General features: G+C 59.5%; 58 protein-coding genes (1 of these 58 only partly in view). 31 read left to right on the top strand and 27 right to left on the bottom strand.

The window, feature by feature from the left end; all coding sequences use genetic code 11:
* The first annotated feature begins 19 nt into the window (after nucleotides 1-19).
* Genes BMX68_RS08055 through lnt form a run of 4 tightly spaced genes read left to right on the top strand, consistent with a single transcriptional unit; the run spans nucleotide 20 to nucleotide 3884 of the window.
* Nucleotides 20-1027: a PhoH family protein gene (locus BMX68_RS08055; protein ID WP_017131431.1), complete on the top strand. Its 1008-nt coding sequence runs from the start codon at nucleotides 20-22 to the stop codon at nucleotides 1025-1027.
* The gene (ybeY, locus tag BMX68_RS08050) at nucleotides 1020-1478 is read left to right on the top strand and encodes an rRNA maturation RNase YbeY (RefSeq protein ID WP_017131430.1); all 459 of its coding nucleotides are present in this window, start codon (nucleotides 1020-1022) and stop codon (nucleotides 1476-1478) included. Before BMX68_RS08055 ends, ybeY begins: the two co-directional genes overlap by 8 nt.
* 34 nt (nucleotides 1479-1512) lie before the next feature.
* Complete coding sequence (locus BMX68_RS08045) at nucleotides 1513-2352, top strand: CorC family transporter (RefSeq protein ID WP_017131429.1); 840 nt, start codon at nucleotides 1513-1515, stop codon at nucleotides 2350-2352.
* An 8-nt stretch (nucleotides 2353-2360) separates the two neighbouring features.
* Entirely contained in the window at nucleotides 2361-3884 is a 1524-nt protein-coding gene (lnt, locus tag BMX68_RS08040) for an apolipoprotein N-acyltransferase (protein ID WP_017131428.1), read from the top strand.
* Nucleotides 3885-3914: 30 nt separating this feature from the next.
* On the opposite strand, the gene BMX68_RS08035 is transcribed toward lnt, so the two are convergent.
* Together BMX68_RS08035 and BMX68_RS08030 are read right to left on the bottom strand one after the other, a co-directional pair.
* Nucleotides 3915-4676: a YdcF family protein gene (locus BMX68_RS08035; RefSeq protein ID WP_017131427.1), complete on the bottom strand. Its 762-nt coding sequence runs from the start codon at nucleotides 4674-4676 to the stop codon at nucleotides 3915-3917.
* A gap of 124 nt (nucleotides 4677-4800) precedes the next feature.
* Nucleotides 4801-5121 carry a hypothetical protein gene (locus BMX68_RS08030; protein ID WP_017131426.1) on the bottom strand — a complete coding sequence of 107 codons (321 nt, stop codon included), beginning with the start codon at nucleotides 5119-5121 and terminating at the stop codon, nucleotides 4801-4803.
* A gap of 223 nt (nucleotides 5122-5344) precedes the next feature.
* On the opposite strand from BMX68_RS08030, the gene leuS reads away from it, so the two are divergent.
* The 5 genes from leuS (at nucleotide 5345) to BMX68_RS08005 (ending at nucleotide 11395) form a co-directional block, all read left to right on the top strand.
* Entirely contained in the window at nucleotides 5345-7951 is a 2607-nt protein-coding gene (gene leuS / locus BMX68_RS08025) for a leucine--tRNA ligase (RefSeq protein WP_017131425.1), read from the top strand.
* 85 nt (nucleotides 7952-8036) lie between these two features.
* Nucleotides 8037-8642: an LPS-assembly lipoprotein LptE gene (locus BMX68_RS08020; RefSeq protein ID WP_017131424.1), complete on the top strand. Its 606-nt coding sequence runs from the start codon at nucleotides 8037-8039 to the stop codon at nucleotides 8640-8642.
* A 41-nt stretch (nucleotides 8643-8683) separates the two neighbouring features.
* A complete protein-coding gene (gene holA / locus BMX68_RS08015; protein WP_017131423.1) occupies nucleotides 8684-9721 on the top strand; it encodes a DNA polymerase III subunit delta in 1038 nt (345 codons plus the stop codon).
* A 130-nt stretch (nucleotides 9722-9851) separates the two neighbouring features.
* Nucleotides 9852-10013, top strand: coding sequence for an alternative ribosome rescue factor ArfA (arfA, locus tag BMX68_RS08010; protein WP_017131422.1), 162 nt, complete (start codon nucleotides 9852-9854; stop codon nucleotides 10011-10013).
* A gap of 71 nt (nucleotides 10014-10084) precedes the next feature.
* The gene (locus BMX68_RS08005; protein WP_017131421.1) at nucleotides 10085-11395 is read left to right on the top strand and encodes a lytic murein transglycosylase; all 1311 of its coding nucleotides are present in this window, start codon (nucleotides 10085-10087) and stop codon (nucleotides 11393-11395) included.
* A gap of 93 nt (nucleotides 11396-11488) precedes the next feature.
* Here BMX68_RS08005 and BMX68_RS08000 read toward each other — a convergent pair whose 3' ends face one another.
* From BMX68_RS08000 to BMX68_RS07940, 13 genes are all read right to left on the bottom strand, one after another.
* A complete protein-coding gene (locus BMX68_RS08000; RefSeq protein ID WP_051000613.1) occupies nucleotides 11489-12448 on the bottom strand; it encodes a S66 peptidase family protein in 960 nt (319 codons plus the stop codon).
* A 3-nt stretch (nucleotides 12449-12451) separates the two neighbouring features.
* Nucleotides 12452-13477, bottom strand: a complete 1026-nt coding sequence (gene lipA, locus BMX68_RS07995; RefSeq protein ID WP_017131419.1) for a lipoyl synthase — start codon at nucleotides 13475-13477, stop codon at nucleotides 12452-12454.
* Between the two features lies 1 nt (nucleotide 13478).
* Nucleotides 13479-14129, bottom strand: coding sequence for a lipoyl(octanoyl) transferase LipB (lipB, locus tag BMX68_RS07990; RefSeq protein ID WP_017131418.1), 651 nt, complete (start codon nucleotides 14127-14129; stop codon nucleotides 13479-13481).
* The gene (locus BMX68_RS07985; RefSeq protein ID WP_017131417.1) at nucleotides 14129-14404 is read right to left on the bottom strand and encodes a DUF493 domain-containing protein; all 276 of its coding nucleotides are present in this window, start codon (nucleotides 14402-14404) and stop codon (nucleotides 14129-14131) included. The genes lipB and BMX68_RS07985 overlap by 1 nt, the downstream gene beginning before the upstream one ends.
* 125 nt (nucleotides 14405-14529) lie before the next feature.
* A complete protein-coding gene (locus BMX68_RS07980) occupies nucleotides 14530-15693 on the bottom strand; it encodes a D-alanyl-D-alanine carboxypeptidase family protein (protein WP_017131416.1) in 1164 nt (387 codons plus the stop codon).
* Between the two features lie 175 nt (nucleotides 15694-15868).
* Nucleotides 15869-16882: a septal ring lytic transglycosylase RlpA family protein gene (locus BMX68_RS07975; RefSeq protein ID WP_017131415.1), complete on the bottom strand. Its 1014-nt coding sequence runs from the start codon at nucleotides 16880-16882 to the stop codon at nucleotides 15869-15871.
* Complete coding sequence (gene mltB / locus BMX68_RS07970; RefSeq protein ID WP_017131414.1) at nucleotides 16882-17892, bottom strand: lytic murein transglycosylase B; 1011 nt, start codon at nucleotides 17890-17892, stop codon at nucleotides 16882-16884. The genes BMX68_RS07975 and mltB overlap by 1 nt, the downstream gene beginning before the upstream one ends.
* A gap of 17 nt (nucleotides 17893-17909) precedes the next feature.
* Nucleotides 17910-19013: a rod shape-determining protein RodA gene (gene rodA, locus BMX68_RS07965; RefSeq protein WP_051000617.1), complete on the bottom strand. Its 1104-nt coding sequence runs from the start codon at nucleotides 19011-19013 to the stop codon at nucleotides 17910-17912.
* A 38-nt stretch (nucleotides 19014-19051) separates the two neighbouring features.
* Nucleotides 19052-20938 carry a penicillin-binding protein 2 gene (mrdA, locus tag BMX68_RS07960; RefSeq protein WP_017131412.1) on the bottom strand — a complete coding sequence of 629 codons (1887 nt, stop codon included), beginning with the start codon at nucleotides 20936-20938 and terminating at the stop codon, nucleotides 19052-19054.
* A gap of 9 nt (nucleotides 20939-20947) precedes the next feature.
* A complete protein-coding gene (rlmH, locus tag BMX68_RS07955) occupies nucleotides 20948-21415 on the bottom strand; it encodes a 23S rRNA (pseudouridine(1915)-N(3))-methyltransferase RlmH (RefSeq protein WP_017131411.1) in 468 nt (155 codons plus the stop codon).
* A gap of 9 nt (nucleotides 21416-21424) precedes the next feature.
* Nucleotides 21425-21919 carry a ribosome silencing factor gene (gene rsfS / locus BMX68_RS07950; protein WP_017131410.1) on the bottom strand — a complete coding sequence of 165 codons (495 nt, stop codon included), beginning with the start codon at nucleotides 21917-21919 and terminating at the stop codon, nucleotides 21425-21427.
* A 69-nt stretch (nucleotides 21920-21988) separates the two neighbouring features.
* Nucleotides 21989-22678 (bottom strand): nicotinate-nucleotide adenylyltransferase, encoded by a 690-nt coding sequence (nadD, locus tag BMX68_RS07945; protein ID WP_017131409.1) that lies wholly within the window; start codon nucleotides 22676-22678, stop codon nucleotides 21989-21991.
* A gap of 1 nt (nucleotide 22679) precedes the next feature.
* A complete protein-coding gene (locus BMX68_RS07940) occupies nucleotides 22680-23951 on the bottom strand; it encodes a glutamate-5-semialdehyde dehydrogenase (RefSeq protein WP_026013110.1) in 1272 nt (423 codons plus the stop codon).
* Between the two features lie 178 nt (nucleotides 23952-24129).
* On the opposite strand from BMX68_RS07940, the gene BMX68_RS07935 reads away from it, so the two are divergent.
* Nucleotides 24130-24840 (top strand): DNA-3-methyladenine glycosylase, encoded by a 711-nt coding sequence (locus BMX68_RS07935; protein ID WP_017131407.1) that lies wholly within the window; start codon nucleotides 24130-24132, stop codon nucleotides 24838-24840.
* A 56-nt stretch (nucleotides 24841-24896) separates the two neighbouring features.
* Complete coding sequence (locus tag BMX68_RS26595) at nucleotides 24897-26213, top strand: bifunctional DedA family/phosphatase PAP2 family protein (protein WP_017131406.1); 1317 nt, start codon at nucleotides 24897-24899, stop codon at nucleotides 26211-26213.
* A 42-nt stretch (nucleotides 26214-26255) separates the two neighbouring features.
* Here BMX68_RS26595 and BMX68_RS07925 read toward each other — a convergent pair whose 3' ends face one another.
* The 3 genes from BMX68_RS07925 to BMX68_RS07915 are packed head-to-tail and all read right to left on the bottom strand — an operon-like array spanning nucleotide 26256 to nucleotide 27932.
* Nucleotides 26256-26846 (bottom strand): LON peptidase substrate-binding domain-containing protein, encoded by a 591-nt coding sequence (locus BMX68_RS07925; RefSeq protein WP_017131405.1) that lies wholly within the window; start codon nucleotides 26844-26846, stop codon nucleotides 26256-26258.
* A 10-nt stretch (nucleotides 26847-26856) separates the two neighbouring features.
* A complete protein-coding gene (locus BMX68_RS07920) occupies nucleotides 26857-27573 on the bottom strand; it encodes an LrgB family protein (RefSeq protein ID WP_017131404.1) in 717 nt (238 codons plus the stop codon).
* Nucleotides 27570-27932 carry a CidA/LrgA family protein gene (locus tag BMX68_RS07915; RefSeq protein WP_017131403.1) on the bottom strand — a complete coding sequence of 121 codons (363 nt, stop codon included), beginning with the start codon at nucleotides 27930-27932 and terminating at the stop codon, nucleotides 27570-27572. Before BMX68_RS07915 ends, BMX68_RS07920 begins: the two co-directional genes overlap by 4 nt.
* Nucleotides 27933-28302: 370 nt before the next feature.
* On the opposite strand from BMX68_RS07915, the gene BMX68_RS07910 reads away from it, so the two are divergent.
* The 3 genes from BMX68_RS07910 to BMX68_RS07900 all read left to right on the top strand — a co-directional run bounded on the left by BMX68_RS07910 (nucleotide 28303) and on the right by BMX68_RS07900 (nucleotide 31256).
* Nucleotides 28303-28758: a MaoC family dehydratase gene (locus BMX68_RS07910; RefSeq protein ID WP_017131402.1), complete on the top strand. Its 456-nt coding sequence runs from the start codon at nucleotides 28303-28305 to the stop codon at nucleotides 28756-28758.
* A gap of 112 nt (nucleotides 28759-28870) precedes the next feature.
* On the top strand, nucleotides 28871-30589 hold the full coding sequence (locus BMX68_RS07905) for a C13 family peptidase (protein WP_017131401.1): 1719 nt from the start codon (nucleotides 28871-28873) through the stop codon (nucleotides 30587-30589).
* Nucleotides 30590-30614: 25 nt separating this feature from the next.
* A complete protein-coding gene (locus tag BMX68_RS07900) occupies nucleotides 30615-31256 on the top strand; it encodes an oxidoreductase (RefSeq protein ID WP_017131400.1) in 642 nt (213 codons plus the stop codon).
* An 81-nt stretch (nucleotides 31257-31337) separates the two neighbouring features.
* On the opposite strand, the gene BMX68_RS07895 is transcribed toward BMX68_RS07900, so the two are convergent.
* The 4 genes from BMX68_RS07895 to BMX68_RS07880 form a co-directional block, all read right to left on the bottom strand.
* The gene (locus BMX68_RS07895) at nucleotides 31338-31625 is read right to left on the bottom strand and encodes a YceK/YidQ family lipoprotein (RefSeq protein ID WP_017131399.1); all 288 of its coding nucleotides are present in this window, start codon (nucleotides 31623-31625) and stop codon (nucleotides 31338-31340) included.
* On the bottom strand, nucleotides 31618-32247 hold the full coding sequence (gene ubiX / locus BMX68_RS07890) for a flavin prenyltransferase UbiX (RefSeq protein ID WP_017131398.1): 630 nt from the start codon (nucleotides 32245-32247) through the stop codon (nucleotides 31618-31620). Before ubiX ends, BMX68_RS07895 begins: the two co-directional genes overlap by 8 nt.
* Nucleotides 32244-33593, bottom strand: coding sequence for a UDP-N-acetylmuramate:L-alanyl-gamma-D-glutamyl-meso-diaminopimelate ligase (mpl, locus tag BMX68_RS07885; protein ID WP_017131397.1), 1350 nt, complete (start codon nucleotides 33591-33593; stop codon nucleotides 32244-32246). The genes ubiX and mpl overlap by 4 nt, the downstream gene beginning before the upstream one ends.
* 62 nt (nucleotides 33594-33655) lie before the next feature.
* Entirely contained in the window at nucleotides 33656-35587 is a 1932-nt protein-coding gene (locus BMX68_RS07880) for a sigma-54-dependent Fis family transcriptional regulator (RefSeq protein ID WP_017131396.1), read from the bottom strand.
* Nucleotides 35588-35879: 292 nt separating this feature from the next.
* Between BMX68_RS07880 and exaC the strand changes: the two genes are divergently transcribed.
* The 10 genes from exaC to BMX68_RS07830 all read left to right on the top strand — a co-directional run bounded on the left by exaC (nucleotide 35880) and on the right by BMX68_RS07830 (nucleotide 46905).
* On the top strand, nucleotides 35880-37400 hold the full coding sequence (gene exaC / locus BMX68_RS07875) for an acetaldehyde dehydrogenase ExaC (protein ID WP_017131395.1): 1521 nt from the start codon (nucleotides 35880-35882) through the stop codon (nucleotides 37398-37400).
* Nucleotides 37401-37624: 224 nt separating this feature from the next.
* The gene (gene eat / locus BMX68_RS07870; RefSeq protein ID WP_017131394.1) at nucleotides 37625-38995 is read left to right on the top strand and encodes an ethanolamine permease; all 1371 of its coding nucleotides are present in this window, start codon (nucleotides 37625-37627) and stop codon (nucleotides 38993-38995) included.
* A gap of 122 nt (nucleotides 38996-39117) precedes the next feature.
* Nucleotides 39118-40512, top strand: coding sequence for an ethanolamine ammonia-lyase subunit EutB (locus BMX68_RS07865; protein WP_017131393.1), 1395 nt, complete (start codon nucleotides 39118-39120; stop codon nucleotides 40510-40512).
* Entirely contained in the window at nucleotides 40509-41339 is an 831-nt protein-coding gene (gene eutC / locus BMX68_RS07860; protein WP_017131392.1) for an ethanolamine ammonia-lyase subunit EutC, read from the top strand. Before BMX68_RS07865 ends, eutC begins: the two co-directional genes overlap by 4 nt.
* A gap of 103 nt (nucleotides 41340-41442) precedes the next feature.
* Nucleotides 41443-41901: a GNAT family N-acetyltransferase gene (locus tag BMX68_RS07855; protein ID WP_017131391.1), complete on the top strand. Its 459-nt coding sequence runs from the start codon at nucleotides 41443-41445 to the stop codon at nucleotides 41899-41901.
* A gap of 273 nt (nucleotides 41902-42174) precedes the next feature.
* Entirely contained in the window at nucleotides 42175-42828 is a 654-nt protein-coding gene (locus BMX68_RS07850; protein WP_017131390.1) for a DedA family protein, read from the top strand.
* 4 nt (nucleotides 42829-42832) lie between these two features.
* A complete protein-coding gene (locus tag BMX68_RS07845) occupies nucleotides 42833-43645 on the top strand; it encodes a M90 family metallopeptidase (protein ID WP_017131389.1) in 813 nt (270 codons plus the stop codon).
* 112 nt (nucleotides 43646-43757) lie between these two features.
* Complete coding sequence (gene ppa / locus BMX68_RS07840) at nucleotides 43758-44285, top strand: inorganic diphosphatase (RefSeq protein ID WP_017131388.1); 528 nt, start codon at nucleotides 43758-43760, stop codon at nucleotides 44283-44285.
* 224 nt (nucleotides 44286-44509) lie between these two features.
* Nucleotides 44510-45268: a LexA family transcriptional regulator gene (locus BMX68_RS07835; protein WP_074862015.1), complete on the top strand. Its 759-nt coding sequence runs from the start codon at nucleotides 44510-44512 to the stop codon at nucleotides 45266-45268.
* 431 nt (nucleotides 45269-45699) lie between these two features.
* Complete coding sequence (locus tag BMX68_RS07830) at nucleotides 45700-46905, top strand: tyrosine-type recombinase/integrase (RefSeq protein WP_017131386.1); 1206 nt, start codon at nucleotides 45700-45702, stop codon at nucleotides 46903-46905.
* Nucleotides 46906-47158: 253 nt separating this feature from the next.
* Here the strand turns inward: BMX68_RS07830 and BMX68_RS07825 are convergent, their stop codons facing one another.
* From BMX68_RS07825 to BMX68_RS07815, 3 genes are read right to left on the bottom strand one after another with little or no spacing between them, the layout of a single operon-like run.
* On the bottom strand, nucleotides 47159-47863 hold the full coding sequence (locus BMX68_RS07825) for a hypothetical protein (protein ID WP_017131385.1): 705 nt from the start codon (nucleotides 47861-47863) through the stop codon (nucleotides 47159-47161).
* Between the two features lie 15 nt (nucleotides 47864-47878).
* Nucleotides 47879-49345 carry a YfjI family protein gene (locus tag BMX68_RS07820; protein ID WP_074862012.1) on the bottom strand — a complete coding sequence of 489 codons (1467 nt, stop codon included), beginning with the start codon at nucleotides 49343-49345 and terminating at the stop codon, nucleotides 47879-47881.
* On the bottom strand, nucleotides 49345-49569 hold the full coding sequence (locus tag BMX68_RS07815) for a helix-turn-helix transcriptional regulator (protein WP_017131382.1): 225 nt from the start codon (nucleotides 49567-49569) through the stop codon (nucleotides 49345-49347). Before BMX68_RS07815 ends, BMX68_RS07820 begins: the two co-directional genes overlap by 1 nt.
* Before the next feature lie 286 nt (nucleotides 49570-49855).
* Here BMX68_RS07815 and BMX68_RS07810 point away from each other — a divergent pair, with 286 nt between their 5' ends.
* The 5 genes from BMX68_RS07810 (at nucleotide 49856) to BMX68_RS07790 (ending at nucleotide 53555) form a co-directional block, all read left to right on the top strand.
* Nucleotides 49856-50185: a hypothetical protein gene (locus BMX68_RS07810; RefSeq protein WP_074862008.1), complete on the top strand. Its 330-nt coding sequence runs from the start codon at nucleotides 49856-49858 to the stop codon at nucleotides 50183-50185.
* Nucleotides 50186-50274: 89 nt separating this feature from the next.
* The gene (locus BMX68_RS07805; RefSeq protein ID WP_017131380.1) at nucleotides 50275-51243 is read left to right on the top strand and encodes a DUF932 domain-containing protein; all 969 of its coding nucleotides are present in this window, start codon (nucleotides 50275-50277) and stop codon (nucleotides 51241-51243) included.
* Nucleotides 51244-51316: 73 nt separating this feature from the next.
* On the top strand, nucleotides 51317-52321 hold the full coding sequence (locus tag BMX68_RS07800; protein WP_017131379.1) for a YqaJ viral recombinase family nuclease: 1005 nt from the start codon (nucleotides 51317-51319) through the stop codon (nucleotides 52319-52321).
* Between the two features lie 88 nt (nucleotides 52322-52409).
* A complete protein-coding gene (locus BMX68_RS07795; protein ID WP_017131378.1) occupies nucleotides 52410-53306 on the top strand; it encodes a recombination directionality factor in 897 nt (298 codons plus the stop codon).
* A gap of 42 nt (nucleotides 53307-53348) precedes the next feature.
* Nucleotides 53349-53555 carry a hypothetical protein gene (locus BMX68_RS07790; RefSeq protein ID WP_017131377.1) on the top strand — a complete coding sequence of 69 codons (207 nt, stop codon included), beginning with the start codon at nucleotides 53349-53351 and terminating at the stop codon, nucleotides 53553-53555.
* Nucleotides 53556-53928: 373 nt separating this feature from the next.
* Here the strand turns inward: BMX68_RS07790 and BMX68_RS07780 are convergent, their stop codons facing one another.
* Nucleotides 53929-54276, bottom strand: a complete 348-nt coding sequence (locus BMX68_RS07780) for a helix-turn-helix domain-containing protein (protein WP_017131375.1) — start codon at nucleotides 54274-54276, stop codon at nucleotides 53929-53931.
* 138 nt (nucleotides 54277-54414) lie between these two features.
* On the opposite strand from BMX68_RS07780, the gene BMX68_RS07775 reads away from it, so the two are divergent.
* Nucleotides 54415-54768, top strand: a complete 354-nt coding sequence (locus BMX68_RS07775) for a hypothetical protein (RefSeq protein WP_017131374.1) — start codon at nucleotides 54415-54417, stop codon at nucleotides 54766-54768.
* A gap of 49 nt (nucleotides 54769-54817) precedes the next feature.
* Nucleotides 54818-55606 (top strand): hypothetical protein, encoded by a 789-nt coding sequence (locus tag BMX68_RS07770; RefSeq protein WP_017131373.1) that lies wholly within the window; start codon nucleotides 54818-54820, stop codon nucleotides 55604-55606.
* A gap of 333 nt (nucleotides 55607-55939) precedes the next feature.
* Here BMX68_RS07770 and BMX68_RS07765 read toward each other — a convergent pair whose 3' ends face one another.
* A protein-coding gene (locus BMX68_RS07765) for a YagK/YfjJ domain-containing protein (protein WP_017131372.1) crosses the window boundary here: on the bottom strand, nucleotides 55940-55957 show its 3' portion. Its footprint extends 939 nt past the window's final position; 18 of the gene's 957 nt are visible here — the last part of the coding sequence; its start codon lies off the right edge, out of view — the gene reads right to left on this strand; the stop codon is at nucleotides 55940-55942.

Here is a 55957-nt window from a genome sequence, read left to right as displayed (position 1 = left end):
GGGCGGCTAAAAAACAACCTTGAACGCACCCATAGAACCCCATCGTTTCATTCTCGAACCCTTCGAGGCCCGTCGCTTCGCCAATCTGTGCGGGCAATTCGACGAGCATTTGCGCTTGATCGAACAGCGCTTGACGATCGAGATCCGCAACCGCGGCAATCAGTTCGAACTGATCGGCGAACCCAAGCTCACCACTTCCGCGGAAAACCTGCTGCGCCGCCTGTACCGGGAAACCAAGGGTACAGAGCTGTCCGCAGACATGGTGCACCTGTTCCTGCAGGAATCGGCGATCGAAGACCTCGACAGCAATCCGGTCGCCGAAGCCGCCGTGGCGTTGCGCACCAAGAAAGGCATGATTCGCCCGCGTGGCATCAACCAGCAGCGCTACGTGAAGGAAGTCCTGGCCAACGATATCAACTTCGGCATCGGCCCTGCGGGCACCGGCAAAACCTACCTGGCCGTGGCCTGCGCCGTGGACGCCCTGGAGCGCGAGCAGGTGCGCCGCATCTTGTTGGTGCGCCCAGCGGTCGAGGCCGGTGAAAAACTCGGTTTCCTGCCCGGCGACCTGGCACAGAAGATCGACCCATACCTGCGCCCGCTCTACGATGCGCTGTACGAAATGCTCGGTTTCGAATACGTGGCCAAGCTGATCGAGCGCCAGGTGATCGAGATCGCCCCGCTCGCCTATATGCGCGGGCGCACACTGAACAACAGCTTCATCATCCTCGACGAAAGCCAGAACACCACCGTCGAGCAGATGAAGATGTTCCTGACCCGAATCGGTTTCGGCTCCACCGCCGTTATCACCGGTGACATCACTCAAGTCGACCTGCCCAAGGGCACCAAGTCCGGCCTGGCCCATGTCATCGACGTGCTGAAAGACGTGCCAGGTATCAGCTTCACCCACTTCCAGCCCAAGGACGTGGTCCGCCACCCCCTGGTGCAACGCATCGTCGAAGCCTACGAGCGCTTCGAGAATCGCCCGGTCCAATCGTCTTCCGTACAGGACAGCCGTCGCGATGCTTGAACTCGACCTGCAACTGGCCAGTGCTGCGCCGACCCCGAGCGAAAACGACTTGCGCACCTGGTGCGAACTGGCCCTGCGCCAGCGCAGCGCCGACTCGGAGTTGACCATCCGTCTGGTGGACGAAGCCGAAGGCCGCGAGCTCAACCATACCTGGCGACAGAAGGACTACGCGACCAACGTGTTGTCCTTCCCCGCCGACGTGCCGGACGAGTTGCTGGATATCCCCTTGCTGGGGGACCTGGTGATCTGCGTACCGGTGGTCGCCCGCGAGGCGGCCGAACAAGGCAAGGCACTGGACGCCCACTGGGCCCATCTGGTCATTCACGGCTGCCTGCATCTGTTAGGTTACGACCATATCGATGACGCGCAAGCCGAGGAAATGGAAGCACTGGAACGAGAGTTGCTTGCTGAACTGGGTCATCCCGACCCGTACATCGATGATGAAAACTGATCACTCAACAACCAAGGGAAACGAGTAAATCGCTATGAGCGAAGACCGATCGAGCAACGGGCAGAAGTCCTGGCTGGGTAAACTGACCCAGGCTTTTGCCCATGAGCCGAAAAACCGCCAGGAGCTGTTGGAGCTGCTGCGCGAAGCCCACCAGAACAAATTGCTGGACAGCGAGGCGCTGGCCATCGTCGAAGGCGCCATCCAAGTGGCTGACCTGCAGGTACGGGACATCATGGTCCCGCGCTCGCAGATGATCAGCATCAAGGCGACCCAGACCCCCCGCGAATTTCTCCCCGCGGTCATCGACGCGGCGCACTCGCGCTACCCGGTGATCGGTGAAAGCCACGACGACGTCATGGGCGTGCTGCTGGCCAAGGATCTGCTGCCTCTGATTCTTCAGGAGAATGGCGACAGCTTCAACATCAAGGACCTGCTGCGTCCGGCGACCTTCGTTCCCGAATCCAAGCGCCTGAACGTCCTGCTGCGCGAGTTCCGCGCCAACCACAACCACATGGCCATCGTGATCGACGAATACGGTGGCGTGGCGGGTCTGGTGACCATCGAGGACGTGTTGGAACAGATCGTCGGCGACATCGAGGACGAGCACGATGTCGAGGAAGACAGCTACATCAAGCCCTTGCCCAGCGGTGACTTCCTGATCAAGGCGCTGACGCCGATCGAAAACTTCAATGAGTTTTTCGACAGCGAATTCTCCGATGACGAGTTCGACACTGTCGGCGGACTGGTGATGAGTGCGTTCGGGCATTTGCCCAAGCGTAATGAAATCACCGAAATCGGCGCGTATCGTTTTCGCATCCTGAATGCCGACAGCCGTCGGATTCATTTGATTCGCCTGACCCCCATCAGCCGCTAAGGATCGACATGCTGCGCTTAACCCATCCCGGCTGGCCCGGTAATTTGCAGGCCGCGATGGCTGGCGCACTGACCACCCTGGCCCTGGCGCCATTCGACATCTGGCCGCTGGCACTGCTCGCGGTCGGCCTGTTCTATGCCGGCCTGCGCGAGCTATCGCCACGCCAGGCGCTGGGGCGCGGCTGGTGCTTCGGTTTCGGTCTATTCGGCGCCGGCACCAATTGGATCTACGTGAGCATCCATACCTACGGCGGCGCCTCGATCCTGCTGGCGGGGTTTCTGATGCTGGCGTTCGTGGCCGCCATCGCCTGGTTCTTCGCCCTGCCTGCCTGGCTCTGGGCCCGCTGGATACGCCGCAATGAAGCGCCGCTGGCCGACGCCCTGGCCTTCGCCGCATTGTGGGTCGGCCAAGAAGCCTTCCGGGGCTGGTTCCTGACTGGTTTCCCATGGCTCTATTCCGGCTACAGCCAGCTGGACGGCCCGTTGTCCGGGCTCGCGCCACTGGGGGGAATCTGGCTGATTTCCTTTACCCTGGCCCTGACCGCCGCGTTGTTGTACAACACGCCACACCTGCTTAAAACTGGCCGTAAGGCCTTTGTCGTGTCGGGTGTAGTCTTGCTGGTCGGCCCCTGGGGCATTGGCCTGGCACTCAAGCATCACGCCTGGACCAGCCCTGCCGGCGAGCCACTGAGCGTGGCGGCCATCCAAGGCAATATCGAACAAAGCATGAAGTGGGACCCGGCACAGCTCAATGCGCAGCTGGCGCTGTACCGTGACATGAGCTTCAGCGCCAAGCAGGTCGACCTGCTGGTCTGGCCGGAAACCGCAGTCCCGGTGTTGAAGGAGTCAGCCGAAGGCTACCTGTCGATGATGGGTAACTTCGCTGCCGACCGTCATACAGCGCTGATCACCGGCGTACCGATCCGCCAGACCGTGCATCATGAAAAACGCTACTTCAACGGCATTACCGTGACGGGCGAAGGCGACGGCGTCTATCTCAAACAGAAGCTGGTGCCGTTTGGCGAGTACGTACCCTTGCAAGACCTGCTGCGCGGGCTGATCGATTTCTTCAACCTGCCGATGTCCGACTTTGCCCGTGGTCCGGCCGACCAACCCTTGCTACAAGCCAAGGGTTATCAGATTGCCCCGTTCATCTGCTATGAAGTGGTGTACCCGGAGTTCGCCGCCAGCCTGTCGGCGCGCAGCGATCTACTGCTGACCATCAGCAACGACACTTGGTTCGGCACCTCGATTGGCCCACTGCAACACCTGCAAATGGCCCAGATGCGCGCCCTTGAGGCCGGACGCTGGATGATTCGCGCCACCAACAACGGCGTCACCGGGCTGATCAACCCATTTGGCCAGATCACCACGCAGATTCCCCAGTTTGAACGGGGCATCCTGTACGGTGAAGTGGTTCCGATGCACAACCTGACGCCTTACCTGCAATGGCGTTCGTGGCCGCTGATCATCTTCTGCGCATTGCTGCTCGGCTGGGCGCTGCTGGCCAGCCGGATTGCCAAGACCCTGTAGTTGAAGCAGGCAGGTCCATTTGTAGCGAGCTTAGCGATAGAACAGCCTGTAACCCACCTGCCCCACCGCTTCGTTGATCAATTGCCCGCTGAGCCAGATCGCCTTGAACTCCGGCAGCCAGCCGCCCAGCGGGCGGGCATTGTCCCGCCCCCGGAAGCCGACCGGGGCTGGCACTACGCTGAAACCGGCCTTTTCAAAGCTCCACACCGCACGTGGCATATGGGCCGCATGAGTCACCACAACCACCCTCTTGATACCTAGCGGCGCCAGCAGATCATGACTGAACTGAGCATTTTCCCACGTGGTGGTGCTGCGCTCTTCTCGCCAACGCACAGTCACCCCGGAATCATCCTGCATAGACTGCGCCATCAGCGCTGCCTCGCTAGGCGGCGTACCGTAATGCAAACCACCACTGGCCAGTACCGGCAGCCCCGAAGCCTTGGCCAGGCGCGCCGCGTAACGCTGACGTTCCAGGCCGATACCCGTCGGCTGGTCGCTGTCCCAAGCCAAATCGCCCCGTTCACGCCCCGAGCCCAGCACCACGATCGCATCGGCCCGTCGTGCCAGATCGGCCCATTCCTCGCGTTTCAGGGGAGGCACGGTTTCCAGCGCCCGAGCGGACCATTCGACCACCACCGGCAGGCTGACCAGCCAGAACCCTCCCAGCCCCAGGGTGAAACACAGTCCCGCCAGGCGTGGCCGATGGCGACGCAACCACCAGGCAAGCGCCAGCAAGAGCAATAACAGGCCGGGCGGCAGAAGTAATTGTTTCAAAATGAAGCGAACAAGCATCGAGCACCTCCAGAAGATGCTCGAAGCCTAAGGGCATCCGGATCAATCAACAACATTCCAAATCCGTGACGTTCAGACACACGTCAGGCCAACGACAAACAACAAGATGTGGCCGGATGAACCCTTACTTGATCCGCAATGACTTGAAACGCGCCGAATACAACTTGGGCGCCCTGTCCTCCAACCAAATCACCTCGGCTGAACGCCCGCCTCTTTTCTGCTGCGTCACTGTCGCAGCCGGCCTGGGCACGCCACGACCACTCAGGTCCAGATAGGCCCTGATCAGTTCGAACTCAGCGCGGCTCAAGCCCCGTAACTCCAACTCGGCAGGCCGCTCGTCACGCAGGCGAACCGCCGTCCTGGCAACGTCCAGGGCAAGCCCAAGACGCATGATCAAACGCTCGTACAACTCGGGATTAGTTATATTTCTATGCGACTCCACCATCCGTTCACCTCGTTGAAGATAAGAATCACTCCCCCTCTATGAGCTTAGCGGTGCTCGGCCAACCGGTTGGCTGCCGCGACCAACGGCCTTTGTCACGTAATCAGGGTTTCCCTCGATAGAGCGGCGTCATGTATGCTACGGCGCTTCCTGTTATTCCACTTCCAGCAGCACCCAGACAGTGCGTTGAAGAGGATTAGGCCACCCTTTCCAGTACAAAGTAGCCATGCACGAACACTATCAGCCCCGTGAAATCGAAAACGCCGCCCAATCGTTCTGGGATGAGCAAAAGTCCTTTGAAGTCAGTGAGCAGCCAGGCAAGGAGACTTACTATTGCCTGTCGATGTTCCCTTACCCTAGCGGCAAGTTACACATGGGGCACGTGCGCAACTACACCATCGGTGACGTGATTGCGCGTTATCAGCGCATGCAAGGCAAGAACGTCCTGCAACCGATGGGTTGGGACGCCTTCGGCATGCCGGCGGAAAACGCCGCGATGAAGAACAACGTCGCGCCAGCCAAGTGGACCTACGAAAACATCGCCTACATGAAGACCCAGCTACGCAGCCTAGGCCTGGCGGTGGACTGGTCCCGCGAAGTGACCACCTGCAAGCCGGACTATTACCGCTGGGAACAATGGCTGTTCACCCGCCTGTTCGAAAAAGGCGTGATCTACCGTAAGAACGGCACTGTGAACTGGGACCCGGTAGACCAGACCGTACTGGCCAACGAGCAAGTGATCGACGGTCGCGGCTGGCGTTCCGGGGCGCTGATCGAAAAGCGCGAAATCCCGATGTATTACTTCAAGATCACCGCCTACGCCGACGAACTGTTGGAGAGCCTCGACGAACTGCCGGGTTGGCCCGAGCAAGTCAAGACCATGCAGCGCAACTGGATCGGCAAGTCTCGCGGCATGGAAGTGCAGTTCCCTTACGACATCGCCTCCATTGGCGAAGCCGGTGCGCTGAAAGTCTTCACCACCCGTCCGGACACCCTGATGGGCGCGACCTATGTCGCCGTCGCCGCCGAACATTCGCTGGCGACCCAGGCCGCTCGCAACAACCCCGAGCTACAAGCCTTCATTGCGCAATGCAAAGGCGGCAGCGTGGCTGAAGCCGATGTAGCCACCCAGGAAAAGAAAGGTCTGCCGACCGGCTTGTTCGTCGACCACCCGTTGACTGGCGAGAAACTCCCGGTGTGGGTCGCCAACTACGTATTGATGCATTATGGCGACGGCGCCGTAATGGCGGTGCCGGCTCACGACGAGCGCGATTTCGAGTTTGCCCACAAGTACAGCCTGCCGATCAAGTCAGTGGTGCGCACCCGCTCGGGCGATACCCACCCGTCACCCTGGCAGGACGCTTATGGCGAACACGGCACACTGATCAACTCCGGCGAATTCGACGGCCTGGACTTCGCTGGCGCGTTCGACGCCATCGAAGTCGCGCTGATCAAGAAAAACCTCGGGGCCTCGCGCACCCAGTTCCGCCTGCGCGACTGGGGCATCAGCCGTCAGCGCTACTGGGGCTGCCCGATCCCGATCATCCATTGCGACACCTGCGGTGACGTTCCGGTGCCGCAAGACCAACTGCCGGTGGTGTTGCCGGAAGATGTGGTACCGGACGGCGCCGGTTCGCCGCTGGCGCGCATGCCCGAGTTCTACCAGTGCAACTGCCCGAAATGCGGCGCGCCGGCCAAGCGAGAAACCGACACCATGGACACCTTCGTGGAGTCGTCCTGGTACTACGCCCGCTATGCTTCGCCTCACTATGAGGGTGGCCTGGTCGACCCGAAAGCGGCCAACCACTGGCTACCGGTGGACCAATACATCGGTGGTATCGAACACGCGATCCTGCACCTGCTCTACGCGCGCTTCTTCCATAAGCTGATGCGCGACGAAGGTCTGGTCAGCTCCAACGAGCCGTTCAAGAACCTGTTGACCCAGGGCATGGTGGTCGCCGAGACCTACTACCGCCGCGAAGCCAACGGTAGCTTCACCTGGTACAACCCGGCGGATGTCGAGCTCGAACGCGACAGCAAAGCCAAGATCATCGGCGCCAAGCTGATCAGCGACGGCCAGCCAGTGGAAATCGGCGGCACCGAGAAGATGGCCAAATCGAAGAACAACGGCGTCGATCCACAATCGATGATCGAGCAGTACGGAGCCGACACCTGTCGCCTGTTCATGATGTTCGCCTCGCCGCCCGATATGAGCCTGGAATGGTCTGATTCTGGCGTCGAAGGTGCACATCGCTTCCTCAAGCGCGTCTGGCGCCTGGCGCAAGCCCACGTCACCCAAGGCCTACCGGGCCCACTGGAGCTGGCGCTGCTGGACGACGAGCAAAAGGCCATTCGCCGCTCGATCCACCTGGCGATCAAGCAGGCCAGCCAGGACGTCGGCCAGAACCACAAATTCAACACGGCCATCGCCCAGGTGATGACGCTGATGAACGTCCTGGAAAAAGCCCCGCAAGGCACCGAGCAGGATCGCGCACTGATCCAGGAAGGCCTGGAAACCGTGGCCTTGCTGCTGGCACCGATCACCCCGCACATCAGCCACGCGCTGTGGAATCAGTTGGGTCATAACGGTGCCATTATCGACGCCGGCTGGCCGGTGCTGGATGACAACGCCTTGGTCCAGGACAGCCTGGTGCTGGTGATTCAGGTCAACGGCAAACTGCGTGGCCAGATCGAAATGCCGGCCAGCGCCAATCGCGAAGCAATCGAAGCGGCGGCGCGGATCAACGAAAACGTACTGCGCTTCACCGAAGGCCTGACGATTCGCAAAGTGATCGTGGTGCCCGGCAAGCTGGTCAATATCGTCGCTAGCTAATTGGACCAGGCGCCCCTTGTAACGGGCGCCTTACAGAACTTCCGGGGATCGCGGTGTCGATCCCCGGTTTCAGGGGAGCAACAAGATGATCAAACGCAATCTGCTGGTAATGGGCCTTGCGGTGCTGCTGAGCGCGTGCGGCTTCCAGCTGCGCGGCACCGGCGATACCGAACTGACGATCAAGGAACTGTCGCTCAGTGCCCGCAACGCCTACGGTGACACGATCAAGCAGCTGACTCAGGTGCTGGAGCACAGCGGCGTCAAGGTCTACAACGGCGCGCCCTACAAGCTGATCCTGACCAATGAGCAGGAAACCCAGCGTGCGGCCAGCTACGCCGGTTCGAGTCGTACCGCCGAGTACGAACTCAACACCGTACTGAGCTATGAGATCCATGGTGAAAAGGATCTCAAACTACTGGACGGCCAGCTGGAAGTGCAGAAGTACTACGTGCACGACGGCAACAACATCACCGGCGGCGACGCCGAAGCGACCGAACTGCGCAGGGAAATGCGGCGTGACCTGGTGCAGCAGATGGTCATCCGCCTGCAACTGCTGTCGCCGGAGCAGCTCGACAGCCTGCAACAAACCGCCAATGCCAAAGCCAAGGCGGATGCCGATGCCCTGGAAGCTGCGCGCCAGTACGAAGACTCGATACCCAAGCAATCACCTCTGGAACTGCCCAGGCAGTAAGCCGGACGGGGCGTTCCAAGACGCCCCGCCGCTCTCCCTCTATGAAACTAGCCCCTGCCCAACTCGCCAAACACCTGCAAGGCGGCCTTGCGCCCGTCTACATCATCAGCGGTGACGATCCGTTGCTGTGCCAGGAAGCCGCCGACGCCATTCGCGCCGCTGCGCGCCTGCAAGGCTTCGACGAACGACAGGTGTTCAGCGCCGACGCCAACTTCGACTGGGGCACACTATTGCAAGCCGGCGCCAGCATGTCGTTGTTCGCGCAAAAGCGCTTGCTGGAACTACGCCTGCCCTCTGGCAAGCCAGGCGACAAAGGCGCCGCCGCGCTGATGGAGTATTGCGGCCGACCGGCCGAAGACACCTTGCTGTTGATAAGCCTGCCCAAGCTCGACGCCAGCGCACAGAAAACCAAGTGGGGCAAGGCCCTGGTCGAAGGCCAACTGACCCAGTTCATCCAAATTTGGCCGGTCGATGCCAGTCAGCTACCGCAATGGATTCGCCAGCGCCTCTCGCAAGCCGGACTGTCCGCGCAGCAAGATGCGCTGGAACTGATTGCCGCACGGGTCGAAGGCAACTTGCTGGCGGCAGCCCAGGAAATCGAAAAGCTCAAGCTGATGGCCGAGAGCGGGCAGATTACCGTTGAAACCGTGCAGGCCGCAGTGGCCGACAGCGCCCGTTTCGATGTCTTCGGGCTGGTCGACGCCGTACTCAATGGTGAATCGGCCCACGCCCTGCGCATGCTCGAAGGGCTACGGGGTGAAGGGGTCGAACCACCGGTAATTCTCTGGGCCTTGGCTCGAGAGCTGCGACTGCTGGCCAACCTGTCCCAGCAATACAGCCAGGGCGTGCCGCTGGACAAGGCTTTCAGCCAGGCCCGGCCACCGGTCTGGGACAAACGCAGGCCGCTGATAAGCAAAGCCCTGCAACGGCATTCGGCACAACGCTGGAGTCAGTTGCTGATGGACGCGCAGCGGGTCGATGCACAAATCAAAGGGCAGGCCGCAGGCTCGCCCTGGAGCAGCCTGAGCCGCTTGAGCTTGCTGATGTGCGGCCAACGCCTGGCCTTGCCGCCAGAATAGTTTGTGCCAAGCGGGCTGGCCGCAGCGCCACTCCAGCCCTCACTGCCCAATAGCCAAATGCCCTCACTGGACAGCGGTGGGAATCTGCCCGATGATTCGCGCTCTTTCACCTCTTCAAGAGTGCATATCCATGAGCAAGCCGTCTCGGCACCGTCCCAACAAAGCCAAATCAATCATCAGCCAGCCACTGTTCCGAAGCCGCCAGGAACAGCCCGCCAAGGGCAAAGGCAGCTACCGCCGCGAAGCCTTCCAGCCTAAAAGCTGGGAGGCTTCTGACTTTCTGGCCGCGTAAAAGTGCCATCACGACCTGCGCCCTCAGGCATGATAAGGTCAACACCTGATTCGCATTCTCCGGACCCGCGCATGCCCTTTAGTCTCACCCTTCGTTGGCCATTGCGCCGACTGTTTGCCGCCACCAGTTTCATCCTCTTAGTCGCCTGTGCGCAAAAGCCCATCGCCGCCGATGCCGAGCCGCTCCAGACATTGCCCGCGGCGCCCGTATCCGCGCCACAGCTCGCAGGCGACGAATTGGCCCTTCAGCCCGCCCAAAGCTTCGATGACTGGCGAGATGCGTTTCGCGCCGAAGCCCTGCGCGCCGATATCACGGCGACCACCTTCGACACCGCCTTTGCCGGCATCACCCCCGATATGAGTGTGATCAAGGCCGATCGCAGCCAACCGGAATTCACCCGCCCCGTGTGGGAATACCTCGACGGCGCACTCTCGTCACTGCGCGTGCGCAGGGGCCAGGCGCTGCTGATCCAGAATGCCGCACTGCTGCAAAGCATCGAGCAACGTTATGGCGTCGACCGGGAAACCCTGGTTGCCGTATGGGGTATGGAAAGCAACTTCGGCCAGTTCCAGGGAGATAAGTCGGTGATTCGCTCGCTGGCGACGCTGGCTTACGAAGGTCGCCGTCCGGATTTCGCCCAGAGCCAGTTGCTCGCGGCGCTACAGATCATCCAGCACGGCGATATCCTCCCCGGACAGATGCTCGGCTCCTGGGCCGGGGCCATGGGCCAGACCCAATTTATCCCAACCACCTACAACACCTATGCGGTGGACTTCGATGGGGACGGTCGCCGCGACATCTGGAACGCGTCGGCAGACGCCCTGGCCTCGACCGCCAACTACCTGCAAAGCTCCGGCTGGCAGAAAGGTCAACCTTGGGGATTTGAAGTCACGCTACCCACCCGCTTTGACTATGCATTGGCGGACGGTGCCATCCGCAAGCCAGTGAGCGAGTGGTTACAGATGGGAATGCGACTTCCCGCCGGCGCGGCGCTGCCCTATGGAGCTGAGTCACTGTCGGCCTCGCTGCTGTTGCCAGCGGGTTACCGTGGGCCGGGGTTTCTGGTGCTGGACAACTTCCGCGCCATCCTCAAGTACAACAATTCGTCGTCCTACGGCCTGGCCGTCGGTCTACTGTCCCAGCGCTTCAACAGCGGCGGAGTGATTCGCGCAGGCTGGCCCAAAGATGACCTGCCGCTGAGTCGCGTCGAGCGGATAGAGTTGCAGACGCTACTCAACACCAACGGCTACGACGCCGGCAATCCGGATGGGATTATCGGTGCGAACACCCGCAAGGCGATTCGCGGTGCGCAGCAGGCACTGGGCTGGCCTGCGGATGGCTATGCGAATCACAAGCTGCTGGAAAGCTTGCGTAATCGCTGAAGTCGGCCACGAATGGGGATGCGCAAGGTTGTGTGGCGAATAAAGGGCTGGGCGGTAATCAGGCACAGCCCTTAACCCAGTGATCGCGCCGGATCAGTTAGCAGCGAGCGTAACATCCTGCTCCAGGACCAGTTGCAAGGCATCGGCATCCAATCGCACCTGCGCGCCCAACGGTAGCGTCAGGTTCGGGTCGCAATGCCCACTGCGCCAACCCGCCAGCACCGGAATAGCCAACGGCTCCAGCTCCTGCTTGAGCAGGCATAGCAGCGCATCGGAATCGATGCCGGCGAAATCCCCCACCAACACGCCTCTGAGCCCTTCCAGCTTGCCGGCCAGGCGCAGATGGGTCAGCAACCGATCAATCCGGTACAGCGGCTCGTTGACGTCCTCCATCAGCAGGATCACGCCATCGGTATCGATCTCGTAAGCGGTGCCCAGGCTCGCGCAGATCAACGACAGGTTGCCACCCTGCAGGCGCCCGGAGGCGACCCCTGGGATTACGGCGGTTAGCGGATAAGCTTTGGGATGATGAAGCACCGTGCCAGCCCGTGCCCTTCCGGTCAGCAGGTCGAACAATGAAGACTCGGTGGGCGGTTGCTTGTCACCCAGCAGATCGATATTGAACATCGGCCCATGAAACGTCATAAACCCCGCGTGCCGTGCAATCGCCAGGTGCAACGCGGTGATATCGCTGTATCCGACCAGAATCTTTGGATGTTTCTCAAGCCGTTGGTAATCGATCTTATCCAGCAGCCGCGGACAACCGTAACCTCCGCGCAGACAGAAAATGGCATCGATTTCATCATCGGAAAAAGCATCGTGCAGATCCCGCAGGCGCACTTCGTCGCTACCGGCAAGATAGCCGTGCCGTTGCGAGACCCCCGGAAATATCCGCAGCTTGTAGCCACGGGCCTGTGCCCACTGTTGTGCCCTGATCGGCTCAAGGGCCACAGGGCCGGCCGGGGCGATCAGGCCGATCACCCCACCCTCGGGCAGCGCCGAAACCGCACTCCGGACCGGATAGCAAGCCCGCACGGGTCGACGACTGCTCATCACTTACGCCCCGATCAGCTCGGCCTTGACCAGCTTGGCCTGCTCGTCGGCGTGGTACGAGGAACGCACCAACGGCCCCGAAGCGACATTCTTGAAGCCCATCTTGTAGCCTTCCTCGGCGAACCAGGCGAAGGTGTCCGGGTGTACGAAGCGTTGAACCGGTAGGTGGCTGCGCGACGGCTGCAGGTACTGACCGAGGGTCAACATGTCGATGTCGTGTTCGCGCATGCGCTTCATGACCTCGATGACTTCATCGTCGGTCTCGCCCAGGCCGAGCATCAGGCCGGACTTGGTCGGAATATGCGGCATCATCTGCTTGAAGCGTTGCAGCAGGGTCAGCGACCACTGGTAGTCGGAACCCGGACGGGCGGCCTTGTACAGGCGCGGCACGGTTTCCAGATTGTGGTTGAACACATCCGGCGGCTCGGCGGCGGTGATTTGCAGCGCGATGTCCATGCGTCCACGGTAGTCCGGGACCAGGGTTTCAAGCTGAACGTTCGGCGACAGCTTGCGGATCTCGCGAATGCAATCGGCGAAATGCTGGGCACCACCGTCACGCAGGTCGTCGCGGTCCACGGAGGTGATCACCACGTACTTCAGGCGCAGGTCGGCGATGGCGATGGCCAGGCTTTGCGGCTCATTGATGTCCAGGGGCTTGGGTCGGCCATGGCCGACGTCGCAGAACGGGCAACGACGGGTGCAGATATCTCCCATGATCATGAAGGTTGCGGTGCCGCCACTGAAACACTCGCCCAGGTTCGGGCAGGAGGCTTCTTCACAGACACTGTGCAGCTTGTGCTTGCGCAGCAATTGCTTGATGCGGTCGACTTCCGGCGATACCGGGATGCGGACCCGAATCCAGTCCGGCTTCTTCGGCAGCTCGGTGGTCGGGATGATTTTCACCGGGATCCGCGCCACCTTCTCGGCACCGCGTAGCTTGACACCGGTTTCGACTTTCGCACGGGCCGGCCGCTCGGAAACATCCAGTGTCGGGATCAGGGTTTGCACAGCATCTTGCGCAGTAGTCATATCAATCGATTCCGCCCGTTAGGGTCGTCTGCTCAGCATAGTCGAGGTGTTTGACGAGCTGCGCGCGCAGCCGGGCACTTACCTCGGCAAATTCAATCGGCCCTGTGTGGTCACGTAGCTGGGTCATCGCCAGCCCCGCATAACCGCAGGGATTAATCCGCCGAAACGGCTCAAGGTCCATGTCGACGTTCAACGCCAAGCCATGGAAGGAACAACCATTGCGAATCCGCAGGCCCAGGGAGGCGATTTTCGCACCATTGACATACACCCCAGGGGCGTCGGCCTTGGCTGCGGCGCTTACGCCATAACCGGCCAGCAATTCGATCAGGCAGCGCTCCATCCGGCTGACCAGTTCGCGCACGCCAAAACCGAGGCGGCGAACGTCCAGCAACAGATAAGCCACTAGCTGGCCAGGTCCATGATAGGTCACTTGGCCGCCGCGATCGACCTTGACCACCGCAATGTCGCCCGGCAGCAGCAAGTGTTCGGCCTTGCCGGCCTGCCCCTGGGTAAAGACCGGCGGGTGCTGCACCAGCCAGACCTCATCGGCAAACTCTGCACACTTGCGTGCGTCGGTAAATCGCTGCATGGCATGCCAGACCGGCTCGTAAGGCGTCTGGCCGAGCTCGCGAAAGCCCAACACGCCCGTCATCACAACACCATGTGTACGAAGCCGGTGGCTCGTAACTCGCTGTTGATGTTGTACAACTGGTCCTGGTCGGTGGCTACGATGTGCAACTGAATGGTGGTGTACTTGCCGTTGGTGCTCTGGCGTTCGTCTATCCGGTTGTCGTTGATCGTGGCGTGTTTCCTGACGATCTCGACAATCTTGTCCTTATTGCCCACACCCGTGTCACTGATCACCTTGACCGGATAGTCGGTGACTGGGAACTCGATTTTCGGAGCTTTTACTTCAGTGTCTGTCATGACTATAACGGCCTCGTAAGCCCAGGCAACGGACGCATCTCGCGCTCGGGTCAAGCGCGAGATGCGTAATTCGACACTATTTGCTCAAAATACTATTTGTTCAAAATGTCGCGGTTCAAGGTGCTTCAGTTGAACATGCCGTAGAAGAACATGCGGATGCTATCCCACAGGCGGCGGAAGATACCACCTTCCTCGACCGCTTCCAGTGCGATCAGATCGGCACTGTGAACGACCTTGTCATCCAGTTTGACTTCAACCTTGCCAATCACGTCACCCTTGGCGATCGGGGCAATCAGTTTCGGGTTGAGGGTCATGCTCGCCGCAAGCTTCTTCAGTTGGCCTTTAGGCAGGGTCATGGTCAGGTCGTCGGCCAAACCGGCCTTGACCTGATGAGTGGTGCCTTTCCAGACCGGCGCCTGGGCCAGTTCGGTGCCCTTCTGATAGAAGGTCTGGGTTTCGAAGAAACGGAAACCGTAGGTCAACAGCTTCTGGGTCTCGGCGGCGCGGGCCGATTCACTGCTGGTCCCGAACACCACCGCGATCAGGCGCTGACCATCACGCACCGCCGAGGACACCATGCAATAGCCGGCCTCTTCGGTGTGCCCGGTCTTCAGGCCGTCAACGGTCTTGTCACGCCACAGTAGCAAGTTGCGGTTGGGCTGTTTGATGCCGTTCCAGAAGAACTCTTTCTGCGAGTAGATCGCGTAGTGCACCGGGTCGACACGGATGATTGCGCGAGCCAGCAACGCCATGTCGTGAGCCGATGAGTAGTGCTCCGGATTTGGCAAGCCGGTCGGGTTCATGAAGTGGCTGTTGCTCATGCCCAGGTCGCCGGCAGTCTTGTTCATCATGTCGGCAAAGGCATCTTCGCTACCGGCGATATGCTCGGACAATGCCACGCTGGCATCGTTGCCGGATTGGATGATGATCCCGTGCAACAGGTCGCTGACGCTGACCTGCGAGCCGACCTTGATGAACATCCGCGAACCGCCGGTACGCCAAGCGTTTTCACTGACAGTCACCGGATCGCTCTCGCCAATCTGGCCGCGACGGATTTCCAGGGTCGCGATGTAGGCGGTCATCAGCTTGGTCAGACTGGCCGGTGGCAGGCGCTGGTCGCCATTGTTCTCGACCAGCACGTTGCCGCTGGCGGCATCCATGAGCACGTAGGATTTGGCGGCAAGTTGCGGCGAAGCCGGCAAAGCCATCTCATCGGCGGCCCAGGCAGTGGGCACAATGATCAACGGCACAAGCAGGCACAAACGTTTGGCAAAGGTGGTGATGTTCATCCGTCTCTCGAAATCGCTAATGGAAACTTGCCCTTGCGGACAAAACTAATCAGACAGCCCAATGCAGGCTCTGGGTTGCTCGCTACACCACCCTATAAGGCTTTTATTATTTTAGATGAACCGACAACCAAAACCCGGCCTTTGGGAGGCGGCCGAATCCTTAATTGTGCCTGTATTACTCCGACGTCACCAGACTCGGTGAGCCAAGATTCGCCAGGCGCACGCTATTCTGCACTTGCTGGACTTCATCCTGCGTGCCGATCGGCCCCATCCGGACCCGATGCAGCGTCTGCTGGTTGCGCACGATCGAACTGACGAACACCGGCGCCCTGACCATCGAGCTTAGCTTCGATCGCAGCAGTTCGGCAGCGTCCGGGTTCGCGAAGGCGCCCACCTGGAGATACTGGCCAGAGGCTGGTACCAAGCCGTTTTTCTTTGCATCGCTCAATACAGGGACAACGTCACTCGCGTGTTGTTGCGGCGGCGGTGTCCACTGCTCGATCGTCCCGGTGGACGCCGTCAACGCGGGTGCAGCAGCCTGCGCCACTTGCGGCTCGTTGAGCAGCAGCGGCGCCGGGCGGCCGCGCTGAGCCCACCACTGCTGGGGATCGATGCCTTCGACCTTGACCCGAGCCGTACCGATCTCGGCGTAGCCGAGCTTCTTGGCGGCAGCGTAGGACAGGTCGATAATCCGATCCGAATAGAACGGCCCGCGGTCGTTCACTCGCAGGATCACGCTACGGTTGTTGTCCAGGTTGGTCACTCGCACATAGCTGGGCAGCGGCAGGGTCTTGTGCGCGGCACTCATGCCGTACAGGTCATAGACCTCGCCGTTGGCGGTGTTCTGGCCATGGAACTTGGTGCCGTACCACGAGGCCGTGCCTTGGGCGACATAGTGCTTGGAGTCCGGCAGCGGGAAGTAGGTCTTACCCAGCACCGTATAGGGGTTGGCTTTGTAGGCACCGGTATGCAGGGTCGGCGTGGCGTCGGGAATTCGCGACACATCCACGTCCCACCACGGCGCGCCATCCTTGTGGGCCCGGTTGATATCCAGCCCCGGCTGAGCGCGGACGGCATTGGAAGACGATGACTGATAAGGCGAGCGACCGGTCGAACAACTGGCCACCAGCACCGCCAACGCCGCGTAAGCCAGCAGCTTCAGTGGTTTTTGAATCGGCAAAACCTGCATTACTTGACGCCCCGTGCTTGAACCAACAGGTCAGACAGCTGATGCACGGCCATGGCGTACATTACGCTGCGGTTATAGCGCGTGATCGCATAAAAATTCTTCAGGCCCATCCAGTATTCAGGGCCATTGTCGCCGTCCAGGCGAAATGCCGTAACCGGCATATCATCGCGTAGCGCATCATGACTCGACCAGCCCAACGCCCGCAACTCCCCAACGGTCTTCACCGGATCGATACCTGGACTCAATCCTTGCTCGATCAGATCGCCACGCACATCGGCGCGGCTGACCACCGGCTCGCCGGCCACCCAGCCATGACGCTTGAAGTAACTGGCAACACTGCCGATGGCATCGTCAGGGTTAGTCCAGATATTGATATGGCCCGTACCGTCGAAGTCCACCGCATAGGCGCGGAAACTGCTCGGCATGAACTGCGGCAGGCCCATCGCGCCGGCATAGGAGCCCTTGAGGCTAAGGGGATCGAGCTGCTCCTCGCGGGCCAGCAACAAGAACTCGCGCAGTTCCTTACGGAAAAACTCGGCGCGAGGCGGATAGTCGAAGCCCAGGGTCGACAAGGCGTCGATCACCCGGTAGTTGCCGGTATTGCGCCCAAAAAAAGTTTCCACGCCGATGATCGACACAATCACTTGGGCCGGCACGCCATATTCCTGCTCGGCACGAGCCAGGGCCGCTTCATGCTGGCGCCAGAAATCGATACCGCGGGCGACTCGGGCATCGGTGAGGAACATCGGACGGTATTCCTTCCACGGCTTGACCCGTTCGGCTGGGCGGGAAATCGCATCGAGAATGCTCTGTTTGCGCTCAGCCTGACGGAACACTTCCATCAGTTGCTCGCCAGCGAAACCGTAATCGCGGGTCATTTCACCGACGAACTCGGCCACTTGCGGCGATCCTTCGTAATCACCGGCCAACGCACTCTGCGTCGCCCCCAGGCAGCCGACAAGGCTCATCCATGGAGCGCATCGAGCCACCCAGTCGCGCATCACTTGCATTGAATTGTTCACCTTAATCAAACCTGTGCGATCCACTTGCGGTGGGTATGGATCGACATCAAAACCCCAAACGCCGACAGCAGCGTCACCAGCGAAGTTCCGCCATAGCTAATGAATGGCAACGGCACGCCCACTACCGGCAACAGGCCACTGACCATACCGATGTTGACGAAAACATAAACAAAAAAAGTCATGGTCAGACTCCCCGCCAGCAGTTTGCCAAACAGCGTCTGGGCCTGGGCGGTGATCACCAGTCCTCGTCCGATCAACAACAGGTAAATCAACAGCAGGGCACAGATGCCCACCAGGCCGAACTCCTCGCCCATGACCGCGATAATGAAGTCGGTGTGGCTCTCCGGCAGGAAGTCCAGGTGCGATTGAGTGCCCAGCAGCCAGCCCTTGCCGAACACACCGCCGGAACCGATGGCAGCCTTGGACTGGATAATGTTCCAGCCGGTGCCCAGCGGATCGCTTTCCGGGTCGAGGAAGGTCAGGATGCGTTGCTTCTGGTAGTCATGCATGATGAAGAACCACATGCCGACCGCCACGGGAACCGCCGCCGCCAGCACACTGAGAATCCAGCGCCAGCGCAGGCCCCCCATGAACAATACGAAGGCACCGCCGGCCAGGACCAGCAGCGAGGTGCCGAGGTCGGGCTGGCGCACGATCAGGATAAACGGCACCCCGATCAGCATCAGGCTGATGCCCACATGCTTGAGCTGCGGCGGCAACGTGCGCTTGGACAGATACCAGGCGATGGTCGCCGGCATCAGGATTTTCATGAACTCCGACGGCTGGAAGCGGATCACTCCGGGAATATTGATCCAGCGCGTGGCGCCCATGGCGTTGTGGCCCATGACATCCACCACCACCAGCAACATCACCCCCAGCACGTAGGTCAGCGGCACCCAGCGGGCCATGAAGCGCGGTTCGAGCTGGGCTATGACAAACATCGACACCAGGCCGATGCCGAAGGAAGTCGCCTGCTTGATCAGCAGATCCCAGCTTTTACCGCTGGCCGAATACAAGACAAACAGGCTGCCCGCAGCCAGGGTCAGCAGCAGGACCAGCAGCGGACCATCGATGTGCATGCGCTGCAACAGCGTGGCCCGGCGACGCATCACATCCTCACTGGAGAGGATGCGATCGAAATTGGCGATCAAGGCGTAGCCTCCGCAGTAGTGGTGCCAGCGTATTCGGGTTTGATCCGGCCATCCGGACCGAGTAGCCAGGCGTCCATCACCTGACGGACCACCGGCGCCGCAACGCCGGAGCCGGATTCGCCGTTCTCGACCATCACCGCCACGGCGATCTTCGGATTGTTGGCCGGCGCAAAGCCGACGAACAGGGCGTGGTCACGATGGCGCTCCTGGACTTTCGAACGATCGTACTTCTCGCCCTGCTTGATCGCCACGACCTGGGCCGTGCCGCTCTTGCCGGCGATCAGGTACTGCGCGCCGATTGCTGCCTTGCGCGCGGTGCCTCGGGCGCCGTGCATCACTTGTTGCATGCCATGGTTGACCTTGTCCCAGTCGGAGGGATTGCGCAGGACAATATCCGCCATCGGGTTTTCATCCAGCGGCTTCTGCCCTTCAATGGTTTTCGCCAGGTGCGGACGGTTCCACACCCCCTTGTTCGCCACTAACGCCGTGGCTTGGGCCAGTTGCAGCGGCGTCGCCTGCATATAACCCTGGCCGATGCCGAGGATCAGCGTCTCACCTGGAAACCACGCCTGCCGGCGTGTGGTGCGTTTCCATTCGCGCGACGGCATCAGCCCAGGCGACTCTTCGAACATGTCCAGGGAGACCTTCTGTCCCAGACCGAACTTGTTCATATAGAGCGCCAACCGGTCGATCCCCAGCTTGTGGGCCAGGTCATAGAAGTAGGTATCGTTGGAACGCATGATCGCCATGTCCAGGTCGACCCAGCCGTCACCGGTACGGTTCCAGTTGCGGTATTTGTGGTCGTAGTTCGGCAGTTCGTAGTAACCAGGGTCGAAGACCCGTGTCGAGGCATTGACCACCCCGCTGTCCAGACCGGCAATCGCCACCGCCGGCTTGATGGTCGAGCCCGGCGGATAGAGACCGCGCAATACCCGGTTGAACAGCGGGCGGTCGATGGAGTCGCGCAGTTCGGCGTAGGCCTTGAAGCTGATGCCGGTGACAAACAGGTTCGGGTCGAAGCTCGGCTGACTGACCATCGCCAGCACCTCGCCAGTATTCGGGTTCAGCGCCACCACGGCGCCACGTCGACCGCCAAGGGCTTCTTCGGCAGCTTCTTGCAGCTTGATGTCCAGGCTCAGGACAATGTCCTTGCCGGGCACCGGATCGGTGCGTTTGAGGACCCGCAGGATGCGCCCACGGGCGTTGGTCTCGACCTCTTCATAACCGACCTGACCGTGCAGTTGCGCCTCATAGAAGCGCTCGATACCGGTCTTGCCAATATGGTGGGTGCCGCTGTAGTTCACCGAGTCGAGGACTTTCGCTTCTTTCTCGTTGATGCGCCCCATATAGCCCACCGAATGCGCGAAGTGCGCGCCCTGCGGATAGTGGCGAACCAATTGTGCGACCACCTCGACGCCCGGCAGACGGAACTGGTTCACGGCCACGCGGGCGATCTGTTCTTCGCTCAGCTCGAACAGGATCGGCACCGGCTCGAACGGCCGACGCCCCTGACGCATGCGTTTCTCGAAGAGCACCCGGTCCTCGGGCGTCAACTGCAAGACTTCAACAATGACATCGAGCACCTGCTGCCAGTCGCCGGATCGCTCGCGGGTCATGCTCAGGCTGAAACTCGGCCGGTTATCGGCCACCACCACGCCATTGCGGTCATAGATAAGGCCACGGGGCGGCGGAATGGACTGCACATGGACGCGGTTGTTTTCCGACAGGGTCGAGTGGTACTCGTGCTGGACCACCTGCAGGAAATACAGGCGGGCGATAAGTACGCCAATGAGCAGCACGACCACAACCGCGCCGACCACAACACGCTTACGCACCAGACGGGCGTCTTTCTCGTGGTCCTTGAGGCGAATCGGCTGGGTCATTCGGCAGGCTTATTTGTGGTAAGGGTGCCCGGACAACACGGTCCAGGCGCGATACAGTTGTTCACCGATCAGGATTCGCACCAGCGGGTGCGGCAGGGTCAGCGGCGACAGCGACCAGCGTTGATCGGCCCGCGCGCAGACTTCCGGCGCCAGCCCCTCCGGGCCGCCGATCATGAAGTTGACCGTGCGCGAATCCAGCCGCCAGCGATCCAGCTCAAGCGCCAACTGCTCGGTGCTCCATGGCTTGCCATGGACTTCCAGCGTGACGATACGCTCACCGGGGCCGACCTTGGCCAGCATGGCCTCGCCTTCCTGACGGATAAAGCGCGCCACATCGGCATTCTTGCCTCGGGTATTGAGCGGTATTTCCACCAGCTCCAGCGCCAGTTCGGATGGCAGGCGCTTGGCATATTCATGCCAGCCTTCTTCCACCCACTTGGGCATACGGGAACCGACAGCAATCAGACGCAGGCGCACAACCGCACCTTATTCCTGGTCTTTGTTGAGCTTGATGAAATGCTCATGAGTGTTTTCCGGGCTGTGATGTGCGGCGCTGGCCGAACGACTCTGCTCGGCACCCTGCCACAAACGCTCCAGGTCATAGAACTGACGGGCACTGGCGGTCATCATGTGGACGATCACATCGTCCATGTCCAACAATACCCAGTCGCTGTCGCCCTTGCCCTCTTCGCCCAGCGGCTTGACACCCAGTGCCTTGACCGCTTCGCGAACCTTGTCCAGCATCGCGCCGATCTGGCGGTTGGAAGTACCGGTGGCGATGATCATGAAATCGGTGATGCTCTGCTTTTCGCGCACGTCGATCACCAGGATGTCCTGGGCCTTGACGTCTTCCAGGGCCGCCACGGCAACCTTGACCAGTTCATCGCCCTTGAGGGGCTCGCCGCTGATCACTTTCTCCGGCAGCGGAGCGCTCTTGAACGTGCCTTTGCGCTTTGCTTTGTTTACGTCGTTGTTGGTCATATAAAACTCGTTTTGCTCGTATGTTCGGGCGCGTCAGTACACGACTGCGTGCTTTCAAGCGCGCCCTTTTCAGTTCGACGCACGGTACAGCCCGTGCGCATCGATGTAGGCCAGGACCGCGTCAGGCACCAGGTAACGTACCGACTTACCGCTGGCCAGCAGTTGACGGATCTGGGTGGCAGACACCGCGAGGGGCGTCTGCCAGACGAATGTAATGTGCCCGCCAGGCCCCGGCAGGGCCTTCGGGTCGCTGACCGACCGCGCGGCCAGCAGATTGCGCAAGGCATCCGGCGGTTCGCTGTCGGCATCCGGGCGTTGCAGCACCAGGATATGGCAATGCTGGAGCAACTCCTCCCAGCGATGCCACGTGGGCAGACCGCAAAATGCATCCCAACCCAGTAACAGAAACAATTGGTCCTCGGCAGCCAACTCGGCCCGCATGAGTTCCAGGGTGTCGATAGTGTAGGACGGTTTGTCTCGTTGCAGCTCGCGGTCGTCGACCACTAGCGGCGAGACGCCGGCCACCGCGCAATCGACCATCGCCAGCCGGTCGAGCGCCGAAACCTGCGGCGTATCCCGATGGGGCGGTCGGGCGCTGGGCGTCAGGCGCAACTCATCGAGCGCCATCAGTTCCACGACTTCCAGGGCACTGCGCAAATGGCCGATGTGCACCGGGTCAAAGGTTCCACCGAGCACTCCGATGCGCCGAGGTGAAACTTCGCGACCGCTCACCACGGCTGACTGGCGTTTATCGACCAAGTCAGACCGACTCCTGCCCACGCAACTGCCCGTCGCCGACCACGATGTACTTCTCGCAGGTCAGGCCTTCCAGACCAACCGGTCCACGGGCGTGCAGCTTATCAGTAGAAATGCCGATCTCGGCACCCAATCCATATTCGAAGCCATCGGCGAAGCAGGTCGGGGTGTTGAGCATCACCGAGCTGGAGTCGACCTCGGCCAGGAAACACCGGGACTCGGCCAGGTTTTCGGTGACGATCGAGTCCGTGTGATGAGAACCGTAACCATTGATGTGCTCGACGGCCATCTCCAGCCCGTCGACGATACGAATCGACAGGATCGGCGCCAGGTATTCGGTACTCCAGTCTGCCTCCGTCGCCGCGACCGCCTCGATGATCGAACAGGTACGTTCACAACCGCGTAACTCGACGCCCTTGGCGCGGAACTGTTCGGCCATGGCCGGGAGGAATTCGCCGGCAACGGCCTGGTCTACCAGCAGCGTTTCCATAGCACCGCAGATGCCGTAGCGATAGGTCTTGGCGTTGAAGGCGATACGGCGGGCCTTCGCCAGGTCGGCATGGGCGCTGACATACACGTGACAAATACCGTCCAGGTGTTTGATCACCGGCACTCGGGCGTCACGACTGACTCGCTCGATCAGGCTCTTGCCGCCACGAGGAACGATCACATCGACGTACTCGGGCATGCCGATCAGCGCACCGACAGCGGCACGGTCGGTAACTTCCACCACCTGTACCACGGCGGCCGGCAAACCGGCCTCATACAGACCACGCTGGATACAGGTGGCAATGGCGCGATTGGAGTGAATCGCCTCGGAACCACCGCGCAGGATAGTGGCGTTGCCGGACTTGAGACACAAGCTGGCGGCATCGATGGTCACGTTCGGGCGCGACTCGTAGATGATCCCCACGACCCCCAGCGGCACACGCATTTTGCCGACCTGGATACCCGACGGCCGGTAGCTCATGTCCCGAATCGCCCCAATTGGGTCCGGCAGGCTTGCCACCTGGCGCAGGCCCTCAATCATGCTGTCAATTCGCCCCGGGGTCAGTGCCAGACGCTCGACCAGCGCCGGCTCCAGGCCGTTGGCGCGGGCAGCAGACAGGTCGAGTTCGTTGGATGCGCCCAGCTCGTCACGAGCAACATCCAGCGCGGCGGCGGCAGCATGCAGCGCGTGGTTCTTCTGCGCGGTGCTGGCACGGCCAATCACGCGGGAAGCCTCGCGGGCGGCGCGACCCAGGCGGGTCATGTAGTCAAGAACGGACTCAGTCATGGTCTAAGGGGGTCTTGGCAAAGAGGAAAGCGCCCGATTATAGCTGTCGCGCCGCCTCACGCACAGCGGTGCCGAGCGGATGGTTGAAATCGGACACAAATAGCGGCCATTCAGCCTCGATTAAGGGCAAAGTCGGTATGATTGGCGTCCGACCCGCCTTGAATGCCGCTCAAGAACGATGCCCAAGATAACCTCCCTGCCCCTGCCGAACGCGCTGCCCGATGCCTTTTTTGACCGCGACGCGCAACTGCTCGCCCGCGAACTGCTGGGAAAAGTCATACGCCATCGCGTCGGCGACCTGTGGCTGGCGGCACGCATCATAGAGACCGAAGCCTATTACTTCGAAGAAAAAGGCAGTCACGCCTCGCTCGGCTATACGCAAAAGCGTAGGGCTTTGTTTCTCGATGGCGGGCACATCTACATGTACTACTCCCGCGGCGGCGACTCGCTGAACTTCAGCGCCCAGGGGCCGGGCAATGCAGTGCTGATCAAATCGGCCCAACCTTGGGTGGATGAACTGTCGGGACCGACCAGCCTGGCACAGATGTTGCTCAACAACCCCGACGCCAGGGGCCTGGCCCGCTCGGAGCAGAAGCTATGTGCCGGGCAGACGCTGCTGTGCAAGGCGCTAGGCCTGAAGGTGCCGGCCTGGGACGCCAAGCGCTTCGACCCCCAGCGATTGTTTGTCGAGGATGTCGGCAACCGACCGGCGCAGATCATCCAGACCACCCGTCTGGGCATCCCCCTGGGCCGCGACGAGCACTTGATGTACCGCTTCGTCGACGCCGCCGATGCCACGTATTGCACACGCAACCCATTGCGACGCGGGCAGGTCGAAGGTCGCGACTACATTTTACACAAGTGCGCTCACCACCAAGCTTCGGCCTGACATAACCTCCCAGGAGCCCTCACCCCGGTTGCCTGCCCCAAATAAGGAAATCGCCCATGGGCCCGTGGCTCGATAACATCACCGGTTGGTTGACGGCTAATCCGCAGTGGCTCGGTCTCGCCATATTTATCATTGCCTGTGTCGAATGCCTGGCCATTGCGGGCATCATCGTGCCCGGTACCGTTCTACTGTTCGCCATCGCCGTACTGGCCGGCAGCGGCGCCTTGCCCCTGGGCGAAACCCTGCTGCTGGGGTTCTTCGGCGGTTTGCTCGGTGATGGGCTGTCCTACGCTCTGGGCCGACGCTTTCATCAGAACATCCGGCGTCTGCCAGGGCTACGCCAGCATCCGGAGTGGATGAGCGCGGCCGAGTCCTACTTTCAACGCTACGGGATCGCCAGCCTGTTGGTCGGACGCTTTATCGGCCCGCTACGCCCGATGCTGCCGATGATCGCCGGCATGTGCGACATGCCACTGCCACGCTTTATCGGTGTCAGCCTGCTGGCCGCAGCCGGCTGGTCCGTGGTCTACCTGCTACCCGGCTGGGCCACCGGCGCGGCTTTTCGCCTGCCGTTGCCCGAAGGTTTCTGGCCACAGACCGCCGTGGTCGCGGCGGGCCTGGCAGCACTGATCGGGCTGTGCATTCATTGCAACCTCAAACGCCATCCGAAGTCCACAATCCTCATCTCGGCCCTGAGCCTGGCCCTGCTGGTCGGCCTGTTCTTCGGCTATCCGCACCTAAAGGCCTTCGACCAGGGCCTGATGACGCTGGTCCAGGAACACCGCGACAGCAGCTTTGATTTTATCGCCGTGATGGTCACCCGCCTGGGCGACTTCCAATCCCAGTTCACCGTCGCGGCGGTCCTCACGACCCTACTGCTGCTCGCTCGCCAATGGCGCCATGCGCTGTTTTTCGCTGGCACCCTGGCGATCACCGCCCTCGGCAACAGCGCCACCAAACAGCTGTTTGCGCGCATACGCCCGGAAGTGCTGACCGATCCGATCACCAGCTATAGCATGCCCAGCGGCCACAGCTCGGGATCGTTCGCCTTTTTCCTGATACTTGCCGTGCTGGCCGCTCGCGATCAGCCGCCACGGATGCGCATGACCTGGCTGTTGCTCGGCTGCCTGCCAGCCTTTGCGGTGGCAATGTCGCGGGTATATCTGGGGGTGCATTGGCCGACCGATATCCTCGCCGGAGCATTGCTGGCAATTGGCGTTCTGGCGGCCAGCCTGACCCTTAGCCAGCGCTATATGCCACTCACTGCCATGTCGCCGCGCACCTGGTGGCTGATCTTGCCGGCTGCCGTTGCGTTGTATGGATTTCACGCGTTATGGCATGTGCAGCACCAGATGTTGCGCTATGCCTATTAGCACAGCGGGCTGTCACGAAGCGTTCGCAACAGCGTTATCCGCTCACGCGAAGAGTTCACCCCGTAACTCATCAAGCAGTACCTGGATCGCATCCAACCGTTGCCGCGGATCGTCCAGTTCCAGTAAATCGATCTTGTCGACATCGGAAAACGGCAGCAGATAAGCCAACTGATTCGCCAGCGACTGCTGCCCGGCGGCTTGCATGCCCATGCTCAACGCCGCCACCATCGGGTGCTCGGCCAGGGCCTTGAGCAGCGCCAGCAGATCCTCGTCCTCATCCTCCAATGGCTGCTCGGGAATTTCATCCAGCCACTCGACGTCAGCGACGGTCAACTGGTCCTTTTGCAACTCACTGCCGAGCACGCGGAAGCGTCGACCGCCCTCCACGCGGATGCCCAGCAGGCCGTTATCTTGCTGTTCGAAGTCGCGAATCAGCGCTTCACAGCCGACCTGGGCAAAATCCTCCGGCGCACGGCCGACTTCTCCTCCCTCCAGAATGCACACCACGCCAAAGCCACTGCCTTGCTTCATGCAGCGACTGATCATGTCCAGGTAGCGCGCCTCGAAAATCTGCAGATCGAGGGTGCAGCCGGGGAACAGCACCGTGTTCAGGGGAAACAGCGCCAGGGTCATAAAGGTTTCCTTAAACCAGCCATGTCACCGCCAACGGTAACAACACCGCCGTGGACACGCCCATCAAACTCATCGCCAGCGCCGCGAAGGCACCGCATTCGTCACTTTCCTGCATGGCCACCGAGGTACCCACCGCATGAGCCGTCATGCCCAGTGCCATGCCCCGCGCCTCGGGACGGTGAACACCTAGGCGCGTCAACATATTCGGCCCAACCACGGCCCCCACCACACCGGTGATCAGCACAAAGACCGCCGCCAAGGCCGCCACGCCACCGATCTGCTCGGCCACCAGCATGGCAATCGGCGAGGTCACCGACTTCGGTGCCATGGTCATCAGCATCCGGTGGTCGGCACCGAACAACCAGCCCAACAGCACACACAACCCGGTCGCGATCACTCCGCCAATCACCAGCGTAGTAAAAATCGGCCAGAACAACTGCCGGATCCGCCGCAAATTGAGGAACAATGGCACCGCCAGCGCGACCGTCGCCGGGCCGAGCAGGATACTGAGGATTTCGGTGCTCTTGCGGTATTCGGCATAGCTCAGATCACACAGCAGCAGAACACCGACTACCAATACCATCGACACCAACACCGGCTGCAGGAAGACCCAACGGGTTTTCTCGAACCCAGCCAGCACCAGTTGATAGGCGCCCAGGGTAATGCCGATACCGAACAACGGGTGGTGGATCATTGCGGCCCAAGCGCCGGACCAATCGAGCATCATGGCTGGCCCTCGCGCCGATCCTTGCGTTGCACCAGCCAGTTCATCAGCACCCCGGCCAGGGCCATGGAGATCAGTACCGAGAGCACCAGCGAACCGACTATCGCCCAGAAATTCGCGGCAATCTGCGTGGCATAAACCATCACGCCCACCGCCGGCGGCACCAGCAGCAAAGGCAGGTAGCGCAGCAGACTGGCGGCCGCTTCGTTCAACGGCGCGCCTACTTCGCCGCGCACCATCAGAAACACCAACAACAGCAGCAAGCCGATGATCGGCCCCGGCAACACCGCTACACACAAATGATTGATCGCCGTGCCAAGCAACTGAAACAGCACCAGCCAGGTCAGGCCGCGTAGCAACATCAGACACCCCTTTGGATTTCCCCCAATAACGCCGCCCATTATAAACACGCCGACACAGCGGCATTCGCCAAAGCTGGTGGCCTGCACGGTGAGTTCGTTCGCTCAAATTCGGATGACCAAGGGACTGTGACGAGTCATAGCCGGGCTATGGCGAGGAACAGCAACGCAAGCCAGGGATTTATGGCGCCGAAATTGACTCATAGAACTAACCACACAGGCCACTAGACCGGCCATAAATGCCGTGATGATCTACAGTGGATGCCAGGGGCCGCAAGGCTCCGTAGGAAACCTCGCCAAGCGGCGATCAGGAAGTTCTCGTCCAGCGCCTGCCCAAGGCCTGAAAGAACGCAATAAACCAAGGAGAGGCTCAATGCCCTATGTACCCGTAGCGCAACTCTACGACTATGTCGGCCAGGAACTGGGACGTTCCGAATGGCTCACCATCGACCAGGAGCGCATCAACCTGTTCGCGCAAGCCACTGGCGATTATCAGTTCATCCACGTCGATCCGGTCAAGGCCGCGCAAACGCCGTTCGGTACCACCATTGCCCACGGCCTCCTCTCGCTGTCGCTGATGCCCAAGCTGATGGAAGACATCCTTGTGCTTCCCGAAGGCTTGAAGATGGTGATCAATTACGGTCTCGACAGCGTGCGGTTCATTCAGCCGGTGAAGGTCGACTCCCGGGTGCGCCTCAAGGTCGAACTGAGCGATGCCATCCAGAAAAAGCCCGGCCAATGGCTGCTCAAAGCCATCGCCACCCTGGAAATTGAAGGCCAGGAAAAACCCGCCTACATCGCTGAACCGCTGTCGCTCTGTTTCGTCTGAGGCAGTCTGCGAGTACCGGCACGAAACAGTGACACCACTGTTTCGTGCTCTCCCCCCTAGACACCACATAATGCTACGGCATACTCGATCCTCTAATTGCCCGGATCCCGTTATGCGCCCACTTGTGCCCCTTGCTCTAACTCTGCTGCTCGCCGCCTGCGGTGATGGCGAATCACTACTACCGCCAGATGCCCGTCTGCCGGACGGTGGTCGCTATCGCGGGGAAGTGGTCAATGGCCTGCTGCAAGGCCAAGGGCGCATCGACTACCCCAGCGGCAGCTGGTACGCCGGCCAGTTCGATAATGGCCAATGGCATGGCGACGGCGAGTGGCACGGTAGCAACGGCGAGGTCTACAAGGGCCAGTTCCAGCAGGGCCTGTTCCATGGCCAAGGCACCCTGACCACCCATGACAGCAGCTACATCGGCGGTTTCAAGCTGGGGCGCCGCAACGGCGAAGGCACCCTCAAAGAAGCCGGCATGACCTACCGGGGCGAATTCAAGGACGATCAATATTCCGGCCTCGGCCACCTGGAGCTGGAAGACGGCAGCCAATACCAGGGGCAGTTCGCCCATGGCAAACCCAATGGCGAGGGCCAGCGCAGTGATTCGAGCGGCAACCTGTTCACCGGCCGTTTCGTCAACGGTCAGTTGGAAGGCATCGGGACCTTCAACAGTGCCGAAGGCGATCAGTACACCGGCGGTTTCAAGCACAATCAGTTGAACGGCAAGGGGCGCTATGAAAACGCCGACGGCGACGTCTGGATGGGTGAGTTCAAGGACGGCGTGCTCAATGGCAAGGGCGAGCTGATTGGCGTCGACGGCAGCCACTATCGCGGTGAGTTTCGCGAATGGCGCTTTGCCGGCTTCGGCCACCTGAGCCTGGACGACGGCAGTGCCTACAGCGGCGAATTCGCCGGCGACACCTACCAGGGCCGTGGTGCCCTGACCCTGGCCGATGGCACCGTACAGAGCGGTGTCTGGGCTAATGGCCAACGGGTTCGCGATGCCGATGGCAAGCTGCTGCCGGATTCACTGGAGCTAGGCCTGTTGGCCCAAGGATCGTTGTTGGACAAAGCCCTGGCCGCCGTTCCCGCCTCCACCCCGGCCATCGAGCTGTACAGCCTCGCGTTGGCGGGTGACGGCAAACAGAGCGTATTCCTGCGCGAAGCCGATTACGTCAACAAAATGCTCGCCACGCGCTTTGGCGCCTACGGCCAGATCACCCTGGTGAATCATCGCGACCACCTGGTCGATCGTCCGATGGCTACCCGCGAGAATCTGCGTCGCGCCGCCCGGACCCTGGCTGAACGTAGCGGCCCGGAAGACCTGATCTTCATCTACCTGACCAGCCATGGCAGCCACGAACACGAGCTGGTGTTGGACCAACAACGCCTGGAACTGGCCGACCTGCCAGCCGATGAACTGGCCTCGGTCCTGGCCCCGCTGAAGAATCGCGACAAAATCGTCGTTATCTCAGCCTGTTATTCCGGGGGATTCATACCCGCCCTCAAAGATGAAAGAACTTTAGTCATGACCGCCTCGCGAGCTGATAAGGTGTCCTTTGGCTGCTCCGAGGAGGCTGATTTCACCTACTTTGGCGACGCTCTGTTCGCCCAGGCACTGAACCAGACCGACGATTTGCAGCAAGCGTTCAACCTCGCCAAGGCCCATGTGGCCGACCGCGAACAAGCGGACAACTTCGAGGCTTCGGAACCTCAGATCTGGGCGCCCAAAGGCGTACTGGCCCATTGGCAGCAACTACGCAAACAACAAGCACGAAAAGCATTGCAAAGCGCTTCGCTGGACAGCAAGGAAGCCAAGAGCAACTAAGCTGACTCGTAAGGGAGATATTTTTATGTACTTGACGCCTCAGCACATCCTGCTCGCTGGAGCCACCGGCCTGACCGGTGAACATTTACTCGACCGCCTGCTCAATGAGCCTACGATCAGCCGTGTGCTCGCCCCATCGCGGCGGCCCCTGGCGAAACATCCACACCTGGAAAACCCGGTCGGCGAGCCGGAAGTGTTCCTGGCGCAACTGAGCGGGCGTGTCGACGTAGCCATTTGCTGCCTCGGCACCACCATCAAACTCGCCGGTTCCGAAGCAGCCTTTCGCGCCATCGACCATGACATGGTCGTCGCTTTTGGCAAGCGCGCCCGGGAGCTGGGCGCACGGCACCTGATCGTAGTCAGCGCGGTGGATGCCAACCCACAATCCAAGGTGTTCTACAGCCGGGTCAAGGGCGAGATGGAAGAGTCGTTGAAGGCGCAGAACTGGCCGCAACTGACGATTGCCCGGCCATCGCTGTTGCTGGGCGAACGCACGGAACCGCGCCTGGTCGAGCGGCTGGCGGGCGCCTTGTCGAAGTTGATTCCCGGCAAATATCGCGGGATCGAAGCCTGCCAGTTGGCCCGGGCACTGTGGCGCCTGGCGCTGGAAGAGCAAGATGGGGTACGAATCGTCGAGTCGGATGAATTGCGCCGGCTGGGCAAATAACCCACCGATCTCATCGATCGCTCTTTTACGGCAAGCTTGTGGCGAGCAAGCTTGCCCGCTCCCACTCGTTAATACACGAGCCTACAAGCCACCCGTCGCCTGAAACCCAACGCCCAATACCGTCAACACCGACAGCGGCAACAGCAGCGTGTCGAGCAAGGCACTGGCCGGCAGGTCGACGCCCGGATAGCTCGGTGCCTCGGCGCCGAAGCGGTCGCTGGCACAGCATCCGCCTTGTATCGCATACAGGTCCAGCCGCGTCCCGGAATAGACGATGGGGGCCCCGGTCTTGCCGGCGTCCAGCGTGCGCACCGTCGCACACCCCGCCAGTAGCAAGGCCAGCAACAGGTACAGCGGCGACTTACTCATCGCTGCTCAAATGATGTTCACCCCAGCGCGGCAACATATCCTGAGGAATGTTCAGCACATTGAGAATCCGTGCCACGACAAAATCCACCAGGTCGTCGATGGTCTGCGGCTGGTGATAAAAGCCCGGCGACGCTGGCAGGATGGTTGCGCCCATGTTCGACAGCTTGAGCATGTTCTCCAGGTGAATACTCGAATACGGCGCTTCACGTGGCACCAGGATCAGTTGCCGACGTTCCTTCAAGGTAACGTCCGCCGCCCGCTCGATCAGGTTGTTGCACGCCCCCGTGGCGATAGCCGACAAGGTCCCGGTAGAACACGGCACCACCACCATCGCCGCTGGCGAGCCAGAACCCGAGGCAACCGGCGACATCCAGTCTTCCTTGCCATAAACGCGGATCTGCCCCACCTGCGCGCCAGTGTATTCGCTCAGGAACGCCTGCATCGTCTGGGGTTTGGGCGGCAAGCTGACATCCGTCTCCGTTGCCATTACCAATTGTGCAGCCTTGGAGATCAAGAAATGCACCTCACGGTCCTCGCGCACCAGGCAATCGAGCAGGCGCAAGCCGTACTGCGCACCGGACGCACCGGTCATCGCCAGGGTGATGCGTTCCGGGCCGCTCACTGCAAGGCCTCGGCCAGCTTGCCGTGCAGGCCGCCGAAGCCGCCGTTGCTCATGATCACCACGTGAGTGCCCGGTTTAGCCTGGCTTTTCACGCGTTCGATAATACCGTCGAGGGAGTCACTGACAATCGATGGCACGGTGCACAAGGCGGCGGTCGCCCCCAGGTCCCAGCCGAGATTGGCCGGTGCATACCAGATCACCTGGTCGGCCTGGACCACGCTTTGCGGCAAACCGTCACGATGGGCACCGAGCTTCATGGAGTTGGAACGCGGTTCGATAATGGCAATTATCGGCGCATCGCCGACCTTCTTGCGCAAGCCGTCGAGGGTCGTGGCAATAGCCGTCGGGTGATGAGCGAAGTCGTCATAGAGACTCACGCCATGGACTTCGGCGACTTTCTCCATGCGCCGTTTCACGCTCTTGAAGGCACTCAGGGCCGCGATGCCCATGGAAGGCACTACGCCAACATGGCGGGCCGCCGCCAGGGTGGCCAGGGCGTTGGCGACGTTGTGCTGACCGGTCATGTCCCACTCGACCACACCTTGCGCGACGCCTTCGAACATCACCTCAAAACGCGAGCCGTCCTCACTGAGCAACTTGACCTGCCATTGCCCGCCGACACCGGTGGTCTGCACCGGCGTCCAGCAGCCCATCTCGATCACGCGCTGAAGGGCCGGCTCGGTGGTCGGATGAATCACCAGGCCGTCGCTGGGGATAGTGCGCACCAAATGGTGGAATTGTCGCTCGATGGCTGGCAGATCCGGGAAAATATCCGCGTGATCGAACTCCAGGTTGTTCAAGATCGTCGTGCGTGGGCGGTAGTGGACGAACTTGGAACGCTTGTCGAAGAATGCGCTGTCGTACTCATCGGCCTCGATCACGAAGAACGGCGTAGCGCCCAACCGGGCCGATACCGAGAAATTCTGCGGCACGCCACCGATCAGGAAACCTGGGCTCATGCCCGCGTGCTCCAGCACCCAGGCCAGCATACTGCTGGTGGTGGTCTTGCCATGGGTGCCGGCAACGGCCAGGACCCAGCGGCCTTGCAGCACATGATCGGCCAGCCACTGTGGGCCGCTGACATAGGGCAGGCCCTTGTTCAGTACGTATTCGACGGCGGGGTTGCCACGGGACATGGCATTGCCGATCACCACCAGGTCGGGTGCCGGATCAAGCTGGGTCGGGTCGTAGCCCTGGGTCAGCTCGATGCCCTGTGCCTGCAATTGCGTGCTCATTGGCGGATAGACGTTGGCATCGGAGCCCGTCACGTGATGGCCCAGCTCTTTGGCCAGAACCGCCATCGACCCCATGAAGGTGCCGCAGATACCCAGAATATGAATGTGCATAGTCGACCTCGTAAAACATGGCGGCAGGTTAGCCCAGGGCGGGCGAAATCGCACCTGGTGTTTCAGGTTCGAGGGCCTTGCCGGGCGATGCCGTGCTTGCGCAGCTTTCTATAGAGGGTATTGCGACTGATCCCCAGTTGCCCGGCGGTATGGGTCATGTGCCAGCGCTGCTGCTCCAGAGCGTTGAGCAAGGCCAGGCGCTCGGCATCTTCCAGCGCACGCTCCGGGATCCGGTCAAGCGCCATCGGCGTGTTGGGCGGTGGCGCCTGGCGAATCATCGCCGGCAGGTGCGCCATACCGATCAATCCATCATCAGACAACGCCGTTAGCGTGCGCAGCACCGTGCGCAACTGCCGCACGTTGCCCGGCCAGGCGAAATCCAGCAGCGCCTGGCGCGCTGGCGCATCGATCAACACACGCTGCCCGGCGGCTTCCTCCGCCAGCAGCAAATCCAGCAATTGGGACTTGTCGCTGCGTTCACGCACGGGCGCCAAACCGATTTCCAACCCATTGAGCCGATAATACAAATCCTCGCGGAAGCTGCCGTCCCGCACCCGCTCCAACAGATTACGGTGGGTCGCACTGACAATCCGCACATTGACCGCTTCGGGTTCTCCACCGATCGGCACCACCTGCCGATCCTCCAGCACCCTCAGCAATCGGGTCTGCAATGCCAGCGGCATATCGCCGATCTCATCGAGAAACAGTGTGCCGCCATCGGCCTGCTGCAACTTGCCACGCATGCCTTCCTTGCGTGCGCCGGTAAAACTGCCCCCCCGATAACCAAACAACTCACTTTCGATCAGGCTTTCCGGAATCGCGGCGCAGTTGAGGGCGACAAAGGCCTTTTGCGCACGCCGACTGGACCGATGCACCGCCTTGGCGAACACTTCCTTGCCCGAGCCGGTTTCGCCGTTGATCAGCAACGGCACATCGCGCTCGAAGACCCGCAACGCCTTGCAAAAATCATTCTGCAAGCCCTCATCGCCCAGGCAAATGCCCGACAGGTTGCCCCGTTCGCGGCTGACCGGTGACGGCGCCAATGGCTTGGGCACACTGCGCGGCTGGCCGCGCAACACCGCGAACAACCCACGCCCATCCTGTGTGCGTAACGGCCAACTGGCGCTGGCCTGGGCACTCGCACGGCCAAACAATTCATCCAGTGGGCAATCGAAAAAAGCATCCACCGACTGCCCCAGCAACTCGCCGCGGGTATGTCCCAGCAAGTTCAAGGCGCTCTGATTGACCGCGCTGATCCGCCCTGCGCCGTCGAACGCCAGCAGCCCCTCGCTGAACAGGCCCACGGACTCGGCCTGCAGGTGAAAGCGCAGTAACCAGTGTTTGTCGTAATAACGCAGGAAATAGCAGCTCTCGATCATCTTCGCCGAGAGGTTCACCAGGGCCATGGTGTGGAATTGGCTCTGCCGGGACACCTCGGGGCGCGCGGAGGACACATCCAGCACCGCCAACAATTCACCCTGGGGATCGAAGATCGGGCTGGCCGAGCAGGTCAAGCCGGTATGGCGACCGCGAAAGTGTTCGTCCTGGTGAATGGTCAGCGACTGCCGCTCCACCAGGCAGGTGCCAATGCCATTGGTGCCTTCACAGGCCTCGCTCCAGTCGGCGCCGAGCCAGAGCCCGGCGCGCTCGAATATCCGGCGCTCGGTGGCTGCGGTGACACAGTTGAGGATCACGCCCTGGGAATCGGTCAGCAACACCGCATGACCGGCGCCGGAGAGTTGCTGATGCAGACTGGTCATTTCGTTGCCGGCGATCTGCAGCACCTGCTTGAGGCGCTCGCGACTTTCCAGCAGGCGGTCGTGCTCAAGTACCGTGGGAGCGACGTTCAAGGAAGGGTCGAGGTGATAATCCTCAAGACAGCGCAGCCAGGAGCGGGCAATGGACGGATCGCTGCCCGGGCCATGCAACTGCTGCCTACCTTGGGTCACGATCAGCACCTGCCGGGCGTGACGACTCAAATGGTTGTTGTGCATTTCTGGTGATTCTCCCGGGGGTGCGAGTCGCGGGGCCGAAGCGAATGTCCAGCATCCTCCAGCCACCCACGCATTGCAATCGCTCCACGACCGATGCGTCACAGGCTGTACCAATAACGTTACAAACTGTCACCCAGGCTGTACCCACCACGCCACAATGCATCGGCCACGACTTCGTACCTATGCCGCCAAGCTCTGTTGCAGTGGGGTTTGGGCGCACTGGCCCGACCTTTGCTCTACGCCTTACTCAGCGCGACTCCCTTATAAGCACAAAGCCAAGGAGACACTCACCATGCGTTACGCCCATCCTGGTACCGCCGACGCCATCGTTTCGTTCAAAGCCAAGTACGGCAACTACATCAATGGCCAATTCGTCGCCCCCGTGGACGGCCAATACTTCACCAACACCTCGCCGGTGAACGGTCAGCCGATTGCCGAGTTCCCGCGTTCCAATGCCAAGGACATCGACAAGGCCCTGGACGCCGCCCACGCCGCGGCGGATGCCTGGGGCAGCACCTCGGCCCAGGCGCGCTCGCTGATCCTGCTGAAGATCGCCGACCGTATCGAACAGAACCTCGAACTGCTGGCCATCACCGAAACCTGGGACAACGGCAAGGCCGTGCGTGAAACCCTCAACGCCGACATCCCGCTGGCCGCCGACCACTTCCGCTACTTCGCCGGTTGCCTGCGCGCCCAGGAAGGCAGCGCCGCCGAGATCGACGGCAACACCGTGGCCTATCACATCCACGAACCGCTGGGCGTGGTCGGGCAGATCATCCCATGGAACTTCCCCCTGCTGATGGCCGCGTGGAAACTCGCCCCAGCCCTGGCCGCCGGTAATTGCGTTGTCCTCAAGCCCGCCGAGCAGACCCCGCTGGGCATCTGCGTGCTGATGGAACTGATCGGCGATCTGCTGCCGCCAGGCGTGCTGAACGTAGTGCAGGGGTTCGGTAAAGAAGCCGGCGAAGCCCTGGCCACCAGCAAGCGCATCGCCAAGATTGCCTTCACCGGTTCGACTCCGGTCGGTTCGCACATTATGAAATGCGCAGCCGAAAACATCATTCCGTCCACCGTGGAGCTGGGTGGCAAATCGCCGAACATCTTCTTCGAAGACATTATGCAGGCCGAGCCAAGCTTTATCGAAAAAGCCGCCGAGGGCTTGGTACTGGCGTTCTTCAACCAGGGCGAAGTCTGCACCTGCCCATCCCGCGCCCTGGTGCAGGAATCGATCTATGACGAATTCATGCTGGCGGTGATGAAAAAGATCAGCCAGATCAAGCGTGGCGACCCACTGGACACCGATACCATGGTCGGCGCCCAGGCCTCCGAGCAGCAATTCGACAAGATTCTTTCCTACCTGGAAATCGCCAAGGGCGAAGGCGCGCAACTGCTGACCGGCGGTAAGGTGGAGAAACTCGAAGGCAACCTCGCCAGCGGTTACTACATCCAGCCGACCCTGCTCAAGGGCACCAACAAAATGCGCGTATTCCAGGAAGAAATCTTCGGCCCGGTGGTCAGCATCACCACTTTCAAGGACGAAGCCGAAGCCCTGGCGATCGCCAACGACACCGAGTTCGGCCTCGGTGCCGGCTTATGGACCCGCGATATCAATCGCGCCTACCGCATGGGTCGGGCAATCAAGGCCGGTCGCGTATGGACCAACTGCTACCACCTGTACCCGGCGCATGCCGCGTTCGGTGGTTACAAAAAGTCCGGTGTTGGCCGTGAAACCCACAAAATGATGCTCGACCATTACCAGCAGACCAAGAACCTGCTGGTGAGCTACGACATCAACCCACTCGGGTTCTTCTAAGCCCTGACACCGCTATCGTCAGCCAACTGGCTCCAGGTTTTTGGGTCACTCAAATCGTCCCGATTCGACCCGGATACCGCCGCAGCCAGTTTGGCCGAGGATGAGGTCCCACAGGCACTCCATAACGCCCGGCCACCCAGGCTCGGGCAACCCATGCCCGCCGTTCGGCGACGCAACATCGAAAGTCCGATACATCCCACAATAAAAAAGACAAGCGAGGACTTATGACAACACCCACAGAACTCAAACCGACCCTCGGCACCCTGCACCTGTGGGGCATTGCGGTCGGGCTGGTGATCTCCGGCGAATACTTCGGCTGGAGCTATGGCTGGGGTACCGCCGGCACCCTGGGCTTCCTGGTCACCGCGCTGATGGTGGCGACCATGTACACCTGCTTTATCTTCAGTTTCACCGAACTCACCACCGCGATTCCCCATGCCGGCGGGCCATTTGCCTACAGTCGCCGCGCCTTTGGTGAAAAAGGCGGGTTGATTGCCGGCATTGCCACCCTGATCGAATTCGTCTTCGCTCCACCGGCGATTGCCATGGCGATCGGCGCCTACCTCAACGTCCAATATCCCGGGCTCGATCCGAAGATCGCCGCCGTTGGCGCCTATTTCGTCTTCATGACCCTTAATATCCTCGGCGTTAGCATCGCCGCCACCTTCGAACTGGCGGTCACCGTACTGGCCGTTGCCGAACTGCTGGTGTTCATGAGCGTGGTCGCGCCGGGCTTCAGCTTCAGCAATTTCGTCCTCAATGGCTGGTCGGGCTCGAACACCTTCAGCATCGACTCGATCCCCGGCATCTTCGCCGCCATCCCCTTCGCCATCTGGTTCTTCCTCGCCATCGAGGGTGCCGCCATGGCCGCCGAAGAAGCCAAGGATCCCAAGCGCACCATTCCCAAGGCCTACGTCAGCGGCATCCTGACCCTGGTATTTCTGGCCATCGGCGTGATGGTCATGGCCGGTGGCGTCGGCGACTGGCGCCAGTTGTCGAACATCAACGACCCACTGCCCCAGGCGATGAAAGCCGTGGTCGGCAGCAACTCGGGCTGGATGCACATGCTGGTGTGGATTGGCCTGTTCGGCCTGGTGGCGAGCTTCCACGGGATCATCCTCGGCTACTCGCGGCAATTCTTCGCGCTGGCCCGGGCCGGCTATCTGCCCCCTTCGCTGGCAAAACTCTCGCGCTTCCAGACACCTCATCGCGCCATCCTGGCGGGTGGTGTGATCGGTATCGCGGCGATCTACAGCGATGGTCTGGTCAACCTGCAAGGCATGAGCCTGACGGCGGCGATGATCACCATGTCGGTATTCGGCGCTATCGTGATGTACATCGTCAGTATGCTCAGCCTGTTCAAACTGCGCAGGACCGAGCCCAACCTGGAGCGGACCTTCCGCGCGCCGGGTTATCCGATCATTCCCGGCATCGCCCTGGCGCTGGCAATGGTCTGCCTGGTGGCGATGGCCTGGTTCAATATGCTGATCGGCCTGGTTTTCCTCGGTTTCATGGCGGCGGGCTTCATCTACTTCCAGTTGACCGCGCACCAACGCTCGCGAGCCCCGGCGGACGCTATGCTCACGGGTAACTGAGTTGCACTCGTGCGGGGCGCCCGCCCTACAAAACGACAACGCCAACCCATCGTGGCGAGAGGCTTGCCACAATGGGTTGTTCGCCGCCACAGAAACAGTCCGGACTCAGGAGGACACAGTCCATGGCCACATTCGCCCACTCCGTCGGCGCCCAGACCTATCGTTTCGATAGCCTCAAGGAGCTCATGGCCAAGGCCAGCCCCGCACGCTCCGGGGACTTCCTTGCCGGCATCGCCGCACAGAACGACGGCGAGCGCGTCGCCGCCCAGATGACCCTGGCCAATGTTCCGCTCAAGCATTTCCTCGAGGAAACACTGATCCCCTATGAAACCGATGAAGTCACCCGGCTGATCATCGATACCCACGACAAACAGGCCTTCGTGGCCGTCAGCCACTTGACCGTCGGCGGCCTGCGCGACTGGTTGCTCAGCGACGCCGCCGACGAACAGAGCTTGAGTGCCCTGGCCCCCGGACTGACCCCGGAAATGACCGCCGCCGTATCGAAGATCATGCGCGTGCAGGACTTGGTCCTGGTCGCCCAGAAAATCCGCGTCGTCACCCAGTTTCGCGGCACCCTCGGCCTGCGCGGTCGCCTGTCGACCCGCCTGCAGCCCAATCATCCGACCGACGACCCCGCTGGCATCGCCGCCAGTGTTCTCGACGGCCTGCTCTACGGCAACGGCGACGCCATGATCGGCATCAACCCGGCCACCGACAGCCTGAGTTCGATCTGCGACCTGCTGCACCTGCTCGATGCGGTCATCAGGCGTTACGAGATCCCGACCCAAGCCTGCGTGCTGACCCATGTCACCACCTCCATCGAGGCGATCAACCGTGGCGTGCCGCTGGACCTGGTGTTCCAGTCCATCGCGGGCACCGAGGCAGCCAATGCCAGCTTCGGCATCAACCTCAACGTCCTGCAGGAAGGCTACGACGCCGGCCTGAGCCTGAATCGCGGCACCCTCGGGCAGAACCTGATGTATTTCGAGACCGGCCAGGGCAGCGCCCTGTCGGCCAACGCGCATTTCGGCATCGACCAACAGACCTGCGAAACCCGCGCCTACGCCGTGGCCCGGCACTTCAAGCCGTTCCTGGTGAACACCGTGGTTGGCTTTATCGGCCCGGAATACCTCTACAACGGCAAGCAGATCATCCGCGCCGGCCTTGAGGACCATTTTTGCGGCAAGCTGCTGGGGGTGCCTATGGGCTGCGACATCTGCTACACCAACCACGCCGAAGCCGACCAGGACGATATGGACACCTTGCTAACCCTGCTGGGCGTGGCCGGGATCAACTTCATCATGGGCATCCCCGGCTCTGACGACATCATGCTCAATTACCAGACCACTTCGTTCCACGACGCCCTCTATGCCCGCCAGACCCTGGGCCTGAAGCCCGCGCCGGAATTCGAACAATGGTTAGCAAAGATGGGTATCTTTACCCAGGCCGACGGCAAGGTGCATTTTGGCAACCGCCTGCCCCCGGCGTTTCGCCAGGCACTGGCGCAGCTCGGATGAACGACATGGCCAAACAGATCGATAGCGACAACCCCTGGCTGCCACTGCGCCGCCTGACCTCGGCGCGGATCGCCTTAGGCCGCACGGGCACCAGCCTGCCCACCCGCGCACAACTGGATTTCCAGTTCGCCCATGCCCAGGCCCGCGATGCCGTGCATCTGCCATTCGATCACGCCGGCCTGAGCGCCCAACTGGTCGCAGGCGGGCGCGCCACCCTGCTGCTGCACAGTGCCGCCGCCGACCGTCACAGCTATCTGCAACGCCCGGACCTGGGGCGCAAGCTCGACAGCGCTTCGACCCAACAGCTACACGAACATACCTTGGCCAATCCCGGAGGGGTCGACCTGGCCATCGTCGTCGCCGACGGCCTCTCGGCCCTCGCCGTGCATCGCCATGCGGCACCGTTCCTGGCGCGCTTGGAAGAGCAGATCGCGGCGCAAGGCTGGTCGTTGTCACCAGTGATGCTGGTCGAACAGGGTCGCGTGGCGGTGGCCGATGAGATCGGCGAACGGCTGGGCGCAAAGATGGTAGTGATCTTGATCGGCGAGCGGCCGGGCCTGAGCTCGCCGGACAGCCTGGGGTTGTATTTCACCTATAATCCAAGGGTCGGTTTGACCGACGCCTACCGCAACTGCATCTCCAACGTCCGGCTGGAGGGCATGAGTTACGGCATGGCTGCTCACAAACTGCTGTACCTGATGAAAGAAGCTTGCCGCCGACAACTGTCGGGGGTCAGTCTCAAGGACGAGGCCCAGGTGCAAACATTGGAAAGCCAATCGGATGTCCATTCAAACAGCAACTTCCTATTGGGTCCCAGCCAAGACTGATCGTCATCCGGATTGCGCTTTCGCGGCGCTTTGGCAAACATCCGCGTTACGACTGCCCGAGTGCACCGTTTGCCGTCATATCGAAGAAGTTGAGGCCTGATCTATGCGGATTACCCAAGCGACCCAGGAACATCTGGACCTGTTGACGCCCCTGTTCGTCAAATACCGTGAACTCTATGGCGCGCCGCCTCTCCCTGATTCGTCCCGTGACTTCCTGGAAAAGCGTCTGCGCCGCAAAGAGTCGGTGATCTACCTGGCCCTGGCGGACGATGACGACAACAAACTGCTCGGTTTCTGCCAGCTCTACCCCAGCTTCTCCTCGCTGTCCCTCAAGCGCGTGTGGATCCTCAACGACATCTACGTGGCCGAACACGCCCGGCGCCAACTGGTGGCCGACAACCTGATGCGCACGGCGAAGAAAATGGCCCGCGAAACCCACGCGGTACGGCTGCGGGTGTCCACCAGCAGCGACAACGAGGTGGCGCAGAAGACCTACGAATCCATCGGCTTTCGCGAAGACAGCCAATTCAAGAATTACGTGTTACCGATCAGTGAAGACTGATCGTCCAGGACCACTCTCTGCGGGAGCTGGCTTGCCCGCGAAGCGGCTAGCGGCCTCCTCGGGCCCTGCACAAGCTCGCTGCCACGGTGTCAGGCGCCTACACCCGCCCCGCGACATCCTTGGCTACAAACTCTACAGGCAGAATCCTCTCTAGCTCTTATAATCCAGACTTCCCAAGAATGTACGAAAAAACTACATTCGACGTAGTTAACTACGCGTCTACTTTTCTTTGCACAGGTCTGCCGAGCCAGACCGTCAACACAGGTGCCACCCATGGATTTCAACCCGCTAGACCTGATCCTGCATCTCGATGTGTACCTCGACCTGCTGGTTAACAATTACGGGCCATGGATCTATGCCATTCTGTTTCTGGTGATCTTCTGCGAAACCGGCCTGGTGGTCATGCCGTTTCTGCCGGGCGATTCGTTGCTGTTCATCGCCGGCGCGGTGGCTGCCGGTGGCGGCATGGACCCGGTCTTGCTAGGTGGCCTGCTGATGGCAGCGGCGATCCTCGGCGACAGCACCAACTACATCATCGGCCGAACCGCCGGCGAAAAACTCTTCAGCAACTCGAACTCGAAGATCTTCCGTCGCGACTACCTGCAAAAGACCCACGATTTCTACGACCGCCACGGCGGCAAGACCGTGACCCTTGCGCGCTTCCTGCCGATCCTGCGGACCTTTGCCCCATTCGTCGCCGGCGTCGGCAAGATGCCTTATCCGCGCTTCGTCATGTTCAGCGTACTGGGTACCGTACTCTGGGTCGGCGGCCTGGTGACCCTGGGCTACTTCTTCGGCAATGTGCCTTTCATCAAGAAAAACCTGTCGCTGCTGGTCGTCTTCATCATCATGCTGTCACTGGTGCCCATGATTATCGGCGTGCTGCGCAGCCGCTTCGGCGCTACGTCCAAAGCCGAGACACACTGAAACCGTGTGGTCGCTGAGTGCCTGGCGTCGGCAGCGGATCCTCGCCCGTCATCCCGTCGCCGCCGAAACCTGGCAGCACGTGCGCGAACACCTGAGCCTTCTCGACGGTCTGAGCGACGCCGAGGAGCGCTGGCTGCTAGAGCACAGCGTGCTGTTCCTCAATGAAAAACATCTGAGCGCCCTGCCCGGTGTCGAACTGGACCCGCAAAGCCGCCTGCTGCTGGCGGCCCAGGCGCAACTGCCGTTGCTACACCTGGGCGACCTCGACTGGTACTCGGGTTTCCACGAGATCATCCTCTACCCGGACGATTTCCTCAGCCCGCAGCGCCATCGAGATGCCAGCGGCGTCGAGCACCAATGGGACGGCGAACACAGCGGCGAAGCCTGGCAGCGCGGACCGGTCATCCTCTCCTGGCCAGGCGTGCTCGCCAGCGGTGCCTGGGAAGGCTACAACCTGGTGATCCACGAACTGGCGCATAAACTCGACATGCTCAACGGCGACGCCAACGGCCTGCCGCCACTGCACCACGACATGCGGGTCAGTGAGTGGGCCAAGGTGATGCAACACGCCTACGACGACCTCAATCGCCAGTTGGACCACCACCCCGACTCCGAGACCGCCATCGACCCCTATGCGGCGGAAAATCCGGCGGAATTCTTCGCGGTTACCAGCGAATATTTCTTCAGCGCTCCGGATTTGCTGGTCGCAGCCTACCCGCGAGTCTATGAGCAACTGCGCGCGTTCTACCGCCAGGACCCGCTGACCCGGTTGCGGCACCTGCAGGCCCATGACTTACGGTATAAGACTGAAGCCTAAAGCCCGCGCGTCCTGCGACACGTGGCATCCACCCTGGAATGTGCCTATAATCGCCGCCACTTTTTGGTCAATCCGACCAGTGTTTTTGGGTCAACTAACGGGGGCATCGCCCATGAGCTACAGCAAGATTCCGGCTGGCAAAGACCTGCCGAACGACATCTACGTCGCGATCGAAATTCCGGCCAACCACGCGCCGATCAAATACGAAATCGACAAAGACAGCGATTGCCTGTTCGTTGACCGTTTCATGGCCACCCCGATGTTCTACCCGGCCAACTACGGTTTCATCCCCAACACCTTGGCCGACGACGGTGACCCTCTCGACGTACTGGTTGTGACCCCTTACCCGGTCACTCCAGGTTCGGTGATCCGTGCGCGTCCGGTTGGCATCCTGCATATGACCGACGACGGCGGCGGCGACGCCAAGGTCATCGCGGTCCCGCACGACAAGCTGTCCCAACTGTACGTCGACGTGAAGGAATACACCGATCTGCCACCCCTGCTGCTGGAGCAGATCAAACACTTCTTCGAGAACTACAAGGACCTCGAGAAAGGCAAGTGGGTGAAAATCGAAGGCTGGGGTGATGCCGCAGCCGCTCGCGCCGAAATTACCAAGTCGGTTGCCGCGTACAAGGGCTAAATCGCCTGCGTGCCCGCTATGAAGAACCCCGGTCCGCCGGGGTTTTTTGTGCCTGCCCAGCCAAAAACAAACAAATTGTTTATTTAATAAACATCACCAGTCGCACATAGAAATACAGGCGTAGGAATGATCAACCCAATCCATCATCTTGTGTGATTTCGCTGGCTATTTTTGAACACCTGGTTTATTTAAACAAATGTGACACACCAGTAAACTCCGTGTTCATGAATACATCAGGCGATCGCTTAAGGGCCCTCCTGCGGGAGTGCCATCTTTCAGCTTCGGACTTCGCTGCCAACCGGCAGGTGACGCCGCAGCACGTCAATAACTGGTTCAAGCGTGGCATCCCCATGGCACGTATGGACGAGATAGCCGAGCTTTTGTGTGTCAACAGCCGCTGGCTGCGTGCGGGTGACGGTCCAAAACATCCCGGCGCCTCGGTCGGCGAGACAGAGGGCGACCACTCACACCTGCCAGTCAACGAAAAAGCCCCCTACTCGGCCCGCGAAGACCTGGCCGCCACCGAACGCAACGACGTGCAACTCCCGCTCTACAAGGAAACCCCCGTCAACCCCGGCGCCAAGCAGACCCAGGTCGCCGCCATGCCCGGGCGCAAGGTGCGTCTGCCGTATCGGATCCTGCAAGCCATGGGTGTCGACCCCGACAAGGCCATCTGCGCGCCAATGACTGGAAACAGCATGGCCGAGAAGATCCAGGACGGCTCCACCATTGCCATCGACCGCAGCTTGACTCAGGTCGTGGACGGTGAAATCTATGCGCTGGAACACGACGGCATGTTGCGGGTGAAATACGTCTACCGCCTGCCGGCAGGCGCCTTGCGGCTACGCAGCCACAACAGCGACGAATACCCGGACGAAATCTTCACGGAAGAACAGATCGAGCAGCAAAACATCCACATGCTGGGCTGGGTATTCTGGTGGTCGACCCTGAACAAACGCCGCCCACCGGTGCCCTTTAAATAACCTCAAAGAGCCACTATCGATAAAGACAACAGCTCTGCGTAGCGCTTTTCGCTGGGAATCTGCCGTAAATATGGGTATCCTGCGCCGCACATTCGGGCAGCGTCGCGTGAAAGCAGCTCCGGCGCGCCCTGATGCAGTGCAAGACTGTTGCGCAGCATCCCACCACCAGACATCGCGATTCTGGATATATGTTTTGAAGGCGGACAAGGCTTACCAAAAATAAGCCAAACCCGTCCCCGAGAAGCCGGCCACAAGCCGGCTTTTTAATTGTCCGAAATAATCCTATCCCATCCGATAATCTTCCTGATAGCGTAGCTATTCCGGGGGGTTTAAGCATTTCCCTGTCCGATGGCGTTCAAAGCCATTCGATCTCATCCGACGATGAAGTGGGGGGACAGGTGGGGGGACAAAACTGCGACAGGGGAAATCTAATGGGTAAGCTGAATCCGAAACAAGTCGAAAACCTGACCGAACCCGGCACCTATGAAGATGGTGATGGGCTTCGCTTGGTCGTCAAACCTACTGGGCGTAAATCCTGGCTGCTTCGCTTCCAACTGGCGGGCCGTCGTAGAGAGATGGGGCTGGGCTCATTCCCTGAGGTGAGTCTCAAGAAGGCGAGACAAGACGCCAGCGCTAAACGCAGCCAACTGAGTGATGGCATTGATCCCCTATCAGCCAGGGACATAGAGCGCGCCGCTCAACGGGAAGCCCAGCGTGCAAGTGAAGCCAAGCAGATGAAGTTCGAGACTCTGGCAGCAGAATACCGCGATGCTCACGGCTCGGCGTGGTCGGAGAAATGGCGTAAGGGATGGCTGCGAAAGCTAGAGCTGTATGCGTTTGATCACATAGGCAAGCTGTCAGCCGAAGACATCGGCACTCCCGAAGTGCTTAAGGTGTTGCAACCCATCTGGGCCACCAAGACTAGAACCGCTGACGAGGTGCGTGGGCAAATAGAACAGATCCTGGACGCGGCCAAGGCACGCAATCTGCGACAGGGTGAGAACCCTGCTCGCTGGCGCGGGCACTTAGACAATCTGTTGAGCCGCTCTGAAAAGAGGAAAGCTCGGAAGCGTGAGCACTTTGAAGCATTGCGCTGGCAGGAAGTGCCGGAACTGATGATAAAGCTCAGGGCAAATTCCACTCCCCCGTCCTGGGCCGCTCAACTGCTGATCATGACCAGCGCACGCGCCCACATGGTTAGGTTCGCTCGTTGGGATGAGTTTGATCTAGAGGCTGGAACTTGGTCCCTGCCAGACGAGCGAATGAAGATGCGAGTAGCTTTCGTAATTCCGCTTGCCAAGGAAGTCGTAGAGCTGGTGAAGAGAATCCCGCGAGATGAGGGAAGTCCCTTTCTCTTCCCAGGCCAAGGCAAGACAGGGGTAATGCACGCAAACGCTATACGAACCCTACTGCATGACATGGGTTATGAGCACATCACTCGTCATGGGTTTCGGTCTTCATTTCGTGATTGGGCCGGTGAATGCACCCATTACCCACGGGAGGTCTGTGAAATGGCGCTAGCACATGACGAGCGTGATCAGACTGAAGGTGCATACTCTCGCTCGGACTTTCTGGATAAGAGGCGCTTACTTATGAATGACTGGAGCATATTTACAACCCCTCCGCCAACAACCTGAATATAAAGTTTATCTAGAGGTCGCCGCCTCGAAATATATAATCAGCGCACAAAGCAAGGCGCCTCAAGGCGGCAAAACCCACCGAGTGACACATTGCAGATGCCGCTCTAAATCATGAGATAAGAAAACTTTAAATCTCTAGGGAGACAGACAAGATCGCGCAAAGCTATCAAAGCTTGGCGAACCCAATACTTCTATACGTTCATGCCGGCTCAGGGCCGGCATCAAGAATCCAACTTTACATTACAGGTAGTTAGGGCTCAACACGAAACACTTCAGCGCAACTAGGACAAGATACATCTCGCCCCTTTAACGCATGTCGAAAATAGTGATCTCGAACCTTACCTTTCTTCTCTATACTCGTAACAATAAATTCGTAAACATCAAAGTCTAATGAGATCCAATTCCTGTCCACATATTCTGAAAGCGCCTTGGAAAGCGTATTAGCGGCCTCAGCATAACTACGCCACGGATTGGCAGGGCTAGGCACTAACAATTCAGCTAACATCTCATAAATGTCTTCTCTTATCTTTTTTCCAACCTTAGCCCCCAAAACCCTTCCATTATAAGCCAAATTCACTACAGACATAAAATTCTGCATCCCATCGAATCTACCAATCTCTAATGCAGATCTCATAGCAAGTATTGCCGAAGCTTCAGGACGCCCCTCCGTAAGCCTCGACACCGCCGCTTCATAATAAAGAACCGCATAGAAAAATCTCTCTTTCAACTCTACCGTACCACGAGCATCACCCTCCCTCAGCCAACATTTCAAAATATCCCTCTCAGAAACAACCCCCTGCTTTTCCACAAATCGAGAAACATGCTTTCTAAAAAGATGGAACGATTCCTTTGGCCAAAATTTTCTAAGCGAAAACCGCAACATCGCTCGCAACTTTGACAGTGCAACATAAGCCCCTGCACCCTCAACCTCCGCAACTGAATTGTACGCACGCATAAAACCTCAGCCATTTCAATTAAGAATCACAACTCCTTTTTTACCTTCCTGCACAAGGCGAATCAGCCCATCACGGGCAAGCTTTTCGTATATATCCTCCAGCCTATCTGAATCTCTAAGTCTATTTGGACAATGACGTCTAATATAGGTTTTATCAACGCGCCGCTCACCTTTTTTATCATAATTCGACCTAATCCAAGCGTGGAGCTCACTGGCATCGTTCTCTAGCATGGTATCAGGGCTGAATACTTTATTAAACTGACGTGAAAACCAATAACCAAGCTCAATTGACGCCCGCATCGTCGTCTCAGAAACATCCCCCTCGCGACCCTCAAATATATGAAATATAGCAGCCAATCTGATCATATTTTCAGCAAGCTTTGATGCATGATCTGGCGCCCACCCATAAGTCCCATCTTCCGAAATTTCTTTTTCTATCTGATTGCGCGTATTGTTCCAGATCTCACTAGCACGTTCCGACAATCGAATCGCTTTTCGAGTACACTTGCCAAAACGACGACCATCAACATACTCTTTCAGAAGAGCAACTGCCTTATCTCCAAACCTCTCGCAAGCGTCCCATCGCTCTTCAGATCCGTCAGTAATTCTAGAACCTTGAGTGGACTTAGGCCGGCAAAATAAAAAACGAGAAGTAAGACCCGTACCTCTTGCAGCATCTCCCTTGATCTCGTTGAATGACTCAAAAACACTAGGCTGAATCATTAAGCAAAGGGCAAGTCTTGCATCGAGCACCTGATAGGACTCACTTGAAACACGCCCCACCCGCACACCATCCCCACTCCAGACTGAATTGATTTTATCGAAATGTTGAAATGCTCCTCCTTTCAGAATCCCTGACGCTTCGCTGGAGATCCATCCTGCCGACGACAAACCACCATTCATAGCTTGAAACAAAGCCTGGACTGTCACATCATCATTGAGAAACAACAAGTTCAATGGTGGACTTGGCTCTTTATCTTGATGCTCACAGATCAGCCTAGCAACTTCTTCCGTGGCTTCACCTCGTTTCACGCACCTTCTTAAATTAGATTTATGTGCTTTTAAAATCTCGAACCAAACAGCATGCAAAGACTTATACTTAGTCAACTCAAGACCGCGCTCCACAAGGATCGCTTCTTGATATTTAAATACACTTGCGGACAACGCACGAAGCGTCGGTGACTTTCCACTCCCAGAGCCGGCGATCGCCATGATAGCAAGCGACAACGGGTAAACATTACCTAGAGGAGACCTAACGTCATATAGACCCTGACAAGCTAATGACATCATCGCCAACGCAGAGCAAACAGCCAGTTCCCTTGGGGATTTTATGTTTCTCTGCACCTCATAAACTGCTTCAGAAAAAACTTCGAACGGTAAATCCGGAACAGTATCAGGTGCAATATGTTTATTTGATGCATCCTTTGGTGCCGGTGAAGCCCTATTCCATGACGGCTGCCGCGCCGGCCTCTCACCATGCATCAACGTCCCTCCTGTTTTTTCAATTCAATAAATGCTCTTATCTCCCGCAGATCCCATCCGACTGCGAAACTACCGATCTTGAACGGCTTAGGAAAATCCGAATCAAACCACTTTGAACCTGGTTTAATTCGCTCATATATAGTCGACCGACTGAGCCCCAGCATGACCTGAAGCCGATTAATGCGGATTACGCGAAGTTCATCCTCAAAACTATCTATTTGCATAAGGCCCTCCCTCAGACGCCTCAACGGTATCTGGTAGGTGAAATAGAAACAGCCAAACCGCTAAACAGATATTATTTCTAGCGATTGCCTTGACATGGCTGAGATTTCGAGAGTGACGAACCACAGCATTTTTTCTAACCAACAGCCCTCCGCTACCTGCTAAAGCTGCTACCGCTGTAGCAAAAGTAGCGGCCGTAGGGGGCGTCCACCCTGCATGAAAACTCCATTCGTTATTTTTTCGGCCACACATAACCTCCCTGACTACATCATCAAGGAGGTTAGCCCCATGTCATTGCAGTGCCCTCGCTGTCATTCCCCCAAAGTCGCTTCTTTCCATCACGCCATGAAAGTCGGCGCGGCTATCGGTACCGTTGGCGGTGTTGCTCGTGGCGTCGGTGCGGCACTGGCTGGTGGGCAGGCTGGTGCGCTGATTGGCGCTATCGCCGGACCGGTCGGTATCAGTCTCGGCTCGGTTTCTGGGGCAATCCTCGGAGGCCTTGCCGGCGGTGTTGGCGGCTGCGCACTCGGCGCCCAACTGGGTGAGTCGCTTGATCGCCACGTCCTGGCCCACAACCTCTGCCTGCTCTGCGGCCACCGCTTCAATCTGCCTGCTTAATCCATTACCTCACTCTCATTTATGACGTCCGGATGGTGCTGCGCGATGCGCAGCCTTTATGCCGGCGCGCACCCAAAGGAATCACCACCATGGCTCATTTCGTCGAAACTATGGCCTACGCTGGCGTAACTCCCTGGCATGGCCTGGGCAATCAGCTCACTCAGAAACAACCCATCGAAGTTTGGCAACGCGAAGCTGGGATGGACTGGGCAATCCAAGAAAGCCCCGTTCACTTCAAAGCCGATGCTGTCGGCCATCTCGGCAGCATCCACTCCTTCCCCGAGCAAAAGGTGCTCTACCGTTCGGACACCAAAGCACCGCTGTCGGTGGTTTCCCAGCGCTACCACACCGTGCAGCCTCGGGAAGTTTTGGAGTTCTATCGTGACCTCACCGAGGTCTCCGGTTACGAGCTGGAGACTGCGGGGGTACTCAAAGGCGGGCGCAAGTTCTGGGCACTGGCGCGCACCGGACAAGGCGCTGCCCTGAAAGGAAACGATCAGGTCAACGGCTACCTGCTGCTAGCCACGTCCTGCGACGGCACCCTGGCCACCACGGCAACACCCACCACCGTGCGCGTGGTATGCAACAACACCTTGACGATAGCCCTGGACGGTTCATCTCGTGCAATCAAGGTGCCGCACAATACCCGCTTCGATTCGAAGGCAGTGAAGAAGCAACTCGGCATTGCCGTCTCGCAATGGGATGAGTTTATGTACCGCATGCGCCATCTCGCTGAGCGCAAGGTGAAGTGGCCTGAGGCTTTGGGGTACTTCATGAACGTGCTGTGCGAGGTCAATCCGAGCAATCAACTACCGGAGCAATTACCCAATGAGCGGGCCTTGCGCAAGGTACAAGATCTGTATGAAGGCCGTGGTCGGGGCAGCCAGCTCGAATCGGCACATGGCACCGCCTGGGGCCTACTCAATGCGGTGACGGAGTACGTCGATCATGAGCGCCGCGCCCGTAGCAATGAGTACCGCATGGACTCGGCGTGGTTTGGTCAAGGTGCGCAGATCAAGCAACGCGCCCTGGATGCAGCCCTGCGTCTTGCCGCTTAACCCTTCTCGTCAATCGCCACGCCCGGTCAGCCTTGTGCTGGTCGGACGTATTTATGCCTGCAAGGTGAACACGATGAAAGCAACCTCATTGAATAGTAGTACCCCTAAGCCCCGCCCTGCCCTTCGCCTGGTCAGCACTAAAGAGCTGCCGCGTGAGGACTGGCTCGCCATACGTAAACGAGGCATCGGTAGCTCCGACGCAGGCGCGGCGGTTGGCCTCAACCCGTACAAATCGCAGTTGGAGTTATGGCTCGAAAAGACCGGTCGCGATGCCACGTTACCGAAAATAGATCCTCATGATGAAGAGAGCCCAGCCTATTGGGGCAATGTGCTGGAACCCATCGTCGCTTGGCACTACAGCAAGCGCACCAAAAACAAGGTGCGACGGATCAACGCCGTGCTGCAGCATCCGAATCCCAAATTACCCTGGATGCTCGCCAACATCGACCGCGAGGTGATCGGCGCAGACGACGTACAGATCCTCGAATGCAAAACTGCCGGCATAAATGGGGCACGCCTTTGGAAGGACGGCGTCCCCGAGTATGTGCAGCTTCAAGTGATGCACCAGCTCGCCGTTACTGGCAAGCAGGCCGCGGATGTGGCGGTACTGCTGGGCGGTCAGCACCTGGAGATCCATCGCATAGAGCGTGACGAGCAAATGATCGCTCGCCTGATCGAACTGGAGCGCAAGTTCTGGACCTACGTGGAAACCGATACCCCGCCACCGGCCGACGGTAGCGCATCGGCTGAAGCAGCTTTGCGCTGCTTGTACCCAGAAGACAACGGCCAGACCGTCGACTTCAGCAGTCGCGCCGGTTTAGCAGCGGCCTACCTGGAACTCAAGGCCGTTCGCCAGTCCATCGGCGAGAAGGAAACGCGCGAGGCCCAGCTCAAGCAGATACTGCTGCAGGCCATGGGCGAGGCCACCCGAGCGGATTTTTCCAGCGGTTACATCAGCTGGAAGAAATCCAAGGACAGTGCCGTACTCGATGTCCAACGCCTATTGCAAGAGAAACCCTACCTACAAGTTCGCTACACCAAAACCAAGGAAGGCAGTCGTCGCTTCCTGATCAACTGACTCCGCTATTCCCCAATTCTCTCCCCTTGGCCAGTCCATTCAGTTCGCGCTGCGTGGCTGGCCTTTTTTCATTTCCAGGAGAACCATCATGTTGAAAGGCTTAGCCCTGACACCCCCTGTGCTCGGACGCATCTCCATCGGCAAAATCGTCGAGAGAAACGGCAAGCGCCTACCGGAGAAAGATGATCAGTTCACCATTACATCCCAGGTACAAAGTAGGGATGGCTGGCTACTACACCCACTCAACGACGAACTGCGCCAGAGTAAGGAAGACAAGCTGCGCAGCATCCCGGTACGTCTTCTGTTCAACGAACCGGAGCTGAATTTCCGGGCCGACTACACCCTGTTCGACCGCCAGTCTGGACGACCGCTGTGTGTCGGCAATGGCGAGGCCTGTAAACGTGTCACGCAGGACGGTATGCAATCACTGCCCTGCCCCTCGCCGGATGTTTGTTCATTAGCCAAAGGCGGAGCCTGCAGGCCCTATGGCCGGTTGAACGTGCTAATCGGTGATGACGATCCACTCGGCAGTTTCGTGTTCCGCACTACCGGCTTCAACAGCATCCGCACCCTGGCCGCTCGCCTGCATTACTTCCAGGCTATCTCGGGCAACCGCTTGGCCTGCCTACCGCTGGAGTTGCGCCTGCGTGGCAAGTCGACACGACAGAGTCATGGCACACCGATTTTCTACGTCGACCTGACCGTGCGCGGCGGCATGGACATCGCAGAGATGCTGCAGTCTGCCAACGAACTTGAGACCCAACGGCAATCAGCGGGATTTGATCAGGTAGCGTTGGATGTGGCGGCACGTCGAGGCTTTAGCAACGGCGCTTTTGAGGACAATGAGGAAGACAGCGGCGCTGTGATTGAAGAGTTCTTTTCAAGCCCGGATGCAACCGCCGCCACGGAACTATGCAAAGCACCACAAACCTACTCCAACGCTTTGGCCGACAAGCTCGAAGCGCTCGCCACTCAAACTCATTGACCTAGCACCTGCCTGACTTCAGGAAGACTTTGGAGGCCCGAAATGACCCTACTGCGATTTCTGCTTTGCCTGTTTGCGTTCATTGGCGCGTTGGCGGCAGCCGGCACGTTGGTCGTAAGCATTGTGTTGATGTTGCGTTTCCCGCCACTGCTGGTCGGCGTACTGCTGGCGTGCTGGATTCTGAATCGCCTGCTTAAGGTGTTGAGCGCATCGATCCAGAGCAATCCCAGCAAAAACGCTGCCACGTAACGGTGGCCAGACAGCGCATAGCCACACTCACCCATTAGGAGAATGAACGATGATCAGACAGTGTTTGATCTGCGACTCCCAAGCCGTCCTCACCCTGGAGGCCGCAAGGGGCATTGCCTTGCTATTCGGCCTGGCCGATGGAGCAGTACGGGGAGCTCAGAACACGCATGAGAGCCCGCAGGACCGTCCCAGATACAACTCACTCCTGAACGGGCTGGCCGCTATCGCTCCAGCCTACCCATCAGCGCTGCGAGTTGCTGAAGATGTCGGAAAGTATCAGTTCGCGGGGTTCGATTGTTTATGCCTGCGTTGCGGCGCGCTCTTCGACGAGGACGCCGCAGAGCAAGCGTCTCTGCCGCCGTGAAACCGCTGCTCAGCCACGACCGAGACGCTCAACAAGCCCTTCCACCATGCCCATGACGAGCGTACGGTCGCTCGTGTCCAGCGTCGACAACAGATCGTAAAGCCGGCGCGCCTGATCTTCCGGACGTGAACTTCCCTCGGTCAGCAAGTCGGCTGTCTGACAACCAAAAACGTTCGCTAACTCCACCAATCGCTCGACGTTGGGCATCACGATCCCGCGCTCGATGCGCGAAACCGCCTCACTGCCAATCCCAAGCCTCTCGGCGACCTGCTCCTGACTCAGCTTGCAACGAACACGCTGGCGAGCAATTGCTTGGCCCACCATCTCCGCCAGTTGCTTCGATTCGGTTTTTGACATGCCACCCTCCAGTTCAACCTGGATAGTTGGCGATCAACCTATTGACATGAAGGACCTCCCAAACCGAGACTCAACCCAAAAAGTTGATATGCGACTTTTTCTCTAAACCACTATCTCTTGCAGGGAGCTCAGAAATCCATGATCGTCGTAACCGGTCTGAATGAAGCGCAAATTGAAGGTCTCGTGAAGAGCAAAGCGTGCTTCGAGATCCATGGCCTCAGGGGCAATTTCATGGCAGGTATTAATCTTGTCGAAACCAAGATTGAAAGTCTGGGACTGAAGTGTCGAGTCACAAGTGATGTGAAAAGTACTGTGGTACAGGGCGGCGCACTTGGTGCTGTATTCAGCGTCCTGACAACACCTGCAACATTGACCATAGCAACATTGACGGCCGTAGCAGGTGTGGGCCATGCGCTCGTTACTTACAACCCCGACTACGAAATCCTCAAAGACTACGTCAATAAAAAGCTCAGGGTCACGTACAAGAAATAGCAGCTTTGCTCAGCCCCCTCGTCAAACCCTTCACAGTAAGAAATAAACCATGAAACGTATTCTCAGCATGCTCCTTCTCGCGTTCTGTGCTCACGCCACCGCCTCCGTGGACTATTACGAAGGCAATGGCTTGTTCTTCCCGGATGAGACCTCACTGAAGGGCCTCCCCGAAGCCATCCCATGTAACATGAAGAAGATTTACACTGGCCAGACCATCTTGAACTGTACTTGGCTGGCCAACGCACGCGCTATCCCGATCTGGGACGCTAACCGTCGCGTTGACATCAACTACAACAACCAGATCAGTAGCATGTGTCAACGTGGCAAGTGCCGTGTGAGCAACGCAATGGTGGGTGAGTGGAGCCAGGACATCCCGTTCCTGATCTCGATCTGGTACCGGATCGGTAGCAGTACGGATGGCAAGCCAGTTGCCTACCGCAACGACGTCTCTCGCCAAGTGTCCTACGCAGAAGCCGGCAGCCAGCTCATGCAGCTCTACTTAGATGCAGGTGTCCCGGACAATGAACTGGTTTCGACCTTCGACAAGCGTTATGAGGGTGGCTACGCCGCCTGGGAAGCTCAAAAGGGAAACGCCCAGGCAAAGGTTCAGTCACCTTCCAGCTCGGCCCAGTCCAAATGGCCTGACGTCAAGACTGCCTGGTGCAACCCACGCATGGATGACGATTGCTACATCAACAGCAAAAAAGTCCCTATTGCCGAACTGGGTAAATGGCTACCGGACATAAGCGAATCGAATGCCGACCAGCTAGGCGGCCACTGTGAAACAATCCTCTGCTTCGACAAAGACGACCAGCCGATGGGTTACCTGTTGCAATAAATGACCTGAGCACTGCGACGCAGGTTTGAACAGTCGCCTTGCTAGTCCTACATAGGGGGCATGCGCCCCCTATTGACTTCATTTCAGTTTTTATTTTTTGGCCAAGTACATAGCCGTGTTCATGCCGCTTCGCCTGCCACCAATTTGGACTCATTCAGTATTGCCCGTTCGTTCTTTGCGTACCTGCATGGACTTGACCCTTAGGATTGCCACTGAGGAGTCAATTGCATCCATGCAGACCAACCGTTTGCATTCGACTTGACCGGCTACCGCTGTGGTGATGACCGGTAGAGAACGGCAACCAGCCCCTTGATGTGAATCGCCCCGGATTTTCTACCTTAGCAATCCTTT

It is taken from the genome of Pseudomonas agarici (assembly GCF_900109755.1).
Classification (GTDB): domain Bacteria; phylum Pseudomonadota; class Gammaproteobacteria; order Pseudomonadales; family Pseudomonadaceae; genus Aquipseudomonas; species Aquipseudomonas agarici.
This window is presented reverse-complemented; position numbering and strand designations above follow the sequence as displayed.

What these genes read in the sequence shown, in the direction of transcription:
- leuS (WP_017131425.1), top strand. Translation starts at nt 5,345, where the DNA reads ATGCACGAACACTATCAGCCCCGTGAAATCGAAAACGCCGCCCAATCG.
- rsfS (WP_017131410.1), bottom strand. Translation starts at nt 21,919, where the DNA reads ATGACCAACAACGACGTAAACAAAGCAAAGCGCAAAGGCACGTTCAAG.
- BMX68_RS07825 (WP_017131385.1), bottom strand. Translation starts at nt 47,863, where the DNA reads ATGCGTGCGTACAATTCAGTTGCGGAGGTTGAGGGTGCAGGGGCTTAT.
- exaC (WP_017131395.1), top strand. Translation starts at nt 35,880, where the DNA reads ATGCGTTACGCCCATCCTGGTACCGCCGACGCCATCGTTTCGTTCAAA.
- lipA (WP_017131419.1), bottom strand. Translation starts at nt 13,477, where the DNA reads ATGACTACTGCGCAAGATGCTGTGCAAACCCTGATCCCGACACTGGAT.
- eutC (WP_017131392.1), top strand. Translation starts at nt 40,509, where the DNA reads ATGAACGACATGGCCAAACAGATCGATAGCGACAACCCCTGGCTGCCA.
- lnt (WP_017131428.1), top strand. Translation starts at nt 2,361, where the DNA reads ATGCTGCGCTTAACCCATCCCGGCTGGCCCGGTAATTTGCAGGCCGCG.
- BMX68_RS07940 (WP_026013110.1), bottom strand. Translation starts at nt 23,951, where the DNA reads ATGACTGAGTCCGTTCTTGACTACATGACCCGCCTGGGTCGCGCCGCC.
- BMX68_RS07880 (WP_017131396.1), bottom strand. Translation starts at nt 35,587, where the DNA reads ATGCACAACAACCATTTGAGTCGTCACGCCCGGCAGGTGCTGATCGTG.
- eat (WP_017131394.1), top strand. Translation starts at nt 37,625, where the DNA reads ATGACAACACCCACAGAACTCAAACCGACCCTCGGCACCCTGCACCTG.
- BMX68_RS08045 (WP_017131429.1), top strand. Translation starts at nt 1,513, where the DNA reads ATGAGCGAAGACCGATCGAGCAACGGGCAGAAGTCCTGGCTGGGTAAA.
- holA (WP_017131423.1), top strand. Translation starts at nt 8,684, where the DNA reads ATGAAACTAGCCCCTGCCCAACTCGCCAAACACCTGCAAGGCGGCCTT.
- BMX68_RS08030 (WP_017131426.1), bottom strand. Translation starts at nt 5,121, where the DNA reads ATGGTGGAGTCGCATAGAAATATAACTAATCCCGAGTTGTACGAGCGT.
- BMX68_RS07895 (WP_017131399.1), bottom strand. Translation starts at nt 31,625, where the DNA reads ATGAGTAAGTCGCCGCTGTACCTGTTGCTGGCCTTGCTACTGGCGGGG.
- BMX68_RS26595 (WP_017131406.1), top strand. Translation starts at nt 24,897, where the DNA reads ATGGGCCCGTGGCTCGATAACATCACCGGTTGGTTGACGGCTAATCCG.
- BMX68_RS07935 (WP_017131407.1), top strand. Translation starts at nt 24,130, where the DNA reads ATGCCCAAGATAACCTCCCTGCCCCTGCCGAACGCGCTGCCCGATGCC.
- mltB (WP_017131414.1), bottom strand. Translation starts at nt 17,892, where the DNA reads ATGCAAGTGATGCGCGACTGGGTGGCTCGATGCGCTCCATGGATGAGC.
- BMX68_RS07855 (WP_017131391.1), top strand. Translation starts at nt 41,443, where the DNA reads ATGCGGATTACCCAAGCGACCCAGGAACATCTGGACCTGTTGACGCCC.
- BMX68_RS07805 (WP_017131380.1), top strand. Translation starts at nt 50,275, where the DNA reads ATGGCTCATTTCGTCGAAACTATGGCCTACGCTGGCGTAACTCCCTGG.
- rodA (WP_051000617.1), bottom strand. Translation starts at nt 19,013, where the DNA reads ATGCGTCGCCGGGCCACGCTGTTGCAGCGCATGCACATCGATGGTCCG.
- BMX68_RS07770 (WP_017131373.1), top strand. Translation starts at nt 54,818, where the DNA reads ATGAAACGTATTCTCAGCATGCTCCTTCTCGCGTTCTGTGCTCACGCC.
- mrdA (WP_017131412.1), bottom strand. Translation starts at nt 20,938, where the DNA reads ATGACCCAGCCGATTCGCCTCAAGGACCACGAGAAAGACGCCCGTCTG.
- BMX68_RS07820 (WP_074862012.1), bottom strand. Translation starts at nt 49,345, where the DNA reads ATGCATGGTGAGAGGCCGGCGCGGCAGCCGTCATGGAATAGGGCTTCA.
- BMX68_RS08020 (WP_017131424.1), top strand. Translation starts at nt 8,037, where the DNA reads ATGATCAAACGCAATCTGCTGGTAATGGGCCTTGCGGTGCTGCTGAGC.
- BMX68_RS07850 (WP_017131390.1), top strand. Translation starts at nt 42,175, where the DNA reads ATGGATTTCAACCCGCTAGACCTGATCCTGCATCTCGATGTGTACCTC.
- BMX68_RS07835 (WP_074862015.1), top strand. Translation starts at nt 44,510, where the DNA reads ATGAATACATCAGGCGATCGCTTAAGGGCCCTCCTGCGGGAGTGCCAT.
- BMX68_RS07905 (WP_017131401.1), top strand. Translation starts at nt 28,871, where the DNA reads ATGCGCCCACTTGTGCCCCTTGCTCTAACTCTGCTGCTCGCCGCCTGC.
- BMX68_RS07830 (WP_017131386.1), top strand. Translation starts at nt 45,700, where the DNA reads ATGGGTAAGCTGAATCCGAAACAAGTCGAAAACCTGACCGAACCCGGC.
- ybeY (WP_017131430.1), top strand. Translation starts at nt 1,020, where the DNA reads ATGCTTGAACTCGACCTGCAACTGGCCAGTGCTGCGCCGACCCCGAGC.
- BMX68_RS07775 (WP_017131374.1), top strand. Translation starts at nt 54,415, where the DNA reads ATGATCGTCGTAACCGGTCTGAATGAAGCGCAAATTGAAGGTCTCGTG.
- BMX68_RS08035 (WP_017131427.1), bottom strand. Translation starts at nt 4,676, where the DNA reads ATGCTTGTTCGCTTCATTTTGAAACAATTACTTCTGCCGCCCGGCCTG.
- mpl (WP_017131397.1), bottom strand. Translation starts at nt 33,593, where the DNA reads ATGCACATTCATATTCTGGGTATCTGCGGCACCTTCATGGGGTCGATG.
- BMX68_RS07800 (WP_017131379.1), top strand. Translation starts at nt 51,317, where the DNA reads ATGAAAGCAACCTCATTGAATAGTAGTACCCCTAAGCCCCGCCCTGCC.
- ppa (WP_017131388.1), top strand. Translation starts at nt 43,758, where the DNA reads ATGAGCTACAGCAAGATTCCGGCTGGCAAAGACCTGCCGAACGACATC.
- BMX68_RS07925 (WP_017131405.1), bottom strand. Translation starts at nt 26,846, where the DNA reads ATGACCCTGGCGCTGTTTCCCCTGAACACGGTGCTGTTCCCCGGCTGC.
- lipB (WP_017131418.1), bottom strand. Translation starts at nt 14,129, where the DNA reads ATGACGGGCGTGTTGGGCTTTCGCGAGCTCGGCCAGACGCCTTACGAG.
- BMX68_RS07780 (WP_017131375.1), bottom strand. Translation starts at nt 54,276, where the DNA reads ATGTCAAAAACCGAATCGAAGCAACTGGCGGAGATGGTGGGCCAAGCA.
- BMX68_RS07900 (WP_017131400.1), top strand. Translation starts at nt 30,615, where the DNA reads ATGTACTTGACGCCTCAGCACATCCTGCTCGCTGGAGCCACCGGCCTG.
- arfA (WP_017131422.1), top strand. Translation starts at nt 9,852, where the DNA reads ATGAGCAAGCCGTCTCGGCACCGTCCCAACAAAGCCAAATCAATCATC.
- BMX68_RS07920 (WP_017131404.1), bottom strand. Translation starts at nt 27,573, where the DNA reads ATGATGCTCGATTGGTCCGGCGCTTGGGCCGCAATGATCCACCACCCG.
- BMX68_RS07815 (WP_017131382.1), bottom strand. Translation starts at nt 49,569, where the DNA reads ATGCAAATAGATAGTTTTGAGGATGAACTTCGCGTAATCCGCATTAAT.
- BMX68_RS07865 (WP_017131393.1), top strand. Translation starts at nt 39,118, where the DNA reads ATGGCCACATTCGCCCACTCCGTCGGCGCCCAGACCTATCGTTTCGAT.
- BMX68_RS07980 (WP_017131416.1), bottom strand. Translation starts at nt 15,693, where the DNA reads ATGAACATCACCACCTTTGCCAAACGTTTGTGCCTGCTTGTGCCGTTG.
- BMX68_RS08005 (WP_017131421.1), top strand. Translation starts at nt 10,085, where the DNA reads ATGCCCTTTAGTCTCACCCTTCGTTGGCCATTGCGCCGACTGTTTGCC.
- BMX68_RS07985 (WP_017131417.1), bottom strand. Translation starts at nt 14,404, where the DNA reads ATGACAGACACTGAAGTAAAAGCTCCGAAAATCGAGTTCCCAGTCACC.
- BMX68_RS07975 (WP_017131415.1), bottom strand. Translation starts at nt 16,882, where the DNA reads ATGCAGGTTTTGCCGATTCAAAAACCACTGAAGCTGCTGGCTTACGCG.
- BMX68_RS07795 (WP_017131378.1), top strand. Translation starts at nt 52,410, where the DNA reads ATGTTGAAAGGCTTAGCCCTGACACCCCCTGTGCTCGGACGCATCTCC.
- BMX68_RS07790 (WP_017131377.1), top strand. Translation starts at nt 53,349, where the DNA reads ATGACCCTACTGCGATTTCTGCTTTGCCTGTTTGCGTTCATTGGCGCG.
- BMX68_RS07915 (WP_017131403.1), bottom strand. Translation starts at nt 27,932, where the DNA reads ATGTTGCTACGCGGCCTGACCTGGCTGGTGCTGTTTCAGTTGCTTGGC.
- BMX68_RS07910 (WP_017131402.1), top strand. Translation starts at nt 28,303, where the DNA reads ATGCCCTATGTACCCGTAGCGCAACTCTACGACTATGTCGGCCAGGAA.
- BMX68_RS07810 (WP_074862008.1), top strand. Translation starts at nt 49,856, where the DNA reads ATGTCATTGCAGTGCCCTCGCTGTCATTCCCCCAAAGTCGCTTCTTTC.
- BMX68_RS08000 (WP_051000613.1), bottom strand. Translation starts at nt 12,448, where the DNA reads ATGAGCAGTCGTCGACCCGTGCGGGCTTGCTATCCGGTCCGGAGTGCG.